Here is a 57,512-nt window from a genome sequence, read left to right on the forward strand (position 1 = left end):
CGACTTGCATGTGTTAGGCACGCCGCCAGCGTTCATCCTGAGCCAGGATCAAACTCTCATGATAAACTTGGCATTACTTTTAAATAAATGGTGTTTAATTGACCTACTGTTTAATTTTCAAAGTTCATTTATTTGTCCACGTCTTTCGGACAAATAATAATATATCATGTTATCTTTTAATCGTCAATACATTTATTTAATTTTTTTAAAAAATAAAGAGCATGTGTATGCCACAAGCTCTTTATTACTGCCCATTTTGTTGAACTGATCCTAAGTACTTTTGCATTCCTGCATATATAGACCACGCTATTTTTTCTTGATAATTAGAATCCTTTAATAACTGTGTTTCTTTTTCATTTGATAAAAATCCACACTCTATTAATATAGATGGTATCTTATTTTCTTTCAATAAGTATATATCGCTTCTAGGTTTAACTTCTCTCATATTTGATTGATCTGCCACTCTTTTTAATTCCTTTTGAATGAATGTAGCTAATAATTTACTTTTTTCATCTTTAGCTGGATAAAAAGTCTGCGCCCCATAATACTTTGATTGTTCAAATGCATTTAGATGTATAGATACAAATAAATCAGCATTAGATTCATCTATTAGTTTTTTCCTATTTTTTAGATTTTCATTATATCTTTGTCTAATAGTTTTTCCTGGAGATTCTTCATATAAACTTACATCATCTTCTCTAGTTAGTATTACTAATGCACCACTTGATTCTAATAATTCTCTTAATTTTAATGCTATCTTGAGATTAATATCTTTCTCTAAGGTGTTTTTGTCATTACTTAAAGCCCCTGGATCAATTCCCCCATGTCCAGCATCCAATACTATAACTTTGTTTGTTACAGGCATAAAGGCTGCCGGCTCAGCCATGTTATTTTTTACTTCTATAATAGCAAATGTCATTAATGTAATTGCTATACTTAAAGTAATTATGTATTTTATATATCTCATAATATCACCCTGTATATTTATATGAAAAAAGGCCTTGGAGTATTCCAAGGCCTTTTGAACAAAGCGATAAATATAATTATCTTTTTGAGAATTGTGGAGCTCTTCTTGCAGCTTTTAATCCGTATTTCTTTCTTTCTTTCATTCTTGCATCTCTTGTTAAGAATCCAGCCTTCTTTAAAGGTCCTCTTAATTCTGCGTCTACTTTAAGTAAAGCTCTAGCTATACCATGTCTTATAGCTCCTGCTTGTCCTGTGAATCCGCCACCTTCTACTTTTACTATTACATCATATTTATTTTCGTTTTCAGTTAATACTAATGGTTGTTTAACATCTCTTATTAATGTGTCATAGTTAAAGAAGTTATCTATAGTTCTTCCATTTATAGTTATATTTCCTTCTCCAGCTACTAATCTTACTCTAGCTATAGAGTGTTTTCTTCTTCCTGTTCCATAATATTGCACATTAGCCATGACTAACTCCTCCTTTCACCCGTAATTCTATTATTTAAAGTTTAAAACTTCTGGATTTTGAGCTTCATGTGAATGATTCATTCCAGAGAATACTCTTAATCTAGTCATCATTCTTTTTCTTAATTTGTTCTTTGGTAGCATACCGCTAACAGCATGACTTACAACTTCTTCTGGCTTTTCTGCCATCATTCTTCTGTAAGTTATTTCTTTTAATCCACCTATATAACCAGTGTAGTATCTGTATAATTTTTGATCTAATTTCTTTCCAGTTAATACAACTTTATCAGCGTTTACTACAACAACGAAATCTCCACCATCAACGTGAGGAGTAAATGTTGGTTTATGCTTACCTCTTAATATAGTTGCTATTTCAGTAGATAAACGTCCTAATGTTTTTCCTTCAGCATCTATTAAGTACCATTTTCTTTGTACTTCACTTGTTTTAGCTACATAACTTTTCATTGGTGTCCCTCCTTATCCTATTTCCATTCAATATTTTACCGTTTATGTCAAGTCCGGGGCAAGTGGACTTATTAACACATTCTAGTATATTTTAATACATTGTGCCAGGTGTGTCAAGCTAATAATATACTTTTTTGAGAAATAATCCGTTAGCATGTGCTGTATGCCCAGCTCTACTTCTTTCCTTTGATTCTATTATATCTTTTAAGCTTTCAGTTATTCTTCCTCTACCTATGTCTATCAGTGTTCCCGCTATTATTCTAACCATATTATATAAAAATCCCTTTCCCTCTACCTCAAGTACTATGAAATCACCTTCTTTTTTTAGCTCTATATCATATATAGTTCTAATTGTTGTCTTTGCAGAGGATCCAGTACTCCTAAATCCTATAAAATCATGTTCCCCTATTAAATATTTTGATTCTTCTTTCATCTTCTCAAAGTTCAAATCATATTTTACATGATAAGAGTATTTTCTATATATAGGATTTTTATACTTATTGTTATAAATAACGTATCTATACCTTTTTCCTTTAGCACAATATCTAGAGTGAAAATTTTCATCTACTTCCTTAGCATCTATTATTGATATATCCTCTGGTAGCGATGAGTTAATAGCTGCTGGTATTTTATCTACTATTATTTTAGACTCAGTTTTAAAGTTTGCTACTTGACCTATAGCATGTACTCCTCTATCAGTTCTACCTGACGATATAAGTTCTATATTTTCTTTTGTTATTTTATATATTGAATCTTCTATTATATTTTGTATCCCAGGGCTATCATTTTGCTTTTGCCATCCATAATATTTTGACCCATCGTATTGTATCGTAATCATTATATTTCTCATAATAAACTCCTCATTTAACTAAAAATCCTAAAAATCCCTATACTATTATTCCGTATTTTAGAATAACAATAAGGGATTTTTTAATAAATACCTTTTATAAATAAGATTTAATTATTAAATATATCTAGTCGAAATTATTATAATCAAGTACATAACCATAATAACATAAGCTATATAGTCCCTTTTAGTCATTACTATTTGTTTCATTTTCGTTCTGTTGTATCCACCTCTATAACATCTAGCTTCCATTGCCATAGCTAATTCATCCGCTCTTCTAAATGCGCTAATAAATAATGGAACTAATAACGGAACTAAGTTTTTAGCTCTATTTATTATATTTTTACTTTCAAAATCTGCACCTCTTGACATTTGCGCCTTCATTATCTTGTCAGTTTCATCTAATAATGTTGGTATAAATCTTAAAGCTATCGTCATCATCATGGCTAATTCGTGAGCTGGAACACCTATTTTTTTAAGTGGATTTAATGTTTTTTCAATTCCATCAGTAAGTTCTATTGGAGATGTAGTTAATGTTAAAAGCGATGTACCTATTATTAAAAATACAAGTCTCATAGACATGAATACAGCCTGGTCTAAACCTTGCCTAGTAACCTTAATAGGTCCTAGAGCCCATAGTATATCTCCTGGTATAAAGAATATATTTATTACAAACGTAAATACAATTATCCACTTTATAGGCTTAAGACCTTTGTACATATATTTAAAAGGGATTTTTGAAGGATATATAATTAAAGCTAAAGCAGCGGTGACTATTATATATGGCCAATATTTATTTATAATAAATAAAGAAGCCATAAATAAAAATGTTCCTATAAGCTTTACTCTAGCATCCAGTTTGTGTATTACTGAATCTGTTGGATAATATTGTCCTATTGTTATGTCTTTTAACATTACTTCCTACTCCTTATCCCTTTTAGTATTTCTTCTTTGGCTTCTTGTATAGTTAATACATCTTCTCTTATATCAAATCCCTTTTCTCTTAACTTAACAGCTAATTCTAATACTTGTGGAATATCTAACCCTATCTCTTTTAGTCTATTCCCATGTTCTTTAAATACTTCTCTTGGAGTCCCCATAAATTCTATTTGTCCATTATTCATAACTATTATTTTGCCCGCCAATTTAGCCATATCATCCATACTGTGTGATGATAGTATTATAGTTATTTTATTTTTATAATGTAATTTTTTTATTAATTCAAATATCTCATCCCTACCCTTTGGATCAAGTCCTGCTGTCGGCTCATCTAATATTAAAACTTCTGGTTTCATAGCTATAACTCCAGCTATTGCTACCCTACGCTTTTGGCCTCCAGATAATTCAAAAGGAGACTTGTCTTTAAACATATTGTAGTCTAATCCTACTGACTCCATAGAATCTTTTATTCTTCGTTCTATTTCTATTTCATCCAATCCTAAATTAGAAGGCCCAAAGGCTATATCTTTATATACTGTTTCTTCAAAAAGCTGATATTCTGGGTATTGAAAAACTACCCCTACTCTTTTTCTTATATCAGTTAAATTAATATTTGAACTAGTTATATCAAACTCATTTATACTTATTTGCCCTGAATTAGGCTTTAATATCCCATTTAAATGTTGGATTAATGTGGATTTACCAGATCCAGTGTGCCCGATAAGGCCTATAAATTCTCCAGACCCTATTTCAAAACTTATATTGTCCAAAGCTCTACTTTCAAAAGGTGTTCCCTTATTATATATGTGAGTTAATTCTACTACTTTAATTGACATAATTTCATCACCATCTCATCTACTGTTAATATACTATCATCTATATCTATACCTTCATTTTTAAGTTCTTTAGCTAACTCAGTCATATAAGGAACATCTAATCCAATACTTTTAAGTTTTTCAACTTGGCAAAATACTTCTCTTGGAGTTCCTTCCATTACTTTTTTGCCACTTTCCATAACTACAACTCTATCAGCATCTACTGCCTCTTCCATAAAGTGAGTTATATGAAGTATAGTTATATTTTCTTCTTTATTTAATTTTTTTATAGTTTTTATTACTTCTTTTCTTCCAGATGGATCTAACATTGCTGTAGCCTCATCAAATATTATACACTTAGGCTTCATAGCTATTATACCAGCTATTGCTACTCTTTGTTTTTGGCCCCCTGATAGTAAGTGAGGTTGTTTTTTTCTAAAGTCATACATTCCAACAGAAATTAAAGATTCTTCTACTCTCTTTTTTATTTCTTCTGGTTCTATACCTAAATTTTCTGGCCCAAATGCAACATCTTCCTCTACAACAGTGGCCACTATTTGATTATCTGGATTTTGAAAAACCATCCCAGCATTTTGTCTTATATCCCATAGCTTGTCATCTTCTTTTGTATTCATGTTAGAGATATAAATATCTCCTTGTGTAGGCTTTAGTATTGCATTCAGATTTTTAGACAGTGTAGATTTACCTGAACCATTATGCCCTATTATTGCCACAAATTCTCCCTCTTTTATATTTAAGCTCAAATTATCTATCGCCTTAAAAGAAGTTTCTTCACTCATGTATACAAAAGAAACGTTATCAACTTTTATTATGTCAATCATACTTATTGCTCCTTCATATAAGTATTTAATATAACTTAACCTAAATTATATTATATAGAACTATACATCAATTTTAAAGGTTTTAAATTAGATAATGAAATTTTAATTTTTATACCTTCTAAAATTTACTTAATCAAATAAGCTTTAGAAAATATAAAAAAATAGGATTAAGCTTATGCGCCTAATCCTTTTTGTCTTATACTAATTCTATTAGAGCCATTTCAGCTGCGTCGCCTCTTCTTGGTCCTATTTTAATTATTCTAGTATATCCGCCGTTTCTTTCTTGATACTTTGGAGCTATGTCAGTAAATAAATTATTTACTACAGTTTCATCTAGAACATAAGACATAACTTGACGTCTAGCGTGAAGATCTCCTCTTTTACCAAGAGTTATCATCTTTTCAGCCATCCTACGAGTTTCCTTAGCTCTTGTTACTGTAGTTTCTATTCTTCCAGCTCTAAGTAAATCTGTAACTAAGTTTCTAAGCATTAAATTTCTATGAGCAGTTACACGTCCTAACTTACGGTAATTAGCCATGTCTATCCCTCCTTTACTTGCTACTCTTCGCTTGGTTGAAGTCCCAATCCTAGTTCTTCAAGTTTTTGAATTACTTCTTCTAGAGACTTCTTACCTAAATTTCTAACCTTCATCATATCTTCTTCAGACTTGTTAGCTAACTCTTCAACTGTATTTATTCCCGCTCTCTTTAAACAGTTGTAAGATCTAACTGATAAGTCTAATTCTTCGATAGTCATTTCTAAAACTTTTTCTTTTTGGTCTTCTTCTTTTTCGACCATTATTTCGACACTACTTACATGCTCAGTTAAGTTGATAAATAAATTTAAATGTTCAACTAATATTTTAGCTGCAAGTGATATACCTTCTTGAGGATTTATACTTCCATTTGTCCAAACCTCAAGTATTAGCTTATCATAGTCTGTTCTTTGTCCTACTCTTGTGTTTTCAACACTATAGCTTACCTTTTCAACAGGTGTATATATAGAATCTACAGGGATAACACCTATAGGCATGTCATCATTTTTATTATCTTCAGCAGAAACATATCCTCTTCCTTTATCAAGATATATTTCCATGTTCAGTTTAGAGTCTTCATCTAAAGTAGCTATGTGTAAATCTTTGCTTAATATTTCAACATCCGAAGGACATATTATATCTGCTCCTGTAACTACACAAGGTCCTTTAGCTTCTATTTTTACAGTTCTACTTCCTTCACCGTCTATGTCGGCAGAAAGCTCCTTTAAAGATAGTATCATCTCTGTAACATCTTCTTTTACTCCTGGAATTGTTGAAAATTCATGTAGAACACCTTCTACTCTAATAGATTTTACAGCAACTCCAGGAAGTGAAGATAATAATATTCTTCTTAATGCATTTCCTACTGTTATTCCATAGCCTCTTTCTAGAGGCTCAATAACGAATTTACCATATCTATGATCTTCGCTTATTTCTATAATATCTACTTTTGGTTTTTCTATTTCTATCATGGACAAAACCCTCCTTAAAAATTATTAATCCACTGAGGGCAAGCAAAACGCTACAAGAATAATAAAATATATATAATATTTATTACTTAGAGTAAAGCTCTACTATTAAGTGCTCAGCTATTTCTAAGTCTATATCTTCTCTTGTTGGATTGCCAACTACTTTAGCTGTCATGTTTTCTAAATTGTTCTCTAACCATTTAGGAGCAACTCTTGAACCGCCTTCTACTAAAGCTTTAAATTTGTCTGAAGATCTTGAACCTTCTTTAACAGCTATAACATCACCTGTATTTACAGTTAATGATGGTATATCTATTTTGTTTCCATTTAAAGTGAAGTGACCATGTCTTACTAATTGTCTACCTTCTTTTCTTGAAGAAGCTAATCCCATTCTATAAACAACATTGTCTAATCTTCTCTCTAATAAAGTTAATAGATTTTCCCCTGTTATACCAGGCATGTTTTCAGCACGTTCGTATAAGTTTGCGAATTGAGTTTCTAAAACTCCATATATTCTCTTAACTTTTTGTTTTTCTCTTAATTGTAGTCCATAGTTAGAAACTTTTTTTCTGCCTTGTCCATGTTGTCCAGGAGCATAATTTCTTCTAGCTATACCACATTTATCTGTATAACATCTATCACCTTTAAGGAATAATTTCATTCCTTCTCTACGGCATTGTCTACATGACGGGCCTATATATCTTGCCATTATTTTGCACCTCCTGTATTGTTATATTTCAATTACACTCTTCTTCTTTTTGGTGGTCTGCAACCATTATGTGGTATTGGAGTAACATCTTTTATCATAGTAACTTCCAATCCAGCAGCTTGAAGTGCTCTTATAGCAGCCTCTCTTCCAGAGCCTGGTCCTTTAACGAATACTTCTACAGTTTTTAGTCCGTGTTCCATAGCAGCTTTAGCAGCTGTTTCCCCAGCTAGTTGAGCAGCAAATGGAGTAGATTTTCTTGAACCTTTAAATCCCATTTGTCCAGAACTTGCCCAAGATATTGTGTTTCCATGAACATCTGTTAAAGTAACTAATGTATTGTTAAAAGTTGATTGTATATGAGCGTGTCCACGTTCTATATTTTTACGTTCTTTTCTTCTAACACGCGTAACCTTCTTTTTTGGTTTTGCCATTATTCTTCCCTCCTTATCTAGCTATTATTATTTTTTCTTTTTACGAGATACTGTTTTTCTAGGACCTTTTCTAGTTCTAGCATTAGTCTTAGTTCTTTGACCTCTTAAAGGAAGACCTTTAGCATGTCTTAATCCTCTGTAACATTTTATATCTCTTAATCTCTTTATGTTTAAAGCGATTTCTCTTCTTAAATCACCTTCAACTATATGATCAGTATCTATTACTTTTCTTAATTCATTAACTTCTTCTTCACTTAAATCCTTTATTCTAACGTTAGGATTTATGTTAGCTTTAGCTAATATTTCGTTAGCAGTTGGTCTACCTATACCATATATATAAGTTAAGGCGATTTCTGCTCTCTTCTCTCTAGGTAAATCTACCCCAGCTATTCTTGCCATTAATTACACCTCCTACAACTTAGCTTTACTTATTGCTTATATTAAAATTAATACATAAAAATAAAATCCGAAGCCCAGTTTATCTCAAGATCATAAAGCTCTTGTTAATTATCACAATTAATTATTATACTACAAATTACAACAAATTACTAGCAATAATTTATTAACCTTGCTTTTGCTTATGCTTTGGATTTTCGCATATAACCATTACTTTGCCTTTTCTTTTTATTATCTTGCATTTTTCACATATTGGTTTTACTGATGGTCTTACTTTCATTGTTAATCCCTCCTTAGACTAATCTTACATAGTCTACTTCTTACGCCAAGTAATTCTTCCTCTAGTAAGATCGTATGGTGAAAGTTCAACATTAACTTTATCACCTTCAAGAATTCTTATAAAGTTCATTCTTAATTTACCAGATATATGACATAGCACTTCATGTCCATTTTCTAACTTTACTTTAAACATAGCATTAGGTAAAGCTTCAGAAACAGTACCTTCTAGTTCTATAACATCTTTTTTGGCCATTAACTAACCAAACCTCCATTCAATTAACTTAAGCCATAAGGTTTAGCTTCTTAAGTTCAGCTCTTAAAAAAGCGTCGTTTACAGATTCGTTAGCCTCTATCTTGTTTTTAACAGCTTTGCTTATAGCATTGCTTTTTTTCAAGTGCTTCACTTTCTTTAATTTAGGTTTATCAAGTTTTCTTATATCTCCATCGGCAACGAGAACATACTCTTCATCTACTATTTTAATAATAAAAAATAGATTACCTTGATCCCTACCTAATTTAGATTTTACTACTTGACCTATACTCAAGTTTTCTGACAGCACTATTTTCACCTTCTTCATCCAGATTAAAGCCTCGTTAATATCAGGGGCTCATCTGTAGTAATGGCTATAGTATGCTCATAGTGAGCTGATTTTTTTCCATCTATAGTCACAGCTGTCCATCCATCGCCTAAAACTTTAACACGATATGATCCTGCATTAACCATAGGCTCTATTGCAAGTACCATACCTTCTTGAAGTCTAGGTCCTTTTCCCGGTGGTCCATAATTTGGAATTTGCGGATCTTCATGCATATCTGATCCGATTCCGTGTCCTACAAAGTCTCTAACAATTGAGAAATTGTATTTTTCTATGTGTGTTTGAATTGCATGAGAAATATCTGAGAGTCTATATCCTAATTTAGCAAATTTTATACCCTCATAAAAACTTTGTTTTGTTACTTCTATTAGTTTTTTATCTTCATCAGATATTATGCCTACTCCGTGAGTTTTCGCAGAATCGCCATGATATCCTTTGTAGCATGCGCCTATATCTATACTAATTATATCCCCTTCTTTTAGAACTCTATTACCTGGTATTCCGTGAACTATCTCTTCGTTTATAGAAGCACATATAGATCCAGTATATCCATGATATCCTTTAAAAGAAGGTTCTGATTTGTATTTTCTTATATTATTTTCAGCTATAATATCTAACTCTTTCGTAGTTAGTCCCGGTTTTATAGCTTCTTTTAGAATTTCATGAGTTTCAGCTACTATTTTACCAGCTTCTCTCATTAGCTCTATTTCTTTATTAGATTTCAAAATTATCATTAATTTTCACTTCCTAGAGCGGCAATTATATCTTCGAAAACTTTGTCTATAGATTGCTCACCCTCTATTGTAGATATTATCCCTTTTTCAGCATAATAATCTATTAGAGGTTTCGTTTCATCTAGGTATACTTGTATTCTTTTTGATACAGTTTCTTCGTTATCATCTGCTCTTTGATATAGTTCTCCTCCACAAACATCGCATATACCTGCTACTCTTGGTGGGTTGAATTCAACATGATATGTTGCTGAGCATTGCTTACATATCCTTCTTCCTACAGCTCTAGATACTAATATATTCTTATCTACTTCTATATTTATAACTTTGTTTAAAGAAGCATTTATCTCATCTAAGAATTTATCTAAAGATTCAGCTTGAAATGTATTTCTTGGAAATCCATCTAGCAAGAATCCATTTTTACAATCATCTTGTAATAATCTATCCTTAACTAATCCTACAGTTAATTCATCGGGAACAAGTAATCCTTGATCCATATATGACTTAGCCTTATTTCCAAGTTCCGTTCCCTCTTTTATGTTTTTTCTGAATATATCACCAGTTGATATATGAGGTATATTATATTTTTCAACTATTCCTGCAGCCTGTGTCCCTTTTCCTGCACCAGGAGGCCCAAGTAATATTATTCTCATATTCTCATCTCCGAATACTTGTTTTTACAAGTTTTTAAAATTTATTTTAAAAAACCTTGATAGTTTCTCATAACTAAATTCGACTCTAGCTGTTTCATAAGCTCTAAAGCAACTCCAACTACAATTAGTAAAGATGTTCCACCAATACCTAATTGGATATTAGTAAACTTCAATGCTATAGATGGTAGTACTGCTATAATAGCTAAAAATAATGCGCCTGCTAAAGTAAGTCTTGAAGATATCTTACTTAAGTAGTCTTCAGTAGGTTGCCCAGGTCTTATACCTGGAATGAATCCACCACTATTTTTCATGTTATTAGCTATGTCATGTGTATTAAATGACACTGTTGTATAGAAATACGAGAAGAATATTATAAGCATAACTTCAAACAACATATATATCCAAAATCCAGGATTTCCTGTGGGAGACATATACTTGTTTATAAATGCCTGAGAATTACCGCCCATAAAATAAGCTATTGTTTGTGGAAATGCTAGTAATGAGCTAGCAAATATGACAGGTATAACACCTGATTGATTTATCTTCATCGGTATGTGTGTACTTTGTCCACCATACATTTTTCTTCCCACAACTCTTTTAGCATATTGAACCGGTACTTTTCTTACAGCTATTTGTATATAAGTAACAGCAGCTATAACGATTAACCCTATTAGTAAAATTCCAATTAGAACCCATATAGATGTTTGACCAGCTTTAACTGAGTTATATATCTGCATTGAAGTAGCAGGCGTACCAGCTATTATACCTATGAATATTATTATTGAACTTCCGTTCCCCATACCTTTTTCTGTAATTCTATCTCCTATCCACATTAATAGGGCTGTACCAGCAATTAATGTCATTATAACAGTAACTATAAAAAATGGATTATCCGTTTTTAAAGCTCCTCTTATAAGACCTAGAGTTATTCCAGTTCCTTGAATTAAAGCTAAGACCATAGCAGTATATTTTGTATACTTATTTATCTTTTTCTTTCCTTCTTCTCCAGATTTACTTAGATCTTCAAGGCTCGGAAAGCCAATAGTCAACAACTGTATTATTATAGATGCTGTTATATAAGGAGTAATTCCTAAAGCAAATAATGTGAAATTGCTAAATGCTCCGCCTGTAAATAAATTATATAAGGAAAGAAGACCAGCTTGGTCAACTATTTCCTTTATATAATCTATATTAACTCCAGGAACAGGGATTATACACCCTATCCTGAATACTACAATCATCATCAAAGTATATAATATTTTTCTTCTTACATCTTTAATCTTCCAAGCATTTTTGAAGTTAGACAGCAATTAGATCACCTCAGACTTTCCTCCAGCCGATTCAATTTTTTCCTTAGCTGAAGCAGTAAACTTTTGAGCCTTAACTATTAAGTTTTTCTCTAAGTTTCCTTCTCCTAAGATCTTTATGCCGTCCTTCTCTATTTTGCTTATAACTTTCATATCTTTTAATAACTCAGGAGTTATTTCAGTTCCATTTTCAAATCTATTTAAAGTTTCTACATTAACTAATGTATACTGTTTCTTGAATATGTTTGTGAAACCTCTTTTAGGAAGTCTTCTAGCAAGTGGCATCTGTCCACCTTCGAATCCTACTCTTACTCCTCCGCCAGAACGAGCCCCTTGACCTTTATGACCACGTCCAGAAGTTTTACCTAGACCAGAACCAGTACCTCTACCTAATCTTCTTTTTTCTTTTACAGCACCTTCAGCAGGTCTTAACTCATGTAACTTCATGACTACACCTCCTTGTCTTCTTTTTTAATGATTATTCAGTTATCTCTTGTACTTCTACTAAGTGATTAACTTTGCTTATCATGCCTCTCATTTGGGCATTATCTTCTTTTACAACAACAGAACCGATTTTCTTTAATCCTAAAGCTTCTACGTTCTTTCTTTGTTTAGGAGTAGTTCCTATTGTACCTTTAACTAACTTTATTTGTATTTTAGCCATCTACACTACCTCCTTAACCTAGAAGGTCTTCTACTTTTTTTCCTCTAAGTTTAGCTATGCTTTCAGCTGTTCTTAGAGATTTTAAACCTTCTATTGTAGCATTTACCATATTTCTTGGGTTACTTGAACCTAAAGATTTAGCTCTAACATCTTTTAATCCTGCTAATTCTAGTACCGCACGAACAGGACCACCAGCTAGAACTCCTGTACCTTCTTGAGCTGGCATTATTAATATTTGACCAGCACCAAAGTGACCTTGAATTCTATGTGGTATAGTAGTTCCAACCATAGGAACTTCTATTAAGTTCTTCTTAGCATCTTCTACAGCTTTCTTTATAGCATCTGGTACTTCCATAGCTTTACCAGCGCCGATGCCAACATGTCCGTTTTCATCTCCAACAACTACTAAAGCTGCGAATCTAAAGTTTCTACCACCTTTAACAACTTTAGTAACACGTCTTATTTCAACAACTTTTTCTTTTATGTCAAGTTGTCTTGCATCTATCATCTTGCGACGTAGCATTGATTTCCCTCCTTCTTATTAGAACTTAAGACCAGCTTCTCTAGCTCCATCAGCTAACTCTTTAACTCTACCGTGATATAAGTATCCACCTCTGTCGAATACTACTTCAGTTATGCCTTTTTCTTGAGCTTTTTTAGCTATCATTTGTCCAACTAATCTTGCAGCTTGCTTGTTTCCTGTATGATTAGCATTGTCTTTAACTTCAGCATCTAAAGATGATGCAGCTACTAGAGTTGTTCTCGCATTATCGTCTATTATTTGAACGTATATATTATTAGCACTTCTGAAAACACATAATCTTGGTCTTTCAGCTATTCCGTTAACTTTTTTACGAACCCTCTTATGTCTTTGAAGTCTGTTTTCATTTTTGCTTAGTTTTTTTGACACGGTGCTCACTCCTTTCTAAGGTTTATTACTTATTACTTCTTACCAGTTTTACCTTCTTTACGTCTTACAACTTCACCAGCATATCTTATACCTTTACCTTTGTAAGGTTCTGGCTCTCTCCAAGATCTTATCTTAGCAGAGTAGTTTCCTACTATTTGCTTATCTATACCTTTAACTATTATTTCAGTTTGGTTTGGAACTTCAACAGTTATTCCTTCTGGATCTTCCATCTCAACTGGATGAGAGAATCCTAAGCTAAGAACTAATTTACTTCCTTGCTTTTGAGCTCTGTATCCAACACCAACTAATTCTAACTTCTTTTCGTATCCGTTAGTAACACCTTCAACCATATTAGCTATTAAAGTTCTAGTTAATCCGTGTAAAGACTTGTGCTTTTTGTTGTTTGTTGGTCTTTCAACTGTTAATATATTTTCTTCATTCTTTATAGTTAAGTCTGAAGTTAATTTTTGTGTTAATGAACCTTTAGGTCCTTTTACTGTAACTGTATTATTAGCGTCTATAGTAACCTCAACACCTGCTGGTATTGATATTGGTTTAACACCTATTCTTGACATGTCTGCACCTCCTTACATTGTTCGTATTATTACCAAACGTAGCAGATTACTTCTCCACCAACGTTGTCTCTTCTTGCTTGCTTATCAGTTAATATACCTTTTGAAGTAGATATTACAGCTACTCCTAAACCACCTAATACTCTTGGTAATTCATCTTTAGCAGCGTAAACCTTCATACCAGGCTTAGATATTTTCTTAAGACCTGTTATTACTCTTTCGTTATTAACTCCGTACTTTAATTGTACTCTTATTATTCCTTGCTTTCCATCTTCTATAACATCATACCCTCTGATAAAACCTTCTTCTAATAATATTCTAGATATCTCTTTTTTCATATTAGAAGCAGGAACATCAACAGTTTCATGCTTAACTACATTAGCATTCCTTATACGAGTTAGCATATCTGCTATTGGATCTGTCATTGTCATGTTCGTACCCTCCTTCCACGATTAACAAGCTACTACCAGCTTGCTTTCTTAACGCCAGGTATTTGACCTTTATAGGCTAATTCTCTAAAACATATACGGCATATTCCAAATTTTTTCAAAACAGAATGTGGTCTTCCGCATATAGTACATCTAGTGTATTCTCTAGTTTTGTACTTTTGATTTCTTTGTTGTTTTATTATCATCGCTTTTTTAGCCACTGGAATCCCTCCTTTGCTTACTTAGAAAATGGCATTCCTAATAATTTTAGTAATTCACGAGCTTCTTCGTCTGTCTTAGCAGTTGTAACGAAGATTATATCCATTCCACGAACTTTATCTACCTTATCATACTCTATTTCAGGATATATTAATTGTTCCTTTATACCTAAAGCGTAGTTACCTCTTCCGTCAAATGCGTTAGGATTTACTCCTCTGAAGTCTCTAACTCTTGGTAAAGATATGTTAACTAATTTATCCATGAAGTAAAACATTTTGTCGGCTCTAAGAGTAACTTTTGTACCTATCGGCATTTGTTCTCTTAATTTGAAGTTGGCTATTGATTTTCTAGCTTTTGTAATAACTGGCTTTTGACCAGATATAGCTGTTAATTCCTCAACAGCAGCTTCTAATCCTTTTGGATTTTCTCTAGCGTCACCGATACCCATGTTTATAACTATTTTTTCTAACTTAGGTATTTCCATTACATTTTTGTATGCAAATTTCTCCATTAGAGCTGGAGCAACTTCTTTCATGTACTTTTCTTGTAATCTAGAAGCCACTTTTGTTACCTCCTTTCAAGCTAAATTATATTTCTTTTCCGCTCTTTGCTGATACTCTTACTTTTTTGCCTTCAGTTACATCAAATCTAACTCTTACGCCTTTTCCGATTTCTGAATCAAATGGCATAACGTTTGATATGTGTATTGGCGCTTCTCTATTTATTATTCCACCTTGTGGATTCATAGCGCTTGGCTTTTGATGTTTAGTGATCATGTTAACGCCTTCAACTAATACTCTATTAGCTTTTGGGAATACTTTTAACACGTTACCTTTTTTTCCTTTATCTTTTCCTGTTATTACTACAACAGTATCGCCTTTTTTAACACGCATCATGTCCCTATTGCACCTCCTTAATTATAGTACTTCTGGAGCAAGAGAAACTATTTTCATGAAGTCTTTTTCTCTTAACTCTCTAGCAACAGGCCCGAATATACGAGTTCCTACTGGAGTTTTATCGTCCTTTATTATAACTGCAGCATTTTCATCAAACGATATATAACTTCCGTCATTACGTCTTACACCTTGCTTAGTTCTTACTACAACAGCTTTAACAACTTTACCTCTTTTAACAACTCCACCAGGTGTTGCAACTTTAACAGAAGCAACTATTATGTCACCTATGTTCGCGTATCTTCTCTTACTTCCGCCTAGAACACGTATACATAAAAGTTCTTTGGCTCCTGAATTATCAGCAACTTTTAAACGTGTTTCTTGTTGTACCATCGTAATCCCTCCTTCTTCGAAAACTACTTAGCCTTTTCAACTATTTCAACTAATCTCCATCTCTTGTCTTTTGACAATGGTCTAGTTTCCATTATTTTAACTCTGTCTCCGATTTTACATACATTTTGTTCATCATGAGCCTTGAACTTTTGAGTTCTCTTAACTGGCTTTCCGTATAATGGATGACGAACGAAATCTTCAACAGTAACTACTATTGTTTTTTCCATTTTATCGCTTACAACACGGCCCACTTTTGCTTTTCTTCTTGCTCTTTCCATGTTTAAAAGCCTCCTTTCGCGATTAAGCTCTAGTTTCGTTTAACTTTCTTTCAGCAAGGACAGTTTTTACTCTAGCTATATCTTTTCTAACGAATTTTATTCTTGCTGTGTTTTCTAATTGTCCTGTAGCTAATTGGAATCTTAAGCTAAATAATTCACTTTTAAAATCATTTAATTCTTTCATAAGTTCTTCATTAGACATATCTCTTAATTCTTTAGCTTTCATCCGATTCACCACCCTTTACTTCAAAATCTTGACGTGTAACAAACTTACACTTAACAGGGAGCTTGTGCATAGCAAGTCTCATAGCTTCTCTAGCTTTTTCTTCTGGAACACCTGCTAATTCAAACATAACTCTTCCTGGTTTAACAACTGCTACCCAATATTCTGGGGAACCTTTACCAGCACCCATACGAGTTTCTGCCGGTTTTTTTGTTACAGGTTTATGAGGGAATATTTTTATCCAAACTTGGCCCCCTCTTTTTATATATCTTGTCATCGCTATTCTGGCTGCTTCTATTTGGTTAGAAGTTATCCAAGCTGGCTCTAAAGCAACTAATCCGAATTCGCCGTAAGTAACTTTGTTACCTTTGTGAGCTTGGCCTGCCATACTTCCTCTATGAACTCTACGACGCTTTACTCTTTTAGGCATTAACATGAGTATTTTCCTCCTTCCTTATTAGCAATTACCCTTGTTTGTTTTCTGTTCTTTGTGGTCTTGCCCCACCTTGTTGTGGTCTTGCGCCACCTTGTTGTGGTCTTTGACCTTGTGGTCTTGCCCCACCTTGTTGTGGTCTATTATATCCAGGGTTACCGCCTCTATTGTCTCTTCTATCGTTGTTTCTTCTATCGTTTGATCTATTATCTCTTCTATCGTTTCTTTTGTTATCTCTTCTATTGTCTCTTGGAGCTTCTTCTCTTGGTGCACCATTTCTAGTTGGAAGAACTTCTCCTTTATAGATCCATACTTTTATACCTGTTTTTCCGTATGTTGTATTTGCTTCAGCAAATCCATAATCTATATCTGCTCTTAATGTGTGTAAAGGTACGTTTCCTTCGCTGTATCCTTCAGTTCTAGCCATTTCAGCTCCACCAAGTCTACCAGACGCAGATACTTTTATACCTTTAGCTCCTGATTTTACAGCTCTTTGTATAGCTTGTTTCATAGCTCTTCTGAAGGCAACCCTTCTTTCTATTGCTAAAGCTATATTTTCAGCTACTAATTGAGCATCTCTTTCAGGACTTCTAACTTCAACTATGTTAACCATTACAGTTTTTTTAGTCATTTTTTCTAACTCAGCTTTTAAGGCATCTATACCAGCACCAGCTTTACCTATAACGATACCTGGCTTAGCAACGTGTAAGTCTAATTTTATTTTATTAGCTGATCTTTCTATTTCTATTTTAGCAACACCAGCTATATATAATTTGCTTTTTAAGAATTTACGTATGTTGTGATCTTCTAATATTAAAGTTCCGAAATCTTTTTTATTAGCAAACCATCTTGAGTCCCAATCTTTTATAATACCGACTCTCAATCCGTGTGGATTAACCTTTTGTCCCATTACTTAACCTCCTATCTATTATTTATTTTTCCTTTAAAACTACTCCGATATGAGAATTTCTCTTTCTTATAGTAGTTGCACGACCCATAGCTCTTGGCATGAATCTTTTCATTGTTGGTGCTTGATTAGCATATATTTCAGCTACAAATAACTTGTCAGCATCCATTTCATGGTTGTTTTCAGCGTTAGCCATAGCTGACTTTATAACTTTAGCAACTATTGGAGCTGCTCCTCTTGGAGTATACTTTAATATTGCTAATGCTTCCTTAACACTTTTTCCTCTTACAAGTTCACAAATTTGACCTGCTTTTCTTGGCGATACACGTAAATATTTAGCAGTAGCTCTTGCTTCCATCATTATTGCCTCCTTCCTTACTTAGGGATTTACTATCTTCTCTTAGAAGATTTTTCATCATCCTTATGTCCTTTGAAAGTTCTCGTTGGAACAAATTCTCCTAACTTATGTCCAACCATATCTTCTGTTACATAAACCGGTACATGTTTTCTTCCATCGTGAACAGCTAATGTATGTCCAACTAGTTGTGGATATATAGTCGAAGTTCTTGACCAAGTCTTTATAACTTCTTTTTTATCATTGGCGTTCATTTCCTCTATTTTCTTTAAAAGTCTTTGGTGAATGAAAGGTCCTTTTTTAGTTGATCTTGACATTTGTTATCCTCCTTCCCGAACTTTAAACAGCTTTATTATTTAGTTCTCTTAGATACTATTAATTTATCAGAAGCTTTATTTTTCTTTCTAGTTTTATATCCAAGTGCTGGTTTACCCCATGGTGTAACTGGAGCTGGTCTACCTATAGAAGTTCTACCTTCCCCTCCACCGTGTGGATGGTCATTAGGGTTCATAGCAGATCCTCTTACTGTAGGTCTTATACCCATGTGTCTTTTTCTACCAGCTTTACCTATTGTTACGTTTTCATGTTCTAAGTTACCAACTTGTCCTATTGTAGCCTTGCAGTTTATGCTAACAAGTCTCATTTCTCCTGATGGTAATCTTAATAAAGCATTTTTTCCTTCTTTAGCCATTAATTGAGCAGAAGCACCAGCAGATCTTACTAATTGAGCTCCTTTTCCTGGCTTTAATTCTATGTTGTGTACCAAAGTACCAACTGGCATATCCTTTAATTGCATTGCATTTCCTGGCTTTATATCAGCAGTAGGTCCTGACATTACCATATCTCCAACCTTTATTCCCTTTGGAGCTATTATATATGTCTTTTCACCGTCAACATAGTTTAATAAAGCTATATTAGCAGATCTGTTTGGATCATACTCTACTGTAGCAACCTTTGCAGGTATACCGTCTTTATTTCTTTTGAAGTCTATTATTCTATATTTTCTCTTAGCACCGCCGCCTCTATGACGAACTGTTATTCTACCTTGAGCATTTCTACCAGCATTTTTCTTTAAAGTTACTAATAATGATTTCTCCGGCTGTGAAGATGTTATTTCATCAGAAACATTAACTGTCATTTGTCTTACAGCAGGAGAAGTCGGTTTAAACTTTTTGATAGCCATTAGATTTCCCTCCTTCTTCTATTATACTGTGAATTACATTCCTTGGAAGAATTCTATTTCTTTGCTATCCGCAGTTAATTTAACTACTGCTTTTTTAAAGCTAGCTGTTCTTCCTTCAGTTTTACCCATTCTTTTAACTTTTCCGTCGTAATTCATAGTGTTCACTTTTTCAACTTCAACACCAAATATGTTTTCTATAGCTTTTTTAACTTCAGTTTTATTAGCTTTTTTAGTTACTATGAAAGTATATTTCTTATCCGCCATATCAGCCATACTTTGTTCAGTTACAACAGGCTTTATTATTATATCATGTGGATTAGTCATTACGCGTACACCTCCTCCACTTTTTCAACCGCATCTTTAGTTATTATAAATAAATCATACTTTAATATATCATATACATTTATTGTATTAACAAGAGCTGTTTGAACTCCTTGTATATTATTAGCTGATTTTATAACATTTTCGTTTTTGTCACCCATAACTATTAAAGCTTTATTAGCATTTAAATTCTTTAATATTTGAGCAAATTCTTTAGTTTTTGGAGTGTCAAGATTTAGTGAATCTAAAACTATCATTTCCCCACTTTGAACTTTTGCAGATAAAGCACTCTTCATCGCTAATCTTCTTACTTTCTTTGGCACTGTATATCTATAATCTCTTGGTTTTGGTGCGAATACTATACCGCCACCTACCCATTGAGGAGATCTTGTACTACCTTGTCTTGCTCTTCCTGTTCCTTTTTGTCTCCATGGCTTTCTTCCGCCACCTCTAACTTCTGCTCTAGTTTTAGCAGATTGAGTACCTTGTCTCTTGTTAGCAAGTTGGTTTTTAACTACTTCATATAAAACGTGTTCATTAACTTCTACGCCAAACACAGCGTCTGATAAAATTATTTCATCAACTTTTTGTCCGTTAACGTTTAATACGTCTATTTTCGGCATCGTGTTTCCTCCTTTCCCGTCTTAGTTACTATTTAGAAGCCTTAACAGCTTGCTTTAATGTTATTAGCGACCCTTTAGCTCCTGGTATAGCACCTTTAACTAATATTAAGTTGTTTTCAGCATCTACTCTAACTACATCTAAGTTTTGAATTGTTACTCTTTCGCTACCCATGTGACCAGCTAATTTTTTCCCTTTGAATACTCTTCCTGGGAATGAAGCAGCACCCATAGAACCTGGTCTTCTGTGGTATCTAGAACCGTGTGATTCAGGACCTCTACTAAATCCATGTCTTTTTATAGGACCTTGGAATCCCTTACCTTTACTTATTCCAGTAACATCAATTTTGTCTCCAGCTGAGAATACGTCAGCCTTTATTTCTTGTCCTATTGTATATCCTTCAACAGAATCTACTCTGAATTCTCTTAAGTATTTTTTTAATACATCAGCTTTAGCAAGATGTCCTAACTTTGGTTTGTTTAAAGATTTAACTTTTACTTCACCAAATCCAACTTGTATAGCATTGTATCCGTCATTCTCAACGTTTTTAACTTGAGTAACAACAACTGGTCCTACTTGTACCACTGTAACAGGAACTACAGTTCCTTGTTCTGTGAATATTTGAGTCATTCCTAGTTTTGTTCCTAATATTCCTTTCATAGCTACACCTCCTATAATCTTACAGCGGATTGCATTTTTGCAATCATTCTAAGATAAGGTATCTATGGATACATATCTTAGGGGTTAATTATAATTTTATTTCTATGTCAACACCTGCTGGTAAGTCTAATCTCATTAATGAGTCAACAGTTTTAGGTGTTGGATTACTTATGTCTATTAGTCTCTTATGAGTTCTTATTTCGAATTGTTCTCTAGAATCTTTGTACTTATGAACAGCTCTTAATATAGTTATTATTTGTTTTTCTGTTGGTAATGGTACCGGACCTGAAACTTTTGATCCAGCTTTCTTAGCAGTTTCAACTATCTTCTCAGATGAAAGATCTAACAACTTGTGGTCATATGACTTTAATCTTATTCTTATTTTTTCGTTTTTAGCCATTTTAATTTTCCCTCCTTTATCGCACGTTTAAATGTTTTACGCACGACAGATACCGATACACAGACCCGGGTGTGTTGTGTTTTGAAAAACATTCGGTATCACGCCGTCTAATTCTAAGATATAGACTACTCCGTAAAAATTAACTGTTTATCAGCAACCTCTTACATCATCGCATCTCTCAAGCACACTATTATAGTTTATACTATCTTTTTATTTTTTTCAAGCTTTTTTTTAATATTTTTCATTTTTTTAATATTTTTCGCTTATATTATATCTTAAAGAATTTATAACTTTTATTTGCCCCATAACCAAGGGCCATATGTAAGTATACAGGCTTAAACTAAACTTGTCAATTTACTTATATGAATTACATTATTTTTCTTTTTTTGGTTATTTTTCTTTTTTTTACGCAAAAAAGGAAGGATATAATCCTTCCCCCTTATTTTAAACTTTAAGTTAAATTACTCCATTATAGTAGCAACAACACCTGCTCCTACTGTTCTTCCACCTTCTCTTATAGAGAATTTTAATCCTTCTTCTATAGCTATTGGTGATATTAATTCAACTGTCATTGTTACGTTATCTCCAGGCATTATCATTTCTATACCTTCTGGTAACTTACAAGATCCTGTTACGTCTGTTGTTCTGAAATAGAATTGTGGTCTATATCCATCGAAGAATGGAGTATGTCTTCCGCCTTCTTCTTTCTTTAATACGTATACCTCTGCAGTGAACTTTGTGTGTGGCTTTATTGTTCCTGGCTTTGATAATACTTGTCCTCTTTCTATTTCTGCTCTTTGGATACCTCTTAATAGAGCTCCTATGTTATCTCCAGCTTGAGCTTCGTCTAGTAACTTTCTGAACATTTCTACTCCTGTTACTACTAACTTTCTTGGATCTTCTGATAATCCAACTAGCTCTACTTCGTCTTGTACCTTTACTACTCCTCTTTCTACTCTACCAGTTGCAACTGTTCCTCTTCCTGTTATTGAGAATACGTCTTCTACTGGCATTAAGAATGGCTTGTCTACTGCTCTCTTTGGTTCTGGTACATATGAATCTATTTGCTCGAATAATTCTACTATTTTATCTCCCCATGCACTTGATGGATCTTCTAATGCTTTTAATGCTGATCCTTGTATTATTGGAGTATCATCTCCTGGGAAGTCATATTCGCTTAATAATTCTCTTACTTCCATCTCAACTAATTCTAATAATTCTTCATCATCTACTACATCACACTTGTTTAAGAATACTACTATATATGGTACCCCAACTTGTCTTGATAATAATATATGTTCTCTTGTTTGTGGCATTGGTCCATCTGTTGCTGAACAAACTAATATTGCTCCGTCCATTTGTGCTGCTCCTGTTATCATGTTCTTAACGTAGTCAGCATGTCCTGGGCAGTCAACGTGTGCGTAGTGTCTGTTTGGAGTTTCATATTCAACGTGTGCTGTTGATATTGTGATTCCTCTTTCTCTTTCTTCTGGTGCCTTATCTATGTTTGCGAAATCTACAGCTTCTCCTAATCCATATCTTGCATGTAATGTTTTAGTTATTGCTGCTGTTAACGTTGTTTTACCATGGTCAACGTGTCCTATTGTTCCTATGTTAACGTGTGGCTTATTTCTTTCAAATTTAGCTTTAGCCATTTTAAAATTCCTCCTTTATAATTATGTAAGACGAGGGTAAAAACCCTCGCCACATTAATATTCACATATTTAATATATTTTAATCTATATTATTATATTTTTAATTACTTACCTTCAGATAATTTTTTCGCTATGTTAGCTGGAACAGCTTCATAATGATCAAATATCATTGTATAAGTTGCACGACCTTGAGTCATAGATCTTAAGTCAGTTGAATAACCGAACATTTCTGAAAGCGGAACTAATGCTTTTATTATTTGAGCACCATTTCTAGCATCCATACCTTCTATTCTTCCACGTCTTGAGTTTAAGTTACCCATAACATCACCCATGTAATCTTCTGGAGTAACAACTTCAACTCTAAAATATGGTTCAAGAAGAGTTGCACTTGCTTTCTTCATACCGTCTTTAAATGCCATAGATGCAGCAACTTTAAAGGCCATTTCTGAAGAGTCAACTTCATGGTAAGAACCATCGTATAATTCAACTCCAACGTCAACAACTGGATATCCAGCAACTATACCAGAATGCATAGCTCCTTGTATACCTGCATCGATTGGTCCGATGTATTCTCTAGGTATAGAACCACCAACAACTTTGTTAACGAATTCATATCCAGCACCAGCTTCTCTTGGATATATTCTTATCTTAACGTGTCCGTATTGTCCTCTACCACCAGATTGTTTAGAATACTTATGTTCTACATCCACTGCATTTATTATAGTTTCTCTATAAGCAACTTGTGGAGCACCTACATTAGCTTCAACTTTAAATTCTCTTAATAATCTATCTACTATAATCTCTAAGTGTAATTCACCCATACCAGATATTATAGTTTCTCCTGTTTCTTCATCCGTTTTAACTCTGAAAGTAGGATCTTCTTCAGATAACCTTTGAAGAGCTATACCCATTTTTTCTTGAGCTGCCTTAGACTTTGGCTCTATAGCAACAGATATAACTGGCTCTGGGAATTCCATTGATTCAAGTATTATTGGATGATCAGGATGACATAAAGTATCTCCAGTTGTAGTATCTTTAAGACCTACAGCTGCAGCTATATCTCCTGAATATACTTCTGTTATTTCTGCTCTTGTATTAGCATGCATTTGTAGTATACGTCCAACTCTTTCTCTCTTGCCTTTTGTAGAGTTCAGAACGTAAGAACCGCCTTCTAATATACCAGAGTAAACTCTGAAGAATGCTAATTTACCAACAAATGGGTCAGCCATTATCTTAAATGCTAATGCTGAGAACGGTTCTTCATCAGATGAATGTCTTTCTGCTTCTTCACCATCTAATAGTATACCTTTTATAGCAGGTACATCTACTGGAGCTGGTAAATAATCAACAACACCGTCTAATAATAATTGAACCCCTTTATTTTTATATGCAGAACCACAGAATACTAGGTTCATTTCACAAGCTATAGTAGCTTTTCTCATAGCTACTTTTAGCTCTTCATTAGTTAATTCTTCACCTTCAAGATATTTCATCATTAACTCTTCGTCAGTTTCTGCAACAGCTTCAACTAAATTTTCTCTCCACTCTTGAGCTAAATCCATCATATCTTCAGGTATATCAGTTATTTCAACTTCTTGACCTAAGTCATCTCTGTACATATCAGCTTTCATTTCAATAAGGTCTATTATCCCATTGAAAGTATCTTCCTTACCTATTGGCAATTGAACAGGAACAGCGTTAGCATTTAATCTGTCCTTCATCATTTGTACAACATTAAGAAAATCCGCTCCTAGTATATCCATTTTGTTAACAAAAGCCATTCTAGGAACATGGTAGTTGTCAGCTTGTCTCCATACATTTTCAGATTGAGGTTCAACCCCGCCCTTAGCACAGAAAACAGCAACAGCACCATCTAGAACACGAAGAGATCTTTCAACCTCAACAGTAAAGTCTACGTGTCCCGGTGTATCTATTATGTTTATTCTATGATCATTCCATTCAGCAGTTGTAGCAGCAGAAGTTATAGTTATACCTCTTTCCTTCTCTTGCTCCATCCAGTCCATTGTTGCTCCACCTTCGTGAACCTCACCTATCTTGTGAGTTTTCCCCGTGTAGAACAGTATTCTTTCTGTAGTTGTAGTTTTCCCAGCGTCTATATGCGCCATTATACCTATGTTTCTTGTTCTTTCTAAAGGAAACTTTCTAGCCACGTTATCCTCCTCTCTGATACCTTAATTAGTTGGTATCATCTTAGAATCTATAGTGAGCAAACGCCTTATTAGCTTCTGCCATTTTATGAGTATCTTCTTTTTTCTTAACTGAAGCACCTGTGTTATTAGCTGCATCCATTATTTCTTTAGCTAGTTTTTCAACCATACCTTTTTCTCCACGAGCTCTTGTATAGTTTACTAACCATCTTAGACCTAAAGTTTGTCTTCTTTCTGGTCTAACTTCTATTGGAACTTGGTAGTTAGATCCACCAACTCTTCTAGCTTTAACTTCTAAAACTGGCATTATATTGTTCATAGCCTTATCAAATACTTCTATAGCTTCTTCACCAGTTCTTTCTTTTATTAATTCAAAAGCATCATAAACTATCTTTTGAGATTTACCTCTTTTACCATCTATCATTAAGTTATTTATTAACTTAGTAACTACCTTGCTTCCGTGTACTGGATCAGGTAATACTTCTCTTACTGGTACACTACCTTTTCTTGGCATTTTGCTTCCCTCCTTAATTATATCTTAGATCATCGGTACTCGACAACTTATCAGTGCCGTGATGCCATAAATATATCTATATATTTAAAGCACCGAAACGATTAAACTAATTATTTCTTTTTAGCAGCTTTAGGTCTCTTTGCACCGTACTTAGATCTTGATTGCATTCTCTTATCAACACCAGCTGTATCTAGTGTTCCTCTTAATATGTGGTATCTAACTCCAGGAAGGTCTTTAACTCTTCCTCCTCTTATAAGAACAACACTATGCTCTTGTAAGTTGTGTCCTTCACCTGGTATATAAGCAGAAACCTCTATACCGTTTGTTAATCTAACTCTGGCAACTTTTCTTAAAGCTGAGTTAGGTTTTTTAGGAGTTACAGTCTTAACTGAAGTACAAACTCCTCTTTTTTGTGGCGAACTCATTTTTGTGCTTTTTTTGTTTAAAGAGTTGTATCCTTTTTGTAGAGCTGGAGCAGTAGATTTCTTCTCCATTGCTTCTCTACCTTTACGAACTAATTGGTTAATTGTTGGCATTAATCGCACCTCCTTCCAAAATTTTGTCTTTTTGATAGCTGCCAACTACTTCAATACATCAACTATTTTCATCTTATAGAGTTTATTAGTTGACTCATTGAATTAACATAGATTGTTTCTATGCTTTTTTCATCCTTAGCTATTAAAGCTACTTTTAAATTGTACCTTAAAGCTGGTTTCGTGCCTTTTACTTTTTAAAAACATTAAAATCTATTTAAATTTAAAGCTTACTTATAGTAAATACCAGGAGGCCTTTAGACCTCCTTGTATTCAAAGTTCACTTTTAAATTTTGACACTTTAACATTTTAACACTACCTATATATAGTGTCAAGTTTTGTTTATAAATGTTGACTGGTTTATTCTTCTATTTTCTCTACAGCAATATTTCTGTATCTTTTCATTCCTGTACCAGCAGGTATTAGCTTACCTATTATAACATTCTCTTTTAACCCTATTAATCTATCTTCTTTACCTTTTATAGCAGCCTCAGTTAATACTCTTGTAGTTTCTTGGAATGAAGCAGCTGATAAGAAAGATTCTGTGGCAAGAGATGCTTTAGTTATACCTAGTAATACTCTCTTTGCTGCTGCAGGTCTTAACCCTTGAGATACGACATCTTCATTAGCTTTATTAAATTCAAGTACATCTGAATATCCGCCTGGAAGAAGTTCCGTATCACCTGGGTCCTCAACTTTAACCTTAGATAGCATCTGTCTAACTATTACCTCTAAGTGTTTATCGTTGATATCAACCCCTTGCATTCTATAAACCCTTTGTACTTCTTTAACGATATAGTCTTGAACTCCACCTATACCCTTAATTCTTACTATATCATGAGGATTAATAGAACCTTGTGTTAATGAGTCACCAGCCTCAACATATTGACCATGTTTCACTATTATTCTAGATCCATATGGTATTGCATAAGTTTTAGCTTCCTCGTTTTGTGGTATAACAGTTATTTCTTTTCGTTTACCCGCTTCATCTATCTCTACTCTACCTGAAACTTCAGTTATAGTAGCAAGACCTTTTGGTTTTCTAGCTTCAAATAACTCTTCAACCCTTGGAAGACCTTGAGTTATATCTCCACCGGCAACCCCACCAGTATGGAAAGTACGCATTGTAAGCTGAGTACCTGGCTCACCTATAGATTGAGCAGCGATTATACCGACAGCCTCACCTATATTAACTTCTTTTCCTGTAGCCAAGTTTCTACCATAACACTTAGAACATACTCCGTGGTTTGTCTTGCAATTAAGAACAGTTCTTATTTTAACCATATCTATTCCTAATTTTACTATCTCTTCTGCTTGATTTTCTTGTATCATAGAGTCTTTTGGAACTATAACTTTCCCATTTTCTGGATTAATTATAGCATCTAATGTATATCTTCCAACTATTCTATCATAAAGTTCTTCTATAATTTCATTTCCATCTTTAAAAGCTGATATTCCTGTATCTATATCTGTTCCACAGTCTACTTCTCTTACTATAACATCTTGACTGACATCAACAAGTCTTCTTGTTAAGTAACCAGAGTCAGCTGTACGAAGTGCAGTATCGGCAAGACCTTTTCTGGCACCGTGTGAAGATGTAAAGTATTCTAAAACTGATAAACCTTCACGGAAGTTAGATTTAACAGGTATTTCAACTGTATGTCCTGATGCATTCGACATAAGACCACGCATACCCGCTAACTGTCTTATTTGGTTTTTACTACCTCTGGCTCCTGAATGGGCCATTATAAATATATTGTTTAATCTATCTAGTCCATCCATAAGAGCATCAGTAACTTTTTCAGTTGTTGCTGTCCAAGTTTCTATAACTCTTTCATATCTCTCTTCATCAGATATTAAACCTCTTCTATAAGCTCTTTCATACTTTTCAACTTTTTCTTCAGCTTCAGTTATGAATGCTTTCTTTGCTTCCGGCACTACCATGTCTGATACAGCAACAGTTATACCGCCTTTAGTAGAGTATTTAAATCCTAAAGATTTTATGTGGTCTAAAAGTATAGATGTATCAGTATTTCCATGCTTTCTAAAACATTTATCTATTATTTTTCCTAAAGCTTTTTTATCAACTAAGAAATCAATTTCTAGAGAATGTATGTCTACATTTCTATCTACAAACTCTAAATCTTGAGGTATGTTCTCGTTAAATATAAATCTACCTACTGTACTTTCCGCTAAATAAGTATTTCCTTCTAAGTCTACTTTTCTTACCTTTACTTGAGCATGTATGTGAACGGCTCCTGTTTGGTATGCCATTAAAAGTTCATTATAATCCTTAAATACCATTCCAGTACCTTTAGCACCTTCTTGAGCTTCTATAGTTAAGTAATAGCTTCCTAAAACCATATCTTGAGTAGGTGTAGTTATAGGAGAACCATCTTTAGGAGCTAGTATGTTATTTGGAGAAAGCATTAAGAATCTTGCCTCTGCCTGAGCTTCTACTGATAAAGGCACGTGAACCGCCATTTGGTCACCATCGAAGTCAGCATTATAAGCTGTACATACAAGAGGATGCAGTTTGATTGCTTTTCCTTCTACTAATATCGGTTCAAATGCTTGTATACCTAGTCTATGCAGAGTAGGTGCACGGTTTAGCATTACCGGATGTCCTTTTATAACTTCTTCTAAAACATCCCAAACTTCAGGTTTAAGTTTTTCTACTATAGACTTAGCACTCTTTATATTGTGCGCATGACCTTGCTTAACTAGTTTATCCATAACAAATGGCTTGAATAATTCTAGTGCCATTGTCTTTGGAAGACCACATTGATAAAATTTAAGTTCCGGTCCAACAACGATAACAGAACGTCCTGAATAGTCAACACGCTTACCAAGTAAGTTTTGACGGAAACGTCCTTGTTTACCTTTAAGCATATCTGATAATGATTTAAGTGGTCTGTTACCAGGTCCAGTTACAGGTCTACCTCTTCTTCCATTATCTATTAAAGCATCAACCGCTTCTTGAAGCATTCTTTTTTCATTTCTAACTATTATATCTGGCGCTCCAAGTTCTAACAGTCTCTTTAATCTATTATTTCTATTTATAACTCTTCTATACAGGTCATTTAAATCAGATGTTGCAAATCTACCTCCATCTAATTGAACCATCGGTCTTAAATCCGGTGGTATTACTGGAATAACATCTACTATCATCCACTCTGGCTTGTTTCCAGATTTTCTAAAAGCCTCTACAACTTCTAGTCTTCTTATAGTTCTTATTCTTTTTTGACCAGTACTATCTTTAAGGTCGGCTCTTAATTCTTTGCTTGAAGATTCTAAATCTATTTTTTGTAGAATCTCTTTTATAGCTTCCGCACCCATTCCAACTTTAAAATCATTGCCGTATTTTTCAACAGCTGTTCTATATTCTTTTTCTGTTAATAATTGTTTTTCGTTTAATCCTGTTTCCCCTGCATCTACAACTATATAAGATGCAAAGTACAGTACTTTTTCTAATGATCTAGGTGACATATCAAGTAGTAATCCCATTCTACTTGGTATCCCTTTGAAGTACCATATATGAGACATAGGAGCTGCAAGCTCTATATGTCCCATTCTTTCACGTCTTACTTTAGACTTAGTTACTTCAACACCACATCTATCACATACTACACCTTTATACCTTACTCTTCTATATTTACCACAGTGACATTCCCAGTCTTTAGTTGGACCAAATATTCTTTCACAGAATAACCCATCCTTTTCAGGCTTTAAAGTACGGTAGTTTATAGTTTCAGGTTTCTTTACCTCTCCCCTTGACCATTGTCTTATTTTCTCAGGAGACGCTAACGATATCTTTATTGATTCAAAATTGTTTAATTCAAACAAGGAGTCCTCTCCCTTCTATTTGAGATTTTGCAAAACACAAAGAACTATACATCAAAATCATCGTCATCGTAATTTATATCTTCATAATTAGTTTCATCATCAAGATCTATATCATCTATTTCTTCATCGTCTATTTCTTCTATATCTTCCTCATCTATTTCTTCAATTATAGATTCAGCTTCTAAATCTTTATAATCTTCAAATCCTGTCATTTCAAATTCATGAGGAATATCTTCATAATCTAAAGATTCTTTAACTTCTATTTCTTTATCTTCTTCAGTTAGGATTTTAACATCTAAGCATAAACTTTGAAGTTCTTTTATTAATACCTTGAACGATTCAGGTATTCCCGGTTCAGGTATATTTTCACCTTTGACTATTGCTTCATAAGTTCTAACACGTCCTACAACGTCATCAGACTTAACTGTTAATATCTCTTGAAGTATGTGTGCTGCTCCATATGCTTCTAGTGCCCACACCTCCATCTCACCAAATCTCTGTCCACCAAACTGAGCTTTACCACCCAATGGTTGTTGAGTTACTAATGAGTATGGCCCTGTACTTCTTGCATGTAACTTATCATCAACCAAGTGATGTAGTTTTAGCATATACATATATCCAACAGTGATTCTATTATCAAAAGTCTCTCCAGTTCTACCATCATATAAATTCATTTTACCGTCTTCTGGATATCCAGCTTCTGTTAAAGCTTTTCTTATGTCATGTTCTTTCGCTCCATCAAATACCGATGTTGCAACATGCCATCCTAATGCCTTAGCAGCAAGACCTAAATGAACTTCAAGAACCTGTCCTATGTTCATACGAGATGGTATACCTTGTGGATTTAATACTATGTCAAGCGGAGTACCATCAGGCATAAATGGCATATCTTCTTCAGGTAATATTCTAGATATAACCCCTTTATTACCATGACGCCCTGCCATTTTATCTCCTACTGTAATTTTTCTTTTCTTTGCTATATAACATCTAACTAATTCATTTACTCCAGGAGATAAATCATCTCCATTTTCTCTAGTAAATACCTTAACATCTACTATTATACCTGATTCGCCATGAGGAACCTTTAGAGATGTATCTCTAACTTCTCTAGCTTTTTCACCGAATATTGCACGAAGTAATCTTTCTTCAGCTGTAAGTTCAGTTTCTCCCTTTGGAGTAACCTTTCCTACTAATATATCTCCTGAATCAACTTCAGCACCTATTCTTATTATTCCTCTTTCATCTAGGTTTTTTATAGCACTTTCACCGACATTAGGTATGTCTCTAGTTATTTCTTCAGGTCCTAATTTAGTATCTCTTGCTTCACTTTCATATTCTTCTATGTGTATTGTAGATAATCTATCTTCTTTAACTAATCTTTCATTTATTAACATAGCATCTTCGTAGTTATAACCTTCCCAAGTCATAAATGCTACAAATGTGTTTCTTCCTAAAGCTATTTCGCCAAGATCAGTAGATGGCCCATCGGCTATAACATCACCTTTTTGTATTTTATCTCCTTTAGCAACTATAGGAGTTTGATTTATACAAGTACCTTGATTTGAACGCTTGAATTTAAGAAGTTTATATCTATCTTTATTTCCATCTTCTCTTTTTATAACAATTTCGTTTGCACTTACTCTATCAATAACTCCTGAATTTCTAGCTACAACAACTGCACCAGAATCTTTAGCGGCTCTGTATTCTATACCAGTACCTATTATAGGAGATTCTCTTCTAACTAGAGGAACTGCTTGACGTTGCATGTTTGCTCCCATTAGTGCACGGTTTGCATCATCATTTTCTAAGAAAGGTATCATAGCAGTAGCTACAGATACAACTTGCTTAGGAGATATATCCATATAATCAACTAAATTAACTGGAATAGCTTCAACTGCACCATTCTTAGTTCTACATATAACTCTCTTGTTTACAAAATTACCATCTTCATCTAATGGCTCATTTGCTTGAGCTCTTATATATATATCTTCTTCATCAGCAGTTAAATAGTTTATCTCATTTGTTACCATACCTTTTTCCTTATCTACTTTTCTATAAGGAGATTCTATAAATCCGAATTCATTTATTTTAGAATAAGTACTTAAGGAGTTTATAAGTCCTATGTTTGGTCCTTCTGGAGTTTCTATAGGACACATTCTACCGTAGTGAGAATGATGAACGTCACGCACTTCGAATCCCGCTCTTTCTCTTGAAAGACCGCCAGGACCTAATGCAGATAATCTTCTTTTATGAGTTAATTCCGATAATGGATTTGTTTGGTCCATAAACTGAGATAATTGCGAACTACCAAAGAATTCTTTTATAGCTGCTGAGACAGGTCTTATGTTAACTAAAGCTTGTGGAGTTATTGATTCCATATCTTGAACTGTCATTCTTTCCTTTATAACTCTCTCCATTCTAGATAGACCTATTCTCACTTGATTTTGTAGCAGTTCTCCTATAGATCTTATTCTTCTATTTCCTAAGTGATCTATATCATCAATACCGCCAATCCCATGGAATATATTAAATTGGTAGCTTATAGAACCTATTATGTCATCTAGTATTATATGTTTAGGGATAAGTTCTCTAATTCTTGTTTTTATGGCTTCTTTTATTTCTTCCTCGTCATTATATTCATTTAATATCTCTTTTAATGTAGGATAATGAACTTTTTCTTTTATATTTAAGTCATCTATATTAAAGCTTATATGTGCCGCTATATCTACAAAATGGTTACCTATAACCTTTACAGGTCTTTCATCATCAGATATTACAGAAACTACATTTATACCTGAGTTTTGTATTTCCTTAGCTATTTCTAAAGATATTTTTTCTCCCTCTTTTACGAACAGTTCTCCTGTTTCTGGGTTTACTATATCCATAGATGCTCTTTTATTCATTATTCTATAGCATAAAGCTAACTTTTTGTTGAACTTATATCTACCAACTTTAGCTAAGTCATATCTCTTAGCGTCAAAGAACAATGAATTTATTAATGATGAAGCACTTTCTACTGTAGGAGGTTCACCTGGTCTTAATTTCTTGTATATTTCTATAAGACCTTCTTCTGCAGTTTTAGTATTATCTTTTTCTAAGCTAGCCATTAGTCTTTCGTCTTCGCCTAGTAAGTCTATTATTTCTGCATCACTTCCAAAACCTAACGCTCTTAGTAATACTGTTATAGGTTGTTTTCTAGTTCTATCAACTCTTACAGATATTATATCGTTAGAATCTGTTTCATATTCTAACCATGCTCCTCTATTAGGTATAACTGTAGATGATATTAATCTTTTTCCTGATTTATCTATTTCTTGAGAGTAATATACCCCAGGAGATCTTACTAATTGACTTACTATAACTCTTTCGGCACCATTTATAACGAATGTACCTTTTTCAGTCATTAAAGGGAAGTCTCCCATGAACACTTCTTGTTCTTTTATTTCTCCCGTTTCTTTGTTTATAAGTCTTACCTTAACCTTTAGAGGTGCGCAATATGTAGCATCTCTTTCTTTACATTCTTCAATATCGTACTTGGGCTTTTCATCTAAAGAATAATCTACGAACTCTAGAATAAGATTTCCAGTATAGTCTTCTATAGGCGAAATATCTTCAAACACTTCTTTTAACCCTTCATCTAAAAACCACTCATAAGAATCTAGTTGAAGTTCTATAAGATTTGGGACATCAGCTATTTCTTTTATTTTAGAAAAGCTTATTCTAGTTCTTTTACCTATCGTGACAGGATGTGGCATTCACTTTTCACCTCTCAATAATTAAAAATAAAACTATTCTTTATTCCAATGCATCTAGTAATTTTACCATATTTTCATATCCGATTCAAGTATAATTTCTTTATGTCAATAATATAATTTAATATATATGTATAATACGCACATTATTTATTATGTACAAAACAGTAATCTTAAATTCCATTTTTTTAAATTTAATAAAAATTTGACGTTCCTCATGTCGCTAACCACCTTGAGAACCATGCCTTTGGATAAATTATAATATCCTTATAATTAAAAAAAGGTGCTTATTAGCACCTTTTTTATTATGAAATTACTTAACTTCTACTTTAGCTCCAGCAGCTTCTAAATCTGCTTTCATTTTATCAGCTTCTTCTTTAGAAACTCCTTCTTTTAATGTTTTAGGAGCACTGTCAACTAATTCTTTAGCTTCTTTTAATCCTAAACCAGTTATTGCTCTAACAGCCTTTATAACTCCAACTTTTGAAGCTCCAGCGCTTTCTAATACTACGTCAAACTCTGTTTTTTCTTCAACAGCAGCAACAGCAGCACCAGCCATCATTACAGGAGCAGAAGCAGAAACACCGAATTTTTCTTCTGCAGCTTTAACTAATTCATTTAATTCTAAAACTTTCATATTCTCTATAGCTTCTAATATTTGTTCTATAGTCATTTTTAGCACCTCCGAAATTTATCTTTTAATTTAATTTTAATAGTTTAGAAGAAACCAGCAATTTAAGCTTGTTCTTCTTGTTTCTTTATCATAGCATCTAATAAGTATGCAAAGTTTGATACTGGAGCTTTTAAGCTGCCAAGTAATTTTGCAATAAGTGCTTCTCTTGATGGTATATTAGCTAATTCTACTATCTTATCTTGACCGTAGAATTCACCTTCTACAACACCCATCTTTAACTCCATCTTTGGATGAGTTTTCATGAAGTCACTTACTATTCTTGCTGGAGCAACTGGATCTTCATATCCAAATGCTATAGCATTTGTCCCTACTAATAATTCATCATTGAATTGTTCTATACCAACTTCTTTAGCAGCTCTTCTCACTAAAGTGTTTTTGTATACTTTATATTCAACGCCTGCTTCTCTGAACTTAGTTCTTAATTCAGTAACCTCTTCAACTGTTAAGCCTTTGTAGTTTACTACTACTGCAGAAGAAGATTTTTGTAGTTTTTCAGCTATTTCTGAAACAACATGTCCTTTTATTTCCATTGCCTTTTGTGACATCCAGGTGTGCACCTCCTTCACCTATTGATATTTACCGAGACTTTATAAAAGCTTTTGTATATCCACTAGATGTAGACACACAAAAGCTTCTTATCTTCAAAATTCAAAGTTATCGAACCCTCGGTAGGATATTAAGCTTATAGCACCTACTGTCTACGGTAAATTATTTATTTTTAAGATTAACATCTAATATATTATCAAATTCCACAATCTATGTCAAGAGTTTTTATTACTCAGCAACTCTAGCAGGATTTATTTTTACACCAGGTCCCATAGTAGATGCTACTGTAACAGTTCTTAAGTATTGACCTTTAGCAGCAGATGGTTTAGCTTTTATTATTGCATCCATTAATGTTGCAAAGTTATCAGCTAACTTTTCTTTACCAAAAGAAACCTTTCCTATAGGAACGTGTATTATGTTAGTTTTATCTAATCTATATTCAACTTTACCAGCTTTTATTTCTTCTATAGCTCTAGCTACATCAAATGTAACTGTTCCTGATTTAGGGTTTGGCATTAATCCCTTAGGACCTAATACTCTACCTAATCTACCAACTACACCCATCATATCTGGAGTAGCAACAACTACATCAAATTCAAACCAGTTTTCGCCTTGTATTTTAGCAACTAATTCTTCTGCTCCTACGAAGTCTGCTCCGCCTTGCTCAGCTTCCTTAGCTTTTTCACCCTTAGCAAAAACTAAAACTCTTTTAGTTTTTCCTGTTCCGTGAGGTAGTACTACAGCACCTCTAACTTGTTGGTCTGCATGTCTTGAGTCAACACCTAATTTAACGTGTGCCTCTACAGTTTCATCAAATTTAGCAACAGATATGTTAGTAACTAGTTCTAACGCTTCTGAAGCATCATAAAATCTAGTTCTATCTACTTGCTTTATAGCTTCTTGGTATTTTTTTCCTCTTTTAGCCATTTTAATATACCTCCTTGTGGTAATTTCGGTTTAGTACCTCCCACTTATATAAACGGGTACAAAAACATATCGTCATTTTTAAAATTAGTCTTCTACTACAACACCCATACTTCTTGCAGTACCAGCTATCATACTCATAGCTGCTTCTACTGAAGCTGCATTTAAGTCAGGCATTTTTAATTCAGCTATTTCTCTTATCTTAGCTGAAGATATTGTTGCAACTTTCTTTTTGTTTGGTTCTCCTGAACCTGATTCGATTCCTATCGCTTTCTTTATTAAAACTGCAGCTGGTGGAGTTTTAGTTATGAAAGTGAAAGATCTATCTTGGTATACTGTTATAACAACTGGTATTATTAAACCAGCTTGATCTGCAGTTTTAGCATTAAATTCTTTACAGAATCCCATTATATTAACACCGTGTTGTCCTAATGCTGGTCCAACTGGTGGTGCTGGTGTAGCTTTTCCTGCGTTTATTTGTAATTTTATTTGACCTATAACTTTTTTAGCCATCGAGCGCACCTCCTCAAAATCTATATGAATTATATTTTTTCTATTTGATTAAACTCCAATTCAGTAGGAGTTTCTCTACCACCAAACATTGATATTACAACCTTTAATTTCTTCTTTTCAAGGTTTATTTCTTGTACATTTCCCATGAATCCTTCAAATGGCCCTTCTGTGACTCTAACCGTTTCTCCTATTTCAACATCTATATTATTACTTGCTACCTTTTGAATAGCTTTATCGATGCCCATAGATACAACTTCTTCTTCACTTAAAGGTACAGGTTTAGATCCAGGACCTACAAACCCTGTAACGCCTTTTGTATTTCTTACTACGTACCAAGATTCATCTGTTATTATCATTTTTATTAGAACATAACCAGGAAACACTTTTCTTTGTCTTATCTTTTCTTTACCACTTTTAGTGGTTTCTACAACATCTTCAGTAGGGACAACCACTTCTAATATGTAGTCCTCCATACTTCTTGTTTGTACAGCCTTTTCAATAGTAGCCTTAACTTTATTCTCATGCCCTGAATAAGTATGAGCGACATACCATCTTGGTTGTTGTAACTCTGACATATCTTATTTCTCCTTTTTATCTATTTTAGTATAAGCTTAAGTATACTTGATAATATACTGTCTACAGCCCACACTAAGATAGTTGACAAAATACATACAGTTAAAACTACCCCTGTGCTCTTTAAAAGTTCACTCTTAGTCGGCCATGTAACTCTTTTAAGTTCTGAGTTTGTTTCTTTTACATATGTTTTAAAACTAAATCTTTCTTTTTTTACATTTGTGTTTTGATTTGCATGGGCAGCCATTCCATACTCACATCCTTAATTAACTATTTTGTTTCTTTATGAGTAGTATGCTTTTTGCAGAATCTGCAGTATTTTTGTAATTCTATTCTATCTGGGTTGTTCTTTTTGTTTTTTGTAGTATTATAATTTCTCTGCTTACATTCTGTACATGCTAAAGTTATTTTAACTCTCATCTGCTACACCTCCAACTTCGTAATTCATTATATATTGTTAAGTCTCTTATCGTCTAAGATAATTTCTTAATTTTGAATCATCACCTTGTATAAGTTATCATAAAATTGTAGGCATGTCAATGTTTTTGTTAATTATGTTTAAAAAAAGAGAAGGATAATTCCTTCTCTTTTGATATCTTAATTTAAGAGTATAGAATCGTACTATTCCATTATAGTAGCAACAACTCCAGCCCCTACTGTTCTTCCACCTTCTCTTATAGAGAATTTTAATCCTTCTTCTATAGCTATTGGTGATATTAATTCAACTGTCATTGTTACGTTATCTCCAGGCATTATCATTTCTATACCTTCTGGTAACTTACAAGATCCTGTTACGTCTGTTGTTCTGAAATAGAATTGTGGTCTATATCCATCGAAGAATGGAGTATGTCTTCCGCCTTCTTCTTTCTTTAATACGTATACCTCTGCAGTGAACTTTGTGTGTGGCTTTATTGTTCCTGGCTTTGATAATACTTGTCCTCTTTCTATTTCTGCTCTTTGGATACCTCTTAATAGAGCTCCTATGTTATCTCCAGCTTGAGCTTCGTCTAGTAACTTTCTGAACATTTCTACTCCTGTTACTACTAACTTTCTTGGATCTTCTGATAATCCAACTAGCTCTACTTCGTCTTGTACCTTTACTACTCCTCTTTCTACTCTACCAGTTGCAACTGTTCCTCTTCCTGTTATTGAGAATACGTCTTCTACTGGCATTAAGAATGGCTTGTCTACTGCTCTCTTTGGTTCTGGTACATATGAATCTATTTGCTCGAATAATTCTACTATTTTATCTCCCCATGCACTTGATGGATCTTCTAATGCTTTTAATGCTGATCCTTGTATTATTGGAGTATCATCTCCTGGGAAGTCATATTCGCTTAATAATTCTCTTACTTCCATCTCAACTAATTCTAATAATTCTTCATCATCTACTACATCACACTTGTTTAAGAATACTACTATATATGGTACCCCAACTTGTCTTGATAATAATATATGTTCTCTTGTTTGTGGCATTGGTCCATCTGTTGCTGAACAAACTAATATTGCTCCGTCCATTTGTGCTGCTCCTGTTATCATGTTCTTAACGTAGTCAGCATGTCCTGGGCAGTCAACGTGTGCGTAGTGTCTGTTTGGAGTTTCATATTCAACGTGTGCTGTTGATATTGTGATTCCTCTTTCTCTTTCTTCTGGTGCCTTATCTATGTTTGCGAAATCTACAGCTTCTCCTAATCCATATCTTGCATGTAATGTTTTAGTTATTGCTGCTGTTAACGTTGTTTTACCATGGTCAACGTGTCCTATTGTTCCTATGTTAACGTGCGGCTTATTTCTTTCAAATTTAGCTTTAGCCATTTTAAAATTCCTCCTCTTTTGATTATGTAGTTAATTTGGTTGTTTTTACATATTAATGGAGCCCACGAGCGGACTTGAACCGCCGACCTCCGCCTTACCAAGGCGACGCTCTACCTCCTGAGCCACATGGGCACTCATAAAGCACGGTTACATGCTTATGGTAAGTATTTTACTATTAATTACTTCTATTTTCAAGGTATTTTTCTAATTTTCTCTTGACTCTTTGAAGAGCATTGTCTATTGACTTAACATGGCGTTGAAGTCCATCGGCTATTTGTTGGTATGACTTACCGTTTAGGTACAATTCTAGCACTTCTTGTTCTAAACCACTTAACAGCTCATTCATTTTGCCTTCTATATTCTTTAGCTCTTCTTTGCTTATTATAATCTCCTCTGGATCTGTAACTACATTTGTAGCTATTATATCCAATAAAGTTCTATCAGACTCTTCATCATATATAGGTTTATTTAAAGATACATATGAATTTAAAGGTATATGCTTTTGTCTTGTGGCAGTTTTTATAGCTGTTATTATTTGCCTTGTTATGCAAAGTTCTGCAAAAGACTTAAAAGAAGCAGTCTTAGTACAGTCAAAATCTCTTATAGCTTTATATAGTCCAATCATACCTTCTTGAATTATATCCTCTTTATCTGCCCCTATTAAAAAATAAGATTTAGCTTTTGATTTTACAAAATTTTTATATTTCTTTATTATATGTTCTAGTGCAAATATATCTCCTTGATTAGCTCTTAATACTATTTCACTGTCATCTTCTACTACTTCACCTAATCTATAATATTCTTTTTCCTTTGCTACTAACACATTATCTCCCCCTACGTAAACTTCATAAATCTATTATATTTAACAAATTTAGTAATTTCAACGGTTTCTACGAATGTTCTCAAGTTTCGACAAAGTTTCCTCATCTAAAAAACTTTCTAAGGCATTTCTTTGTATATTTGTCGAATTTGTTTTAGATTTTATTTTGCTCTTGATAGATATAATATCTAACTTGAGTTCTCTAGCTGATATTCTAGTAGCACCTTTGCCTAATATAATTTGTTGTTCTGCGTAGTCGTTAGTAGCAACCTTCACCATGTCATACTTAGATAATTTACCTATGAATTTTTCTATATAACTATCTGCTGTTTGATGTTCTTTAGTAAAAACTATAGTTGCATTTTTTCTCTCTTCTATTTTTTCCTTTGAATTTTTAACTTGATATGCATCAAATACAATTATAGATTTTGCTCCTGTATAAGCACAGTATTCTATAATATCATCTATTAATTTCTCTCTTGCACCTTCTAGGTCTTCTTTTCCTAAGCTTTTCAGTTCATCCCAAGCATTTATTATATTGTACCCGTCTACAATAAGGTATTCTTTTGTAGTCCTAACCACTATTTAGACTCCAGTCTTTGTTTGAATATTTCATATAACAATATTCCTCCAGCAACCGATGCATTTAATGATGTGACATTACCAAGCATAGGCATTTTAACTGTAAAGTCACAATTTTCTTTTACTAATCTAGATATGCCAAAACCTTCGCTTCCTATAACTATTCCTATAGAACCTTTTAAGTTTTGTTTATAAAAATCACTTCCATCCATATCAGCTGCTGCTATCCATAGACCTTCTTCTTTTAATGTTTTTATAGTACTTACTATATTTGTGACTTTACATACAGGTACATATTCAACTGCTCCAGCAGATGCCTTGGTCACTACAGGAGTTATATGAACAGACCTTCTCTTAGGAATTATAACTCCATGTGCCCCTACTGCATCTGCAGTTCTTATTATAGAACCTAGGTTATGAGGGTCTGTTATCTCATCTAGTATTATAAAAAACGGATCTTCACCTTTTTGTTTTGGTATTTGAATTAATTCTTCTAATTCATAGTATTTATATTCAGAAACCATAGCTATAACGCCTTGATGAGAATGACTTTCACTAATTTCATCTAACTTTCTTTTATCTACATATTGTATTATTATATTCTTATCCTTAGCCATTCCTATTATTTTATTAATAGAGCCTTCTTTAGCTGAATTTGCTATTAATAATTTATCTATAGGTCTTTCATTTTTTAGTGCTTCTATTACAGGATTTCTTCCTTCTATATTTGCCAATTAGCACACCACCTAAATATTAATAATTTTTTAGTTCCTCTTTAATTTTTTCCATTTTTTATTAAATTATCATATCGTTTATTAAATAATGATTTATTCATAACTTTTATTATAACTCATAATCTTGTTTTTTTGTATTTCATAGCATATAAAAAGGTTGATATTTTTATTAAAAATATCAACCTTTTTATTAAATACCTTCAATATCATTTTCTACTATTTGTATACTTTTATTTATTATGTGTTTTAATCTATCGATATCATTAGTTAAATGAAGATATCCTAATACAGCTTCAAATCCAGTAGCATGTCTATAATCAAGTATATCTGCATTTTTAGGTACTGTATTAGATTTTTGATTTCTTCCTCTTTTAAATATATTGAGTTCCTCTTCAGTTAAGTCTTGTTCTAATTTATTTACTATGTTTGCTTGAGATTTAGCTCTTACATACTTTATAGTTGTCTTATGTAAGTCATTTACTTTCATATTGGGATTTTTATAAACCAGATGTTCTCTTACATAAGATTCATATACAGCATCTCCCATATAAGCAAGTACCAAAGCCGATATAGTTTTTATTTGCGTATTATCCATTACTACACCCTTTTCCATTTAGTTCCTTGTCTAGTATCTTCTAATACTATTCCCATATCTAATAATTTTTTTCTTATTTCATCTGCTAAAGAATAGTTCTTTTCTTTTTTAGCTTTTTCTCTTTCCTCTATAAGCTTTTCTATCTCTTCATCTAAAACTTTATCTTCTTTTTTATTTACTATGTTTAATACCTTTGTTAACTCACTAAACATATCATAGCACTTTTGAGTAAAGTCAACTGAGGAATCTTCATCCACATTAGTATTTATAAATTTAGCTAATTCAAATATAATACTTATAGCATCTGCTGTGTTTATATCATCATCCATAGATTCTATAAATCTTTGCTTATATAATTTTAAATGATTTATAGCTTCTTTTTCTTCAATCTTCATTTCTTTGTCGATACTAGATTCTTTTAATTTTTTTAATGTAAATTCTAAACTTTCTTTAGTATTATAAAGTCTTTCAAGGCCTGCCTTAGATTGCATTAGCATTTCGTCACTAAAATTAACAGGATTTCTATAGTGAGCAGACAACATAAAGAACCTTACAATTTCTAGATCATATTCTTCAGATATATCTCTTACTGTAAAGAAATTTCCCTTTGATTTACTCATTTTTTCATTATTTATATTTATATATCCATTATGTATCCAGTACCTAGCAAATGTTTTACCATTTCTAGCTTCACTTTGAGCTATTTCATTTTCATGATGTGGGAATGTTAAATCTTGTCCTCCAGCATGAATATCTATAGTTTCACCTAAATGTCTGCATGACATTACAGAACACTCTATATGCCATCCAGGTCTACCTTCTCCCCAAGGGCTATCCCATCCAGGTTCTCCTTCTTTCTTTGATTTCCATAATACAAAATCCATTGGATGTTTCTTTTTATCATTAACTTCGATTCTAGACCCTGCTTCTAATTCATCTTGATTTTGTTTAGACAACTTACCATATCCACTAAACTTCTGAGTATCAAAGTAAACATCTCCATCCACTTCATATCCAAATCCCTTTTGTTCTAAATCTTTAACAAAATCTATTATTTGTTGTATATTGTCCGTAACTCTAGGATGAACGGTCGCTCTCTTTATGCCTAATCCATCAGCATCTTTAAAGTATTCATCTATATACTTATCTGCAACTTCATCTGGAGTTATTCCTTCTTCGTGTGATCTGTTTATAATTTTATCATCTACATCCGTAAAGTTTTGTACATATGTTACTTCATATCCTCTGTATTCTAAATATCTTCTAAAAGTATCAAATATTATAAAAGGCCTTGCATTTCCTATGTGGAAGAAATTGTATACAGTTGGCCCACATACATACATTTTTACCTTTCCCTCTTCTAAAGGTACAAACACTTCCTTCTTTCTAGTTAATGTATTGTATAATTTCATTTTTATCACCTCATTATTAGTTATAAATTTCCATAGTTATTATGTATTTTATTATACATTATTTATTGTATTTTTAAAATCTATGTAAATAATATTATTATACCCCTGAACTTAAAAAAGAATCTACCAATGTATTAGGCAGATTCTTTTTTTTACTGTTCATCTAAGAAAAATATTTTTTTAGATGTACATTCATTATAAACTTCTTGCGATATTATTTTTTCTTGCTTCATCCTTTCCAGTATGTCAACATAGTCCGTACATAGTTGTTTTAACTCCGCTTTTATTTCTTCAATATCATTATACATATTTTTTCCCCCTGAAAATCAATAAAAATAAAAAAATAAAATGTAATATATTAATCTTTCTTTATAATAATATTAAATTTTTTTATCTCAATTCCTTTATATAATTAGTTAGAATTTTTCATCAAATTACTACAAAAAAGCCTGCTATAATAGCAGGCTTTTTCAAATTATTTTAATATATTATTTTTTACGTATGATATTCTACTTAAACACTTCTCTTTCCCTAAAACAGATAACACAAGAGGTATTTCTGGTCCATGCATTTGCCCAGTTAATATAATTCTAGTTCCCATAAATAAATTTTTACCTTTTATTCCATGTTCTTTTTGTATTTCCTTAAACATTCCTTTAACAAAAACCTCATTAATTTCTTCTGCATTAGAAACTTTTTCTTCTAAAGCACTTACTAATGTAGGTATGTGTTCAAGATCTAAAAACTCCCTACACTCATCATCTTCAAGTTCTACATTATCTCCAAAGAATATACCAACCTTATTAGTTATTTCTTTTACAAAAGGTAATCCCTCTTTAACTGTATGAACTATAGATTTTATCCACTCATACTTTTCTTTAGCATCTTCCTCAGTTATATATCCTGACTCTATTAAAAACGGTATTGAAAGATCTGTTATATATTCATCTGATGCATCTTTTATATAGTGTTGATTAACCCAGTTTAATTTATCTGTATCAAATACCCCACCGCTTCTTGATACTCTTTCTAGAGAAAAAGCTTGTTCTAACTCTTTCATATTAAACAATTCTTTATTATCTTCAGGAGACCATCCAACTAAAGCAACATAATTTACTAGGCCCTCTGGTAGATAACCTTTTTTGGTGAAATCTTCAACAGCTACATCCCCTTGTCTCTTACTTAACTTTTTCTTTTCTGTATTAAGTATATTTGGAAGATGTACAAATGTTGGAGCTTCCCAACCAAATGCTTCATATAGATAAATATGTTTTGGAGTTGATGGCAACCACTCTTCTCCTCTTATAACATGAGTTATTTTCATTAAGTAATCATCTACAACTACTGCAAAGTGATAAGTTGGGAATCCATCAGATTTCATTAACACTTGGTCATCCATATCATTTGAGTTTATAGAAACATGTCCTCTTACGATATCATTGAATTTTATTTCTTTATTTGATGGTAATTTTAATCTTATTACATAAGACTCACCATTATCTATTTTTTGCTTTACTTCTTCTTTAGATAAACCTCTACAGAATCCATCATATCTAGGTATTTTACCTTCTGATTTTTGTATTTCTCTAACCTTATCAATTCTTTCCTTAGAACAAAAACAATAGTATGCATGTCCTTTATCTAAAAGTTCTTGTATATAACTTTTGTATATATCTAATCTTTCAGATTGTATATAAGGCCCATATTGTCCATTTTGAACTATTTTGCCATTTTCGTCTAACATAACTCCTTCATCATGATTAACTCCTGACCATGACATAGCATTTAACATGTTTTCTATAGCACCTTCTACCAATCTAGATTGATCTGTATCTTCTACCCTTAGTACATACTCTCCGCCCATTTTTTTAGCAAATAAATAGTTATATAGTGCTGTTCTTAAACTACCTATATGAACAAATCCAGTTGGACTTGGAGCAAATCTCACTCTTACGCTCATCTTTTGTTACCTCCTAATATGTATTTAATTATAATATTATTAGAACAATGTACCTTCTTGCAAGTTTATTTTTTTCTTTTCTCTAGTATAAGTATTTCTTATTTCGGCTATATTGTCTTCTATATCCTTACCTACAACTATTACATTAGGTATTCCAATAAGTTCGCTATCCTTAAATTTCGAACCTATTCTTTCATTTCTATCATCTAACAATACACTATACCCTTTTTCTAAAAGATTATTATATAAATCAATAGCTACTTTATTTTGTTTATCATCTTTTATATTTCCAATTATTACTTCATAATCAAAATAACTTATGAACTTTGGCCATTTTATACCTATGTCATCATTATTTTCTTCAGCAGTAGCTAGAAATAATCTATCTAAGTAAAATTTTATATCTAAAGTATATAGATTTTGTTCTTTTCCATTACAATCTAAATATTTGCTATTTTGATTTACTATATCTATATCAACTATGTTAACTCCTTGTATTATATCCAAATTTCCACTACATTGTACACAATTTTGATCTTTATCTGCTTCTTTGAAGTTCCCTATATAATCAATATCAAAATCTATATTATAATTTACATTTTTTATATGATAATCTGTTTTATTAGCACCTACAACGGCATTTTTTATGCTAATTATTTCTTCATCTGCGTATATATTTTTTACATTTTCTAAATTTATTGGCCCTGCAAATCCAATTTCTGCATTAGTAACCTTTTTTACATCCTTTTCTGATGCCATGTTTATATCTTCTTTATTTACACCTAAATATTTAGCAAGCAGACTTTTATTTATAGTTCTATCCCCTCTTAATAAAACAGCTATTATTTCTTCATTAATTTCAAATAATAACGTTTTTATTAACTTAGACTGTGAAACACCTAAAAACTCCTCTAAGTCCTGTATCTTACCTATATTTGGAGTATAAACTTCTTCCTTATTTCTCATTTCTTCTGTGGATAAGTCCTCATTTGACATTGAAATAGCATTTTCTTTTATGTCAAAGTATCCACATTTACCACATGAAATTATATCTTTCAGTGGATTATTTGAACAGTATATATATTTGGTATTATTATTTGATGTTTTTTTGTAATTTATATTTATATTGTTCAATAAATTATTTATTTTAAAATTTATATCATTATAAGCTTTATTTATATTTTCTTCAGAATCTATAGTTACTAGGTTTATTATATTTTCGTTTTTAGAATTAAATAAGCCATTTTTTAGTTTATATTCTTTATTATGCTCTTTATATTTATATCTTATATTAATTGGAAGCTCTTTATATGACTTTAGGTCATTAATATATAAATCTAATATATCTTCATTATTTGCAACTATATCTAAATAATTACAAATACTATTATTTAGATATTTTACAAGTTTATTAAAAAATAAGCTTCCAATAGGAGTATAAGAGTAATTACTACTTTCATTGTACTTTAGAAATCCTGACCTATATAAAAGCTTCATACTGTTATAATCTGCTTCAATAGGACATTCTTTATATGTCTTAATATACATATCTTTTAATTTCATAGCACACCCCTTTTGACTATTTTTCCTTACATATTACATTATTTATTAACTTTCCTATTCCTTCTATTTCGCATTCTACAATATCTCCATGACTTAAGAGCCTTGGAGGTTTAAATCCAAGTCCTACTCCTTCTGGAGTTCCTGTTATAATTATATCTCCAGGTTTTAGTGTTATTCCCTTAGATAAATCACTTATTATATAATCTATATCAAACATCATTTTCTCTGTATTAGAGTTTTGCCTTATTTCTCCGTTTACCTTACATGATATATTTAACTTTACAGGATAACTCACTTCATCTTTATAAGCTATATACGGCCCCATAGGACAAAATGTATCAAGAGATTTTCCCTTAAACCATTGTATATGATTACTTTGAATGTCTCTAGCCGAAATATCATTTACTATTGTGTATCCAAATATATAATTTTCAGCTTCATGAGGTTCAATATTGCTGCAATTTTTTCCTATTATAACAGCAAGTTCTACCTCATAATCTACCATCTTTGTTACATTAGGATCAAAAATTATATCGTCACCACTCCCTATAGCAGGGTTAGCTATCTTAGAAAAGTATATAGGATATTTTACATCTTCTTTATTTTTTAAATCTGTATTACTTAACTCCTTCATATGCTCAAAATAATTTTTTCCAAGACAAAATATATTCCTTATTGGATATGGTATAGGAGCAAGAATTTTAATATTCTTTATATCTAAACTTTCTAATTCTTCTTGTTCTAATATAGACCTTATATCATTGTATACACTATCATCCATTATATCTATTAAATCGTTCATGTTTTTAGGTTTTAGTTTATTCATTCTATTAAATATACAGTCTATAGGTATAACTCTCTCTTTATCCTTAGTTAAGATTCCTATATTTTCATTGTCTTCTAATAAATAAGTTGCAAAAAACATAATTATCCCCCTTTATTTTATATTCAAAAAAGCTTCCAAAATGGAAGCTTTTTATTAATATGCCTTTGCTATATATGCCATCTTATTAGCTTCTTTACTACAACATACACATTTATCGCCTAATTTTTCTTGTTCAAAAGGAAGACATCTTATAGTTGCACCTGTTTCTTCCTTTATTTTCGTTTCACATTCAGAATCTCCACACCACATAGCTTTTATAAATCCTGGAGTTTCTTCTATTATTTTTTTGAATTCATCCATATTATGAGCTACATAGGTTTTCTTTTCTCTCATATCTCTAGCCTTTTCTAGCATAGTGTTGTGTATATTGTCTAATAAATTAGCTACTGTTTCTTCTATATTTTCTAAAGATATAGCATCCTTTTCTAATAAGTCTCTTCTAAAGGCCATAGCTTGATTGTTTTCTATATCCTTTGGTCCTATTTCCAATCTAACAGGAACACCTTTCATTTCCCACTCATTGAACTTCCATCCTGGAGAATAACCATCTCTATCATCAACTTCTACCTTAATGCCCATAGATTTTAAAGATGCATATATTTCATCAACTTTTTCCATAACATTTCCCTTATGTGCTGCTATAGGTACTATAACAACTTGTGTTGGAGCCACTCTTGGAGGTAATACTAACCCTCTGTTATCTCCATGAGTCATTATAAGTCCACCTATAAGTCTAGTTGATGCACCCCAAGAAGTATGGTATGGATTAGATAAGTTACCATCTCTATCAGAATATTTTATATCAAATGCTTTAGTAAAGTGTTGCCCTAGGAAGTGACTAGTTCCTGATTGAAGCGCCTTACCATCATGCATCAATGCTTCTATAGTATATGTATCTTCAGCACCAGCAAACTTTTCATTTTCACTTTTTTGTCCTGTAACAACAGGTATAGCCAATAAGTTTTCACACATTTCTTTATATATACCAAGCATTTGTAATGTTTCTTTTTCTGCTTCTTCTTTAGTTTCATGAAGAGTGTGACCTTCTTGCCATAAAAACTCAGATGTTCTTAAAAATGGTCTAGTAGACTTTTCCCATCTAACAACTGAACACCATTGATTATATAGGTATGGAAGATCTCTATATGATTTTAGCCATTTAGAATACATAGAACATATTATTGTTTCAGATGTAGGTCTTACACACAATCTCTCTTCTAATTCTTTATGTCCACCATGAGTTACCCAAGCAACTTCTGGAGCAAAACCTTCTACGTGCTCAGCTTCTTTAGTTAATAAACTTTCTGGTATTAATAGTGGGAAATAGCAGTTTTTATGTCCTGTTTCTTTAAATCTATTATCTAAAAATGATTGAATACTTTCCCATATGGCATACCCATATGGCTTTATAACCATAAATCCTTTTACTGGTGAATAATCAACCATATCAGTTTTTGTTATAACATCTGTATACCATTGTGGAAAATCAACTTCCATTGGCGTTATTTCTTCGACAAATTGCTTATTTTTCTTTGCCATAAATGTACCCCTCCATATTGTGTAATTAAAAATTTGTAATAAAAAAACCCCTCATCTCAAAATAGAGACGAAAGGTATTATTCCGCGGTACCACTCTAATTAGCATAAAGCTCACTTAATAGGATATAACGGTCCCTACCGTAAGAACTTTTTACCGTTCCTAAACTCTGAGACTGGTTCAAAAAATTCAACTTAGAAACTCTCACCATACGTTTCTTCTCTGTGAAGCCTTATTTTTTTACTATTTCTCTTCATAGCTTTTAAACTTATCTAAATTTATTAATAATTTTATATTAAATACTAATTATTGTCAATATGTATAATAGAACAAATAGATTGTGCTGATATTCCTTCTTCTCTTCCTGTAAAGCCTAACCCTTCTTCTGTAGTAGCTTTTACATTTACATCATCTATTGATATATTTAATGTATTGGCTATATTTTCTCTCATTTCATGTATGTAGGGAGCCATCTTTGGTTTTTGAGCTATTATAGTACAATCTATATTATTTACCTTATATCCTTTATTATGTATTAAATTATATACATATTCTAATAATTTAATACTATTTGCTCCTTTATATTTTTCATCATTGTCCGGGAAGTGTTTTCCTATATCGCCTAATGCTAATGCCCCTAATATTGAATCCATAATAGCATGTAATAAAACGTCTGCATCTGAATGTCCTAGAAGTCCCTTATTATTTGGTATATCTACTCCACCTATTATTAGTTTTCTATTTTCTACTAATTTATGCACGTCATATCCTATTCCAACTCTCATAATATCCTCCTTATTTCCTTCTCAGTATCTGTTCTCCAAAACTTATATCTTCCTTAGTAGTTATCTTTATATTTTCATAAGATCCCATTATCATTTTAACTTCTTGACCTAAGTATTCTACTAGCATTGCATCATCAGTTCCATAATAACCTTTATTATACGCATTTTCATAAGCATCCATTAGCACTTTATAGTTAAATACTTGCGGTGTCTGAACTGCCCATAAGTGCTTTCTGTTAGGGGTGTCCCTTACTATATTATTATTATCGATTACTTTTATAGTATCTTTTACAGGAACTCCAACAACTACAGCACTATTTAACTTTGCTTCTCTTATAGATTTATCTAAAACCGTTTTTGGTATAAAAGGTCTAGCTCCATCGTGTACAATAACTATGTTACAATTATAATCGAGTCTTTTTAATCCATTATAAACGGAGTCTTGTCTTTCTTTTCCTCCGTGAGCTATTTTTATATTTTTATACATATACTTATTTATTATATGTTCCACGAAAAACGCTTCTTCATCTTCTCTAATAACAACTACTATTTCATCTATATTTTCATTATTGTAAAAAGCATCTATTGTGTAAGCTATAACTTCCTTATCATACATTTTTATAAACTGCTTATTTATATTCATATTCATTCTACTTCCAGTACCGGCAGCTACTATAACAACGCTATTCATTTAATCACCTCTTTATCATTTAAAAATTCATTTCACTCATGTCGCCAACGGCCTTGAAAAACAGGCCCGTTGCTCAAATATAAAAAGTCTTCAATTTTGTATATTGAAGACTTTCTTATACTAACTTATCTTTGGTTTCCCAAATATCATTCTGCCTGCAGGAGTTTGTAGTACAGATGTTACTAGTACATTAATTGTTTCTCCCATATGTTTTTTTCCGCCATCAACTACTATCATAGTTCCATCATCTAAATATGCTATTCCTTGGTTTGACTCTTTTCCTTCTTTTACGACTTGAACTACCATTTCTTCTCCTGGTATAGCTACTGGTTTTATGGCATTAGCCAATTCATTTATATTTAAAACCTCTACACCTTGAAATTGAGCTACTTTATTTAAATTATAGTCATTAGTTACTACTTTAGCATTTAATACTTGCCCTAGTTTTAATAACTTACTATCTACTTCTGCTATATCTTCAAAATCTCTTTCGCTTATTTCTACATCTATATTAAGCTCTTTTTGTATTATATTTAATATATCTAATCCTCGTCTTCCTCTTACTCTTTTTAAATCATCAGATGAATCTGCTATGTGTCTTAGTTCTTCTAGTACAAATGAAGGTATTATAAGCTTACCCTCTATAAATCCAGTTCTACATATATCTGCAATTCTACCATCTATTATTACACTTGTATCTAGTATTTTTGCTGGTATCCTACTATTATCTTTTTTAGACGCTTTTTCTTTTAGCGTACTGGATAATTTGTTCAAAGGATTCATATTAGCTATTTCATCTTTGTTTTTTAGTGCTATATTAATACCTAAATATCCCATTATACCATAGGTGATAACCGCTAGGGTTCCTCCCAGTATAGGTATTTGTATAGACATTAATAATTGGCTTATAAGATATGCTATTAACAACCCTATTATAAGTCCCATAGACCCTACTAATATATCTCCAGATGGATATTTAGATATTTCTTTATCTATAATTCCAACTAACAATTTTATACCATTTATTATCCAAGGCGCTACTATATAAAATATTAGCCCTAATACTAATCCAGCTACTATAGAACCTATTATTACTTTTAAACCAGAATCCAATGCATATTGCGGAAAAGTTTTAATTACAGAAAAATAAGTGGCGACACCTGTCGTTACTCCAACTAACCCAATTAAGCCGCGTATTATTCTGAGTACCAAATCGTCACCCCCTCGTTTTTTAATATTATAAGCTATATATTACATTATCTCAACCTATTTTATAATTCACTATACCATTTTAACTCTAATTTAGAGGTTATATAGTGCCATAATATTATAATCTTACCTAATTGACCAAGGTATATTTTAATATTATAATAACTTATAGGGTGAGGTGATAAAATAATGTCTAATTTCAATTTTTCAGATTTTAAAGTTCAAGTTGATGAATCTTTATTAAGACACAAAAGTATACTAGATATAGTGTCTAAATCAGCAGAAAGTAGCGCCAAAATAAATAGAGCAATAATGAAATCTGTAACTTCATGTGGTTGTATAGAAATTCAAGCTAAAAGACAAGATATACCAAATGATATAACATTTGCTGATCTATCAAAATACATGGATAGCCACATAAATGGCTCCTTATGCAGTCAATGTAGAGAAAAGATAGAAGAAGAATTAGGTACTCATCTATTTTATATAACAGCAATATGTAACTTGTTAGGTATTGAACTTGAAGATGTACTAAAAAAAGAAAGTTCGAAACTAAAAACACTTGGTATATTTAGTTTATTATAACATTGGGGCTTATAAGCCTCTTTTTTTTATATTTATATATGCCTATCTATTAAAACTAACTGTTGCATTTTTATAAGTCCATTTTTTATATGTTTAGCTCTTATTTCACCTATGCCTTCAACATTATCAAGTTCTTCTATAGATGCCGTTAATATATTTTGAAAATCTTGAAAATAATTAACTAGATTTTCTATTATATTAGATGGGAGTCTATGTATTTTATTTAAAATTCTATATCCCTTTGTTTTTACTGCCATATCCATATTTTCTGAAAAACCTACATGACCAAGAAGCCTTGCCATATTACCTAAATCTATTAATTCTTCAGAAGATAAGCATCTTATTTTCTTTTTAAAAGATTCAAATGTAATATCTCCTCTTTTATAGTCACTAAATACCTTACGCTCTTCTCTTTTAGCATTTCCTATTAACTCTTCTAGTTGCATGCTAACTAGGACGCCTTCATTTCCTAGCTCTATTATATATTTTTCTATTATATCTACTATTCTCATAACCATTTCCATCTTTTGAATAACTATAGCTACATCATATAATGTTACTAAATCCTTAAACTCCAATGCATTTAAATTTATCATAGCTTGATCAAGAACAGCTTTATATTTTTCTAGTGTTTGTAATGCCTGATTAGCTTTTGTAGATACCTTAGATGTATCTTCAACTACATACTTTTTATCTCCTTGATATACTGTTATTATGTTTCTTCTTTGAGATATAGATATAACAATCGAATTAGTCTGCCTTGCTACTCTTTCAGCAGTTCTATGCCTTGTTCCTGTTTCTGAAGTTTGTATAGAATAATCTGGTATTAATTGTGCGTTAGCATAAATTATTCTTTTTAAATCTGAGCTCAATACTATTGCTCCATCCATTTTAGCAAGTTCATATAAGTGAGCTGGAGAATATTCAGAGTTTATATTAAACCCACCATCTACAATCTTCATAACTTCATCACTGCCTGCTATAACTATTAAACCTCCAGTTTTAGCTCTTAATACGTTTTCTAATCCTAACCTTAATAGTGTTCCAGGTGCTATCATTTTTAATGTTTGAAGTGAGCTCTTGTTTTGTAAAAATGTGTCTCTCATTAACTATGCCCCTCCAATGCTACATTAATTGCTTCTCTTACATTTTCTACAGGCCATATATTGACCCCCTTAATTTCCTCTAACGAGTTGTAATTACTCTTAGGTATTACTATTTTTTTAAATCCTAGTTTTTTGCATTCAATTATTCTCTTATCAATAAAACTAACAGCCCTTACTTCTCCTGTTAACCCTACTTCTCCTATAACTACAGTTTTTTCATCTATTTCTATATTTCTAAAACTTGATGCTATAGATACTACTATTCCTAAATCCATAGCTGGCTCACTTACTTTTATTCCTCCAACTACATTTATATAAACATCTTGATTTTGTATTTGCATTCCTACTCTTTTTTCTAAAACGGCCATAAGAAGTCCTACACGATTATAATCTACTCCTGTGGCTGTTCTTTTAGGTATTCCAAAACTTGTAGGTGCTACCAATGCCTGAAGTTCTAAAAGCATAGGTCTTGTTCCTTCTACAGTAGCTACAATAACTGATCCAGATACACCCTTTGGTTTTTCGGATATTAATATTTTTGATGGATTTTCTAACTCCACAAGACCTACATCTCTCATTTCAAAGACGCCTAATTCATTAGTTGATCCAAATCTATTTTTAACTGCTCTTACCATACGATAAGTATTAAATCTTTCTCCTTCAAAATATAAAACTGTATCTACCATATGCTCTAAAAGCTTAGGGCCTGCTAGTGAACCTTCTTTTGTTACATGCCCAACTATAAAGGTAGATATACCTATTTTTTTAGATATTTTCATAAATCTAGATGTTCCTTCTCTTACTTGACTAACGGTTCCTGGGGCTGAAGTTATGTCTGGGTTAAATACTGTTTGTATAGAATCTACTATTATTAAGTCTGGTTTTATACTATCTAAGTATCTTTCTATTATATTCAGATTATTTTCTGCTAGCACATATAAATTATCTGAATTTATACCCAATCTTTTTGCTCTCATTTTTATCTGATATATAGATTCTTCTCCCGATATATACAATACTTTTTTACCGCTTTGCGATACATTATTGGATACTTGAATTAGTAAAGTAGATTTACCTATGCCTGGATCCCCTCCTACTAATACTAGAGATCCTTTTACTACTCCACCACCTAAGACTCTATCGAGTTCCTTTATATCGGTAGAAAATCTTTCTTCTTCTTTTACTTCTAACGAATTTATACTTACTGGTTTTGCTGAATCCTTGTCTATAGAAAATACTTCTTTAGATGCCTTTTTATCCTCTATTTCTTCAATAAATGTATTCCATTTCTCACATTCGGGACATTTGCCTAACCATTTAGAGTTTTCATATCCGCACTCTTGGCATACATACTTAGTTTTTATCTTAGCCATTTAATCACCCTTGACATTATTTATACTATTATTTTAACACAACACTTGGAAAAAAATGTGTATTTAATGTTAAATTAAATTTTAAAAATAAAGGACTCATATGAGCCCTTATTCTAAATATTTTTATTTTCAAATACCATTTCACTATTTTTCTCTTTAACTAAAACTGTATCTCCACTTTTTATTGTTCCTTTTAATATTTCTTCAGATAAATTGTCTTCTAACTTCTTTTGTATTGCTCTTTTAAGTGGTCTAGCTCCATAATCAAGATCAAAACCTTCTTTAGCTAATAATTTAATTGCATCATCGCTTAATTCTAAGGTTATATTCATATCTTTTAGTCTAGATATAACATCCTTTGTCATTAGTTTTACTATTTTTCCTATATGTTCTTCATTTAAAGAATGGAATACTATCATATCGTCTATTCTGTTTAAAAACTCTGGTCTAAATTTTTGTTTTAACTCAGACATTATATTTTCTTTCATTTTTTCATATCGTGATTTTTCTTCCTGGCTATTATCTTTATTAGTACTAAATCCTAATGTCTTTTGTTTGGATATTGTATGTGCTCCTACATTTGATGTCATTATTATTATTGTATTTTTAAAATCTACCGTTCTTCCCTTAGAGTCAGTAAGCCTTCCATCATCTAGTATTTGAAGTAATATATTAAATACATCTGGATGAGCTTTTTCTATTTCATCAAATAAAACCACTGAATATGGCTTTCTTCTAACCTTTTCTGTTAGTTGACCTCCCTCATCATGACCTATATATCCTGGAGGAGAGCCAACTAATCTAGAAACAGCATGTTTTTCCATATATTCAGACATGTCTATTCTTATAATAGAGTTTTCATCTCCAAATTGAACCTCAGCTAAAGCTTTAGATAGCTCTGTTTTACCTACACCAGTAGGTCCTAGAAATAAGAATGATCCTATTGGTCTCTTTGGATCCTTAAGTCCTGCTCTAGCTCTTCTTATTGATTTAGATATAGATTCAACCGCCTGTTCTTGACCAATAACTCTATTGTGTAGTATTTGTTCTAGATTTAATAACTTTTCACTTTCTTCTTTAACCAATCTAGTTACAGGTATTCCTGTCCACGAACCTACTACCTGAGCTATAACTTCAGGATCAACTACATCTGAATATTTAGAGGCACTTCTCCAATTTTCTTTTAAATTATTTAAGTTTTCTTTTATTTCTCTTTCTTCATCTCTTATTTTAGCAGCCTTTTCAAAATCTTGACATCTAACTGCTTCTTCTTTTTCTTTAGATATAAATTCTAATTTATCTTCTAATTCTTTTAATTCTTTTGGAGCAGTATTTTCTTTTAATTTAACCTTTGATGCTGATTCATCTATTAAATCTATAGCCTTATCTGGCAAGTATCTATCACTTATATATCTAATAGATAAATCTACCGCAGCTACTATAGCTTCATCAGTTATTTTTACTTTATGATGTGCTTCATATTTATCTTTTAGTCCTTGTAAAATTTTAATAGCATCTTCCTTACTTGGTTCTCCTACATTAACAGGTTGAAATCTTCTTTCTAGAGCTGCATCTTTTTCTATATACTTTCTATATTCTTCAATAGTAGTTGCTCCTATAATTTGTACCTCACCTCTAGCTAGTGCTGGTTTTAGTATATTAGACGCATCCATAGCTCCTTCACCCGAAGAACCAGCTCCTACTATTGTGTGTAGTTCATCTATAAATAGCATTATCCTTGAAGATTTAATTACCTCATCTAATACATTTTTTATTCTTTCTTCAAACTCTCCTCTATATTTAGCACCTGCAAGCATAGAACCTAAATCTAATGTATATACAACCTTATCTTTTAGTATCTCTGGGACATCTCCTGCCGATATCTTTGAAGCCAATCCTTCAACTACAGCTGTTTTTCCTACTCCTGGATCTCCTATTAATACAGGATTGTTTTTTGTTCTTCTGCTTAGAATTTGTATAACTCTTTGAATTTCTTCATCCCTTCCTATAACTGGATCTAATTTGCCTTCTTTAGCATATAAAGTTAAATTTCTTCCATACTTTTCTAAAGTTGGCGCATTTATATTTGATTTTTCTTTATTATACGTGTTTTTTGGAGATTCACTTGGATTAATTTCTATTCCCATCATACTTACAACTTTCTCTGCAACTAATTTAATATCTATTCCCTTATTTAATAGTATTTTAGCTCCTATTCCTTCTCCTTCTTGAATAATCCCTAGTAATATGTGCTCTGTTCCTATATAACTAGTTTTTAGAGTATTAGCAAACATTCCTGATAACTCTAGTATTCTCTTGCTCCTAGGGCTTAATGATATTTCTCCTACGTTAGGATTTCCCTGTCCTTCTATTTCAATTATTTTATTTTTTATATAATCTTCATTTATTCCTATGTCGTTTAAAACCTTTGCTGCTATTCCTTCCTTTTCTTGTAGCAAACCTAGTAATATATGTTCACTACCAACTACTTCATGCCCTAGCTCTTTAGCAGCATTAATTGATAAATCTATAGCTTTCTTGGCTCTCTCTGTAAATTTATTTATCATAATATATACCTCCTAAATACTAAGTGATTTTCTCAAATAAATAGCTCTATTTACGTCACGTTTAGTATAATCACTTGATTTATATATTTTGGATTGATGCCCTGGCTGAACATCTACCATTAGTTTATCAATATCTCCTGTTGTTATATTGCTTATATAACCCATTTC

The 57,512-nt window shown here is 32.3% G+C and carries 71 protein-coding genes, 1 tRNA gene, 1 rRNA gene and 2 other annotated features (1 of these 75 running past the window's edge); of the genes, 1 reads left to right on the forward strand and 72 read right to left on the reverse strand.

The window, feature by feature from the left end:
- From ACUSRV_RS15755 to ACUSRV_RS16090, 68 genes are all read right to left on the reverse strand, one after another.
- Positions 1–64 (reverse strand): 16S ribosomal RNA (locus ACUSRV_RS15755); the annotation flags it as partial.
- A gap of 180 nt (positions 65–244) precedes the next feature.
- Positions 245–967, reverse strand: a complete 723-nt coding sequence (cwlD, locus tag ACUSRV_RS15760; protein ID WP_490142928.1) for an N-acetylmuramoyl-L-alanine amidase CwlD — start codon at positions 965–967, stop codon at positions 245–247.
- A gap of 76 nt (positions 968–1,043) precedes the next feature.
- Positions 1,044–1,436, reverse strand: coding sequence for a 30S ribosomal protein S9 (gene rpsI / locus ACUSRV_RS15765; protein WP_490142929.1), 393 nt, complete (start codon positions 1,434–1,436; stop codon positions 1,044–1,046).
- A gap of 30 nt (positions 1,437–1,466) precedes the next feature.
- On the reverse strand, positions 1,467–1,898 hold the full coding sequence (gene rplM / locus ACUSRV_RS15770; protein WP_490142930.1) for a 50S ribosomal protein L13: 432 nt from the start codon (positions 1,896–1,898) through the stop codon (positions 1,467–1,469).
- 118 nt (positions 1,899–2,016) lie between these two features.
- Positions 2,017–2,748 (reverse strand): tRNA pseudouridine(38-40) synthase TruA, encoded by a 732-nt coding sequence (gene truA / locus ACUSRV_RS15775; RefSeq protein ID WP_490142931.1) that lies wholly within the window; start codon positions 2,746–2,748, stop codon positions 2,017–2,019.
- Between the two features lie 114 nt (positions 2,749–2,862).
- A complete protein-coding gene (locus ACUSRV_RS15780; protein WP_490142932.1) occupies positions 2,863–3,660 on the reverse strand; it encodes an energy-coupling factor transporter transmembrane component T family protein in 798 nt (265 codons plus the stop codon).
- Positions 3,660–4,520: an energy-coupling factor transporter ATPase gene (locus tag ACUSRV_RS15785; RefSeq protein ID WP_490142933.1), complete on the reverse strand. Its 861-nt coding sequence runs from the start codon at positions 4,518–4,520 to the stop codon at positions 3,660–3,662. Before ACUSRV_RS15785 ends, ACUSRV_RS15780 begins: the two co-directional genes overlap by 1 nt.
- The gene (locus ACUSRV_RS15790) at positions 4,505–5,341 is read right to left on the reverse strand and encodes an energy-coupling factor transporter ATPase (protein ID WP_490142934.1); all 837 of its coding nucleotides are present in this window, start codon (positions 5,339–5,341) and stop codon (positions 4,505–4,507) included. Before ACUSRV_RS15790 ends, ACUSRV_RS15785 begins: the two co-directional genes overlap by 16 nt.
- 196 nt (positions 5,342–5,537) lie before the next feature.
- Positions 5,538–5,879 carry a 50S ribosomal protein L17 gene (rplQ, locus tag ACUSRV_RS15795; protein WP_490142935.1) on the reverse strand — a complete coding sequence of 114 codons (342 nt, stop codon included), beginning with the start codon at positions 5,877–5,879 and terminating at the stop codon, positions 5,538–5,540.
- 20 nt (positions 5,880–5,899) lie between these two features.
- Positions 5,900–6,847, reverse strand: coding sequence for a DNA-directed RNA polymerase subunit alpha (locus tag ACUSRV_RS15800; RefSeq protein WP_490142936.1), 948 nt, complete (start codon positions 6,845–6,847; stop codon positions 5,900–5,902).
- A gap of 82 nt (positions 6,848–6,929) precedes the next feature.
- Positions 6,930–7,553: a 30S ribosomal protein S4 gene (gene rpsD, locus ACUSRV_RS15805; protein WP_490142937.1), complete on the reverse strand. Its 624-nt coding sequence runs from the start codon at positions 7,551–7,553 to the stop codon at positions 6,930–6,932.
- 32 nt (positions 7,554–7,585) lie between these two features.
- The gene (gene rpsK / locus ACUSRV_RS15810) at positions 7,586–7,984 is read right to left on the reverse strand and encodes a 30S ribosomal protein S11 (protein WP_490142938.1); all 399 of its coding nucleotides are present in this window, start codon (positions 7,982–7,984) and stop codon (positions 7,586–7,588) included.
- A gap of 27 nt (positions 7,985–8,011) precedes the next feature.
- Positions 8,012–8,383 carry a 30S ribosomal protein S13 gene (rpsM, locus tag ACUSRV_RS15815; protein WP_490142939.1) on the reverse strand — a complete coding sequence of 124 codons (372 nt, stop codon included), beginning with the start codon at positions 8,381–8,383 and terminating at the stop codon, positions 8,012–8,014.
- 163 nt (positions 8,384–8,546) lie between these two features.
- On the reverse strand, positions 8,547–8,660 hold the full coding sequence (gene rpmJ / locus ACUSRV_RS15820; RefSeq protein WP_008516283.1) for a 50S ribosomal protein L36: 114 nt from the start codon (positions 8,658–8,660) through the stop codon (positions 8,547–8,549).
- A 33-nt stretch (positions 8,661–8,693) separates the two neighbouring features.
- Complete coding sequence (infA, locus tag ACUSRV_RS15825; RefSeq protein ID WP_490142940.1) at positions 8,694–8,912, reverse strand: translation initiation factor IF-1; 219 nt, start codon at positions 8,910–8,912, stop codon at positions 8,694–8,696.
- 28 nt (positions 8,913–8,940) lie between these two features.
- Positions 8,941–9,237, reverse strand: a complete 297-nt coding sequence (locus ACUSRV_RS15830; protein ID WP_490142941.1) for a KOW domain-containing RNA-binding protein — start codon at positions 9,235–9,237, stop codon at positions 8,941–8,943.
- Positions 9,238–9,242: 5 nt separating this feature from the next.
- Entirely contained in the window at positions 9,243–9,989 is a 747-nt protein-coding gene (gene map / locus ACUSRV_RS15835) for a type I methionyl aminopeptidase (protein ID WP_490142942.1), read from the reverse strand.
- Positions 9,989–10,639 (reverse strand): adenylate kinase, encoded by a 651-nt coding sequence (locus ACUSRV_RS15840; protein WP_490142943.1) that lies wholly within the window; start codon positions 10,637–10,639, stop codon positions 9,989–9,991. Before ACUSRV_RS15840 ends, map begins: the two co-directional genes overlap by 1 nt.
- Before the next feature lie 41 nt (positions 10,640–10,680).
- The gene (gene secY / locus ACUSRV_RS15845) at positions 10,681–11,949 is read right to left on the reverse strand and encodes a preprotein translocase subunit SecY (protein WP_490142944.1); all 1,269 of its coding nucleotides are present in this window, start codon (positions 11,947–11,949) and stop codon (positions 10,681–10,683) included.
- Entirely contained in the window at positions 11,950–12,393 is a 444-nt protein-coding gene (gene rplO / locus ACUSRV_RS15850; RefSeq protein ID WP_490142945.1) for a 50S ribosomal protein L15, read from the reverse strand.
- Positions 12,394–12,424: 31 nt separating this feature from the next.
- On the reverse strand, positions 12,425–12,610 hold the full coding sequence (gene rpmD / locus ACUSRV_RS15855; RefSeq protein WP_490142946.1) for a 50S ribosomal protein L30: 186 nt from the start codon (positions 12,608–12,610) through the stop codon (positions 12,425–12,427).
- Between the two features lie 13 nt (positions 12,611–12,623).
- Entirely contained in the window at positions 12,624–13,133 is a 510-nt protein-coding gene (gene rpsE, locus ACUSRV_RS15860; protein WP_490142947.1) for a 30S ribosomal protein S5, read from the reverse strand.
- 18 nt (positions 13,134–13,151) lie between these two features.
- Positions 13,152–13,520, reverse strand: a complete 369-nt coding sequence (rplR, locus tag ACUSRV_RS15865; RefSeq protein WP_490142948.1) for a 50S ribosomal protein L18 — start codon at positions 13,518–13,520, stop codon at positions 13,152–13,154.
- 32 nt (positions 13,521–13,552) lie between these two features.
- Entirely contained in the window at positions 13,553–14,095 is a 543-nt protein-coding gene (rplF, locus tag ACUSRV_RS15870) for a 50S ribosomal protein L6 (protein ID WP_490142949.1), read from the reverse strand.
- A 29-nt stretch (positions 14,096–14,124) separates the two neighbouring features.
- On the reverse strand, positions 14,125–14,523 hold the full coding sequence (gene rpsH / locus ACUSRV_RS15875) for a 30S ribosomal protein S8 (protein WP_490142950.1): 399 nt from the start codon (positions 14,521–14,523) through the stop codon (positions 14,125–14,127).
- 32 nt (positions 14,524–14,555) lie between these two features.
- Complete coding sequence (locus ACUSRV_RS15880; RefSeq protein WP_490142951.1) at positions 14,556–14,741, reverse strand: type Z 30S ribosomal protein S14; 186 nt, start codon at positions 14,739–14,741, stop codon at positions 14,556–14,558.
- Positions 14,742–14,758: 17 nt separating this feature from the next.
- On the reverse strand, positions 14,759–15,301 hold the full coding sequence (gene rplE, locus ACUSRV_RS15885; RefSeq protein WP_490142952.1) for a 50S ribosomal protein L5: 543 nt from the start codon (positions 15,299–15,301) through the stop codon (positions 14,759–14,761).
- Between the two features lie 25 nt (positions 15,302–15,326).
- Positions 15,327–15,632, reverse strand: a complete 306-nt coding sequence (gene rplX / locus ACUSRV_RS15890; protein ID WP_490143000.1) for a 50S ribosomal protein L24 — start codon at positions 15,630–15,632, stop codon at positions 15,327–15,329.
- A gap of 24 nt (positions 15,633–15,656) precedes the next feature.
- On the reverse strand, positions 15,657–16,025 hold the full coding sequence (gene rplN, locus ACUSRV_RS15895; protein WP_490142953.1) for a 50S ribosomal protein L14: 369 nt from the start codon (positions 16,023–16,025) through the stop codon (positions 15,657–15,659).
- A gap of 23 nt (positions 16,026–16,048) precedes the next feature.
- Entirely contained in the window at positions 16,049–16,303 is a 255-nt protein-coding gene (rpsQ, locus tag ACUSRV_RS15900; RefSeq protein WP_490142954.1) for a 30S ribosomal protein S17, read from the reverse strand.
- 22 nt (positions 16,304–16,325) lie between these two features.
- Positions 16,326–16,529, reverse strand: a complete 204-nt coding sequence (gene rpmC, locus ACUSRV_RS15905; RefSeq protein ID WP_490142955.1) for a 50S ribosomal protein L29 — start codon at positions 16,527–16,529, stop codon at positions 16,326–16,328.
- The gene (rplP, locus tag ACUSRV_RS15910; RefSeq protein ID WP_490142956.1) at positions 16,519–16,962 is read right to left on the reverse strand and encodes a 50S ribosomal protein L16; all 444 of its coding nucleotides are present in this window, start codon (positions 16,960–16,962) and stop codon (positions 16,519–16,521) included. The genes rpmC and rplP overlap by 11 nt, the downstream gene beginning before the upstream one ends.
- A gap of 28 nt (positions 16,963–16,990) precedes the next feature.
- Positions 16,991–17,869: a 30S ribosomal protein S3 gene (rpsC, locus tag ACUSRV_RS15915; RefSeq protein WP_490142957.1), complete on the reverse strand. Its 879-nt coding sequence runs from the start codon at positions 17,867–17,869 to the stop codon at positions 16,991–16,993.
- A 22-nt stretch (positions 17,870–17,891) separates the two neighbouring features.
- On the reverse strand, positions 17,892–18,224 hold the full coding sequence (rplV, locus tag ACUSRV_RS15920) for a 50S ribosomal protein L22 (protein ID WP_490143001.1): 333 nt from the start codon (positions 18,222–18,224) through the stop codon (positions 17,892–17,894).
- Positions 18,225–18,256: 32 nt separating this feature from the next.
- Positions 18,257–18,538 carry a 30S ribosomal protein S19 gene (rpsS, locus tag ACUSRV_RS15925; protein WP_490142958.1) on the reverse strand — a complete coding sequence of 94 codons (282 nt, stop codon included), beginning with the start codon at positions 18,536–18,538 and terminating at the stop codon, positions 18,257–18,259.
- Between the two features lie 35 nt (positions 18,539–18,573).
- Complete coding sequence (rplB, locus tag ACUSRV_RS15930; protein ID WP_490142959.1) at positions 18,574–19,404, reverse strand: 50S ribosomal protein L2; 831 nt, start codon at positions 19,402–19,404, stop codon at positions 18,574–18,576.
- 33 nt (positions 19,405–19,437) lie between these two features.
- On the reverse strand, positions 19,438–19,728 hold the full coding sequence (gene rplW / locus ACUSRV_RS15935) for a 50S ribosomal protein L23 (protein ID WP_490142960.1): 291 nt from the start codon (positions 19,726–19,728) through the stop codon (positions 19,438–19,440).
- Positions 19,728–20,348, reverse strand: coding sequence for a 50S ribosomal protein L4 (gene rplD / locus ACUSRV_RS15940; protein ID WP_490142961.1), 621 nt, complete (start codon positions 20,346–20,348; stop codon positions 19,728–19,730). The genes rplW and rplD overlap by 1 nt, the downstream gene beginning before the upstream one ends.
- Positions 20,349–20,376: 28 nt before the next feature.
- A complete protein-coding gene (rplC, locus tag ACUSRV_RS15945) occupies positions 20,377–21,006 on the reverse strand; it encodes a 50S ribosomal protein L3 (protein ID WP_490142962.1) in 630 nt (209 codons plus the stop codon).
- An 88-nt stretch (positions 21,007–21,094) separates the two neighbouring features.
- Complete coding sequence (gene rpsJ, locus ACUSRV_RS15950) at positions 21,095–21,406, reverse strand: 30S ribosomal protein S10 (RefSeq protein ID WP_490142963.1); 312 nt, start codon at positions 21,404–21,406, stop codon at positions 21,095–21,097.
- Between the two features lie 461 nt (positions 21,407–21,867).
- Positions 21,868–23,061, reverse strand: a complete 1,194-nt coding sequence (gene tuf, locus ACUSRV_RS15955; RefSeq protein ID WP_490142964.1) for an elongation factor Tu — start codon at positions 23,059–23,061, stop codon at positions 21,868–21,870.
- A gap of 104 nt (positions 23,062–23,165) precedes the next feature.
- Complete coding sequence (fusA, locus tag ACUSRV_RS15960; RefSeq protein WP_490142965.1) at positions 23,166–25,232, reverse strand: elongation factor G; 2,067 nt, start codon at positions 25,230–25,232, stop codon at positions 23,166–23,168.
- A gap of 40 nt (positions 25,233–25,272) precedes the next feature.
- The gene (gene rpsG, locus ACUSRV_RS15965) at positions 25,273–25,743 is read right to left on the reverse strand and encodes a 30S ribosomal protein S7 (protein ID WP_490142966.1); all 471 of its coding nucleotides are present in this window, start codon (positions 25,741–25,743) and stop codon (positions 25,273–25,275) included.
- A 110-nt stretch (positions 25,744–25,853) separates the two neighbouring features.
- Positions 25,854–26,279: a 30S ribosomal protein S12 gene (gene rpsL, locus ACUSRV_RS15970; RefSeq protein WP_490142967.1), complete on the reverse strand. Its 426-nt coding sequence runs from the start codon at positions 26,277–26,279 to the stop codon at positions 25,854–25,856.
- A gap of 357 nt (positions 26,280–26,636) precedes the next feature.
- Positions 26,637–30,122 (reverse strand): DNA-directed RNA polymerase subunit beta', encoded by a 3,486-nt coding sequence (gene rpoC / locus ACUSRV_RS15975; RefSeq protein WP_490142968.1) that lies wholly within the window; start codon positions 30,120–30,122, stop codon positions 26,637–26,639.
- A 44-nt stretch (positions 30,123–30,166) separates the two neighbouring features.
- Positions 30,167–33,877 carry a DNA-directed RNA polymerase subunit beta gene (gene rpoB, locus ACUSRV_RS15980; RefSeq protein WP_490142969.1) on the reverse strand — a complete coding sequence of 1,237 codons (3,711 nt, stop codon included), beginning with the start codon at positions 33,875–33,877 and terminating at the stop codon, positions 30,167–30,169.
- A 310-nt stretch (positions 33,878–34,187) separates the two neighbouring features.
- Positions 34,188–34,547: a 50S ribosomal protein L7/L12 gene (rplL, locus tag ACUSRV_RS15985; RefSeq protein WP_490142970.1), complete on the reverse strand. Its 360-nt coding sequence runs from the start codon at positions 34,545–34,547 to the stop codon at positions 34,188–34,190.
- 62 nt (positions 34,548–34,609) lie between these two features.
- On the reverse strand, positions 34,610–35,113 hold the full coding sequence (gene rplJ / locus ACUSRV_RS15990) for a 50S ribosomal protein L10 (RefSeq protein WP_490142971.1): 504 nt from the start codon (positions 35,111–35,113) through the stop codon (positions 34,610–34,612).
- Positions 35,114–35,148: 35 nt separating this feature from the next.
- Positions 35,149–35,290 (reverse strand) — a sequence feature (ribosomal protein L10 leader region).
- 52 nt (positions 35,291–35,342) lie between these two features.
- The gene (rplA, locus tag ACUSRV_RS15995) at positions 35,343–36,041 is read right to left on the reverse strand and encodes a 50S ribosomal protein L1 (RefSeq protein WP_490142972.1); all 699 of its coding nucleotides are present in this window, start codon (positions 36,039–36,041) and stop codon (positions 35,343–35,345) included.
- A gap of 84 nt (positions 36,042–36,125) precedes the next feature.
- The gene (rplK, locus tag ACUSRV_RS16000; RefSeq protein ID WP_490142973.1) at positions 36,126–36,551 is read right to left on the reverse strand and encodes a 50S ribosomal protein L11; all 426 of its coding nucleotides are present in this window, start codon (positions 36,549–36,551) and stop codon (positions 36,126–36,128) included.
- Positions 36,552–36,580: 29 nt separating this feature from the next.
- Positions 36,581–37,126, reverse strand: a complete 546-nt coding sequence (gene nusG / locus ACUSRV_RS16005; protein ID WP_490142974.1) for a transcription termination/antitermination protein NusG — start codon at positions 37,124–37,126, stop codon at positions 36,581–36,583.
- 20 nt (positions 37,127–37,146) lie between these two features.
- A complete protein-coding gene (gene secE, locus ACUSRV_RS16010; protein WP_490142975.1) occupies positions 37,147–37,371 on the reverse strand; it encodes a preprotein translocase subunit SecE in 225 nt (74 codons plus the stop codon).
- Between the two features lie 23 nt (positions 37,372–37,394).
- Positions 37,395–37,544: a 50S ribosomal protein L33 gene (gene rpmG, locus ACUSRV_RS16015; RefSeq protein ID WP_490142976.1), complete on the reverse strand. Its 150-nt coding sequence runs from the start codon at positions 37,542–37,544 to the stop codon at positions 37,395–37,397.
- A 201-nt stretch (positions 37,545–37,745) separates the two neighbouring features.
- Positions 37,746–38,939 carry an elongation factor Tu gene (gene tuf, locus ACUSRV_RS16020; protein WP_490142964.1) on the reverse strand — a complete coding sequence of 398 codons (1,194 nt, stop codon included), beginning with the start codon at positions 38,937–38,939 and terminating at the stop codon, positions 37,746–37,748.
- Positions 38,940–38,995: 56 nt separating this feature from the next.
- Positions 38,996–39,071 (reverse strand) — tRNA-Thr (locus ACUSRV_RS16025).
- A gap of 43 nt (positions 39,072–39,114) precedes the next feature.
- Positions 39,115–39,762, reverse strand: a complete 648-nt coding sequence (sigH, locus tag ACUSRV_RS16030; protein WP_490142977.1) for an RNA polymerase sporulation sigma factor SigH — start codon at positions 39,760–39,762, stop codon at positions 39,115–39,117.
- Positions 39,763–39,819: 57 nt separating this feature from the next.
- The gene (locus ACUSRV_RS16035) at positions 39,820–40,341 is read right to left on the reverse strand and encodes an NYN domain-containing protein (protein WP_490142978.1); all 522 of its coding nucleotides are present in this window, start codon (positions 40,339–40,341) and stop codon (positions 39,820–39,822) included.
- Positions 40,341–41,075: a 23S rRNA (guanosine(2251)-2'-O)-methyltransferase RlmB gene (gene rlmB / locus ACUSRV_RS16040; protein WP_490142979.1), complete on the reverse strand. Its 735-nt coding sequence runs from the start codon at positions 41,073–41,075 to the stop codon at positions 40,341–40,343. Before rlmB ends, ACUSRV_RS16035 begins: the two co-directional genes overlap by 1 nt.
- Before the next feature lie 190 nt (positions 41,076–41,265).
- Positions 41,266–41,670: a Mini-ribonuclease 3 gene (locus ACUSRV_RS16045; RefSeq protein ID WP_490142980.1), complete on the reverse strand. Its 405-nt coding sequence runs from the start codon at positions 41,668–41,670 to the stop codon at positions 41,266–41,268.
- A 2-nt stretch (positions 41,671–41,672) separates the two neighbouring features.
- Entirely contained in the window at positions 41,673–43,082 is a 1,410-nt protein-coding gene (gene cysS, locus ACUSRV_RS16050) for a cysteine--tRNA ligase (RefSeq protein ID WP_490142981.1), read from the reverse strand.
- 152 nt (positions 43,083–43,234) lie between these two features.
- Positions 43,235–43,390, reverse strand: coding sequence for a hypothetical protein (locus ACUSRV_RS16055; protein WP_490142982.1), 156 nt, complete (start codon positions 43,388–43,390; stop codon positions 43,235–43,237).
- Between the two features lie 167 nt (positions 43,391–43,557).
- Positions 43,558–45,042, reverse strand: coding sequence for a glutamate--tRNA ligase (gltX, locus tag ACUSRV_RS16060; protein ID WP_490142983.1), 1,485 nt, complete (start codon positions 45,040–45,042; stop codon positions 43,558–43,560).
- 39 nt (positions 45,043–45,081) lie between these two features.
- Positions 45,082–46,605, reverse strand: a complete 1,524-nt coding sequence (locus tag ACUSRV_RS16065) for a YbaK/EbsC family protein (RefSeq protein ID WP_490142984.1) — start codon at positions 46,603–46,605, stop codon at positions 45,082–45,084.
- A gap of 16 nt (positions 46,606–46,621) precedes the next feature.
- Positions 46,622–47,530: a fumarylacetoacetate hydrolase family protein gene (locus ACUSRV_RS16070; protein WP_490142985.1), complete on the reverse strand. Its 909-nt coding sequence runs from the start codon at positions 47,528–47,530 to the stop codon at positions 46,622–46,624.
- 54 nt (positions 47,531–47,584) lie between these two features.
- Positions 47,585–49,030 carry a proline--tRNA ligase gene (gene proS / locus ACUSRV_RS16075; protein ID WP_490142986.1) on the reverse strand — a complete coding sequence of 482 codons (1,446 nt, stop codon included), beginning with the start codon at positions 49,028–49,030 and terminating at the stop codon, positions 47,585–47,587.
- Positions 49,031–49,090: 60 nt separating this feature from the next.
- Positions 49,091–49,294 (reverse strand) — a binding site (T-box leader).
- Between the two features lie 36 nt (positions 49,295–49,330).
- Positions 49,331–49,813, reverse strand: coding sequence for a 2-C-methyl-D-erythritol 2,4-cyclodiphosphate synthase (gene ispF / locus ACUSRV_RS16080; RefSeq protein ID WP_490142987.1), 483 nt, complete (start codon positions 49,811–49,813; stop codon positions 49,331–49,333).
- A 10-nt stretch (positions 49,814–49,823) separates the two neighbouring features.
- Positions 49,824–50,504, reverse strand: a complete 681-nt coding sequence (gene ispD / locus ACUSRV_RS16085; protein ID WP_490142988.1) for a 2-C-methyl-D-erythritol 4-phosphate cytidylyltransferase — start codon at positions 50,502–50,504, stop codon at positions 49,824–49,826.
- 120 nt (positions 50,505–50,624) lie between these two features.
- A complete protein-coding gene (locus ACUSRV_RS16090) occupies positions 50,625–51,716 on the reverse strand; it encodes a PIN/TRAM domain-containing protein (protein ID WP_490142989.1) in 1,092 nt (363 codons plus the stop codon).
- A gap of 186 nt (positions 51,717–51,902) precedes the next feature.
- On the opposite strand from ACUSRV_RS16090, the gene ACUSRV_RS16095 reads away from it, so the two are divergent.
- On the forward strand, positions 51,903–52,298 hold the full coding sequence (locus ACUSRV_RS16095) for a nucleoside triphosphate pyrophosphohydrolase family protein (RefSeq protein ID WP_490142990.1): 396 nt from the start codon (positions 51,903–51,905) through the stop codon (positions 52,296–52,298).
- A gap of 32 nt (positions 52,299–52,330) precedes the next feature.
- Here ACUSRV_RS16095 and disA read toward each other — a convergent pair whose 3' ends face one another.
- From disA to ACUSRV_RS16115, 4 genes are all read right to left on the reverse strand, one after another.
- Positions 52,331–53,404 (reverse strand): DNA integrity scanning diadenylate cyclase DisA, encoded by a 1,074-nt coding sequence (gene disA, locus ACUSRV_RS16100; protein WP_490142991.1) that lies wholly within the window; start codon positions 53,402–53,404, stop codon positions 52,331–52,333.
- Positions 53,404–54,777 carry a DNA repair protein RadA gene (radA, locus tag ACUSRV_RS16105; protein WP_490142992.1) on the reverse strand — a complete coding sequence of 458 codons (1,374 nt, stop codon included), beginning with the start codon at positions 54,775–54,777 and terminating at the stop codon, positions 53,404–53,406. The genes disA and radA overlap by 1 nt, the downstream gene beginning before the upstream one ends.
- 113 nt (positions 54,778–54,890) lie before the next feature.
- Positions 54,891–57,344: an ATP-dependent Clp protease ATP-binding subunit gene (locus ACUSRV_RS16110; protein WP_490142993.1), complete on the reverse strand. Its 2,454-nt coding sequence runs from the start codon at positions 57,342–57,344 to the stop codon at positions 54,891–54,893.
- Positions 57,345–57,356: 12 nt separating this feature from the next.
- On the reverse strand, positions 57,357–57,512 hold the final stretch of the coding sequence (locus ACUSRV_RS16115) for a protein arginine kinase (protein WP_490142994.1). It continues 843 nt past the right edge of the window; only the last 156 of its 999 coding nucleotides appear in the window; its start codon lies beyond the right edge, outside the window; it ends in the stop codon at positions 57,357–57,359.

Source organism: Sporacetigenium sp. TC11 (genome assembly GCF_058146105.1).

Bases quoted from the DNA above. Each gene is read 5' to 3' on its own strand.
- rpmD (WP_490142946.1), bottom strand. From the start codon at position 12,610: ATGGCTAAAATACAAATAAAGTTAGTTAAAGGTACAATAGGAACTACT.
- rpmC (WP_490142955.1), bottom strand. From the start codon at position 16,529: ATGAAAGCTAAAGAATTAAGAGATATGTCTAATGAAGAACTTATGAAA.
- rpsI (WP_490142929.1), bottom strand. From the start codon at position 1,436: ATGGCTAATGTGCAATATTATGGAACAGGAAGAAGAAAACACTCTATA.
- rpsK (WP_490142938.1), bottom strand. From the start codon at position 7,984: ATGGCAAAACCAAAAAAGAAGGTTACGCGTGTTAGAAGAAAAGAACGT.
- ACUSRV_RS16110 (WP_490142993.1), bottom strand. From the start codon at position 57,344: ATGATAAATAAATTTACAGAGAGAGCCAAGAAAGCTATAGATTTATCA.
- rpsD (WP_490142937.1), bottom strand. From the start codon at position 7,553: ATGGCAAGATATATAGGCCCGTCATGTAGACAATGCCGTAGAGAAGGA.
- rpsM (WP_490142939.1), bottom strand. From the start codon at position 8,383: ATGGCAAGAATAGCTGGGGTAGATTTACCTAGAGAGAAGAGAGCAGAA.
- rplA (WP_490142972.1), bottom strand. From the start codon at position 36,041: ATGGCTAAAAGAGGAAAAAAATACCAAGAAGCTATAAAGCAAGTAGAT.
- rpoB (WP_490142969.1), bottom strand. From the start codon at position 33,877: ATGCCACATCCTGTCACGATAGGTAAAAGAACTAGAATAAGCTTTTCT.
- rplB (WP_490142959.1), bottom strand. From the start codon at position 19,404: ATGGCTATCAAAAAGTTTAAACCGACTTCTCCTGCTGTAAGACAAATG.
- rplQ (WP_490142935.1), bottom strand. From the start codon at position 5,879: ATGGCTAATTACCGTAAGTTAGGACGTGTAACTGCTCATAGAAATTTA.
- rpsS (WP_490142958.1), bottom strand. From the start codon at position 18,538: ATGTCAAGATCAACTAAAAAAGGACCTTTCATTCACCAAAGACTTTTA.
- rplV (WP_490143001.1), bottom strand. From the start codon at position 18,224: ATGGAAGCAAGAGCTACTGCTAAATATTTACGTGTATCGCCAAGAAAA.
- rplL (WP_490142970.1), bottom strand. From the start codon at position 34,547: ATGACTATAGAACAAATATTAGAAGCTATAGAGAATATGAAAGTTTTA.
- rplW (WP_490142960.1), bottom strand. From the start codon at position 19,728: ATGACTAATCCACATGATATAATAATAAAGCCTGTTGTAACTGAACAA.
- ispD (WP_490142988.1), bottom strand. From the start codon at position 50,504: ATGAATAGCGTTGTTATAGTAGCTGCCGGTACTGGAAGTAGAATGAAT.
- ACUSRV_RS15790 (WP_490142934.1), bottom strand. From the start codon at position 5,341: ATGATTGACATAATAAAAGTTGATAACGTTTCTTTTGTATACATGAGT.
- cwlD (WP_490142928.1), bottom strand. From the start codon at position 967: ATGAGATATATAAAATACATAATTACTTTAAGTATAGCAATTACATTA.
- rpsC (WP_490142957.1), bottom strand. From the start codon at position 17,869: ATGGGACAAAAGGTTAATCCACACGGATTGAGAGTCGGTATTATAAAA.
- rpmG (WP_490142976.1), bottom strand. From the start codon at position 37,544: ATGAGAGTTAAAATAACTTTAGCATGTACAGAATGTAAGCAGAGAAAT.
- rpsE (WP_490142947.1), bottom strand. From the start codon at position 13,133: ATGCTACGTCGCAAGATGATAGATGCAAGACAACTTGACATAAAAGAA.
- rplM (WP_490142930.1), bottom strand. From the start codon at position 1,898: ATGAAAAGTTATGTAGCTAAAACAAGTGAAGTACAAAGAAAATGGTAC.
- rplO (WP_490142945.1), bottom strand. From the start codon at position 12,393: ATGAAGTTACATGAGTTAAGACCTGCTGAAGGTGCTGTAAAAGAAAAA.
- rplC (WP_490142962.1), bottom strand. From the start codon at position 21,006: ATGAAAGGAATATTAGGAACAAAACTAGGAATGACTCAAATATTCACA.
- ACUSRV_RS15785 (WP_490142933.1), bottom strand. From the start codon at position 4,520: ATGTCAATTAAAGTAGTAGAATTAACTCACATATATAATAAGGGAACA.
- truA (WP_490142931.1), bottom strand. From the start codon at position 2,748: ATGAGAAATATAATGATTACGATACAATACGATGGGTCAAAATATTAT.
- tuf (WP_490142964.1), bottom strand. From the start codon at position 38,939: ATGGCTAAAGCTAAATTTGAAAGAAATAAGCCGCACGTTAACATAGGA.
- gltX (WP_490142983.1), bottom strand. From the start codon at position 45,042: ATGAGCGTAAGAGTGAGATTTGCTCCAAGTCCAACTGGATTTGTTCAT.
- rpmJ (WP_008516283.1), bottom strand. From the start codon at position 8,660: ATGAAAGTAAGACCATCAGTAAAACCAATATGTGAAAAATGCAAGATA.
- ispF (WP_490142987.1), bottom strand. From the start codon at position 49,813: ATGAGAGTTGGAATAGGATATGACGTGCATAAATTAGTAGAAAATAGA.
- rpsJ (WP_490142963.1), bottom strand. From the start codon at position 21,406: ATGGCTAAAAACGAAAAAATAAGAATAAGATTAAAGTCATATGACCAC.
- rplP (WP_490142956.1), bottom strand. From the start codon at position 16,962: ATGTTAATGCCTAAAAGAGTAAAGCGTCGTAGAGTTCATAGAGGAAGT.
- ACUSRV_RS16095 (WP_490142990.1), top strand. From the start codon at position 51,903: ATGTCTAATTTCAATTTTTCAGATTTTAAAGTTCAAGTTGATGAATCT.
- rplD (WP_490142961.1), bottom strand. From the start codon at position 20,348: ATGCCGAAAATAGACGTATTAAACGTTAACGGACAAAAAGTTGATGAA.
- ACUSRV_RS15800 (WP_490142936.1), bottom strand. From the start codon at position 6,847: ATGATAGAAATAGAAAAACCAAAAGTAGATATTATAGAAATAAGCGAA.
- ACUSRV_RS16055 (WP_490142982.1), bottom strand. From the start codon at position 43,390: ATGTATAATGATATTGAAGAAATAAAAGCGGAGTTAAAACAACTATGT.
- proS (WP_490142986.1), bottom strand. From the start codon at position 49,030: ATGGCAAAGAAAAATAAGCAATTTGTCGAAGAAATAACGCCAATGGAA.
- rplX (WP_490143000.1), bottom strand. From the start codon at position 15,632: ATGCGTGTTAAAAAAGGCGATACTGTTGTAGTAATAACAGGAAAAGAT.
- cysS (WP_490142981.1), bottom strand. From the start codon at position 43,082: ATGAAATTATACAATACATTAACTAGAAAGAAGGAAGTGTTTGTACCT.
- radA (WP_490142992.1), bottom strand. From the start codon at position 54,777: ATGGCTAAGATAAAAACTAAGTATGTATGCCAAGAGTGCGGATATGAA.
- rplJ (WP_490142971.1), bottom strand. From the start codon at position 35,113: ATGTCACAAAAGGCAATGGAAATAAAAGGACATGTTGTTTCAGAAATA.
- tuf (WP_490142964.1), bottom strand. From the start codon at position 23,061: ATGGCTAAAGCTAAATTTGAAAGAAATAAGCCACACGTTAACATAGGA.
- ACUSRV_RS16070 (WP_490142985.1), bottom strand. From the start codon at position 47,530: ATGTTTTTTGCAACTTATTTATTAGAAGACAATGAAAATATAGGAATC.
- rplF (WP_490142949.1), bottom strand. From the start codon at position 14,095: ATGTCAAGAATAGGTGTTAAACCAATATCAATACCAGCAGGTGTTGAG.
- rplK (WP_490142973.1), bottom strand. From the start codon at position 36,551: ATGGCTAAAAAAGTTATAGGTCAAATAAAATTACAAATAAACGCAGGA.
- nusG (WP_490142974.1), bottom strand. From the start codon at position 37,126: ATGTCAGAGTTACAACAACCAAGATGGTATGTCGCTCATACTTATTCA.
- disA (WP_490142991.1), bottom strand. From the start codon at position 53,404: ATGAGAGACACATTTTTACAAAACAAGAGCTCACTTCAAACATTAAAA.
- infA (WP_490142940.1), bottom strand. From the start codon at position 8,912: ATGGCCAAAAAAGATGTTATAGAACTAGAAGGTACTGTTTCTGAAGCT.
- rpsG (WP_490142966.1), bottom strand. From the start codon at position 25,743: ATGCCAAGAAAAGGTAGTGTACCAGTAAGAGAAGTATTACCTGATCCA.
- ACUSRV_RS15840 (WP_490142943.1), bottom strand. From the start codon at position 10,639: ATGAGAATAATATTACTTGGGCCTCCTGGTGCAGGAAAAGGGACACAG.
- ACUSRV_RS16045 (WP_490142980.1), bottom strand. From the start codon at position 41,670: ATGGATAATACGCAAATAAAAACTATATCGGCTTTGGTACTTGCTTAT.
- ACUSRV_RS16065 (WP_490142984.1), bottom strand. From the start codon at position 46,605: ATGAAATTAAAAGATATGTATATTAAGACATATAAAGAATGTCCTATT.
- rpsL (WP_490142967.1), bottom strand. From the start codon at position 26,279: ATGCCAACAATTAACCAATTAGTTCGTAAAGGTAGAGAAGCAATGGAG.
- ACUSRV_RS15830 (WP_490142941.1), bottom strand. From the start codon at position 9,237: ATGAAGAAGGTGAAAATAGTGCTGTCAGAAAACTTGAGTATAGGTCAA.
- map (WP_490142942.1), bottom strand. From the start codon at position 9,989: ATGATAATTTTGAAATCTAATAAAGAAATAGAGCTAATGAGAGAAGCT.
- rplN (WP_490142953.1), bottom strand. From the start codon at position 16,025: ATGGTACAACAAGAAACACGTTTAAAAGTTGCTGATAATTCAGGAGCC.
- ACUSRV_RS15780 (WP_490142932.1), bottom strand. From the start codon at position 3,660: ATGTTAAAAGACATAACAATAGGACAATATTATCCAACAGATTCAGTA.
- rpsH (WP_490142950.1), bottom strand. From the start codon at position 14,523: ATGACAATGACAGATCCAATAGCAGATATGCTAACTCGTATAAGGAAT.
- rpsQ (WP_490142954.1), bottom strand. From the start codon at position 16,303: ATGGAAAGAGCAAGAAGAAAAGCAAAAGTGGGCCGTGTTGTAAGCGAT.
- secE (WP_490142975.1), bottom strand. From the start codon at position 37,371: ATGGCTGCCCATGCAAATCAAAACACAAATGTAAAAAAAGAAAGATTT.